Raw genomic sequence first — 57,671 nt, forward strand, 5'->3', positions numbered from 1 at the left:
CGTGCGCGATCAAGCGCCGGATCGTCCGCCGCCTCTATCTTCCGCTCGTCACCCTTCTTGGCCAAGTGCTTACTCCGCGGCTTCCATGACGGCGCCATGCGCCATGGCGTTGTAGGTATACTGGTCGATGCGCGCCTCGATCTCCGGCCGGAAATTGCGGATGAGGCCCTGGATGGGCCAGGCAGCCGCATCGCCGAGCGCGCAAATGGTGTGCCCTTCGATCTGCTTCGACACCTGCAAGAGCATGTCGATCTCGCGCTTCTGGGCGTTGCCCTTCACCATGCGCTCCATGACGCGCCACATCCAGCCCGTGCCTTCGCGGCAAGGCGTGCACTGTCCGCAGCTCTCATGCTTGAAGAATGCCGAGAGCCGGGCAATCGCCTTGATGACGTCGGTCGACTTGTCCATGACGATAATCGCGGCGGTGCCGAAGGACGACTTCTTGTCGCGCATTCCGTCGAAGTCCATAATCGCGTCGTCCATGTCCTCGCCCTTGATAATCGGGCAGGATGCGCCGCCTGGAATGACGGCGAGCAGGTTGTCCCAGCCACCGCGGATGCCGCCGGCATGCTTTTCGATCAGTTCACGGAACGGAATGCTCATGGCCTCTTCGACCGTGCATGGCTTGTTCACGTGGCCCGAGATCATGAAGAGCTTGGTGCCAACATTGTTCGGGCGGCCGATCGACGAAAACCAGCCGGCGCCGCGGCGCAGGATGGTCGGGGCAACGGCGATCGACTCGACGTTGTTGACAGTCGTCGGGCAGCCATAGAGGCCCATATTCGCGGGGAACGGCGGCTTCAGGCGCGGCTGGCCCTTCTTGCCCTCGAGGCTTTCGAGCAGCGCTGTCTCCTCGCCGCAGATATAGGCGCCGGCACCGTGATGAACGTAAATGTCAAAATCCCAGCCGTTCTTGTTGTTTTTACCCAACAATCCGGCGTCGTAACATTCGTCGATCGCCGCTTGGAGCGCCTCGCGCTCGCGCATATACTCGCCGCGCACGTAGATGTAGGCGGTGTGCGCAGTCATGGCAAAACCGGCAATCAAGCAACCTTCGATCAGCGTGTGCGGATCGTGGCGCATGATTTCGCGGTCCTTGCAGGTGCCGGGCTCGGATTCGTCGGCATTGACCACCAGGTAATGCGGACGACCGTCGCTTTCCTTCGGCATGAACGACCACTTGAGACCGGTCGGGAAGCCGGCACCACCACGTCCACGAAGACCGGAGGCCTTCATCTCGTTGATGATCCAGTCCCGGCCCTTCTCGATGATCTGCTTGGTGCCGTCCCAATGGCCGCGGCTCATGGCGCCCTTGAGCGACTTGTCCTTGAGGCCGTAGATATTGGTAAAGATGCGATCCTGATCTTTCAACATGATCTATTCCACAAGTCCGCCGAGATTGAGTCGGTCATTGTTTGGCATCATGCAGCCATTTTCGAAGGCCGCACAAGAATTCTCGATGATCACGACGGCTCACCTTCCGTCGTCGTCTTGCGCCGCGTGCGCTTCGGCTTCAAATCGCCCGATACCGCGCCCGGTTCCGGGGGAGCACCCTCCGCAGCGCTGCCTGCCGCCTTAGGATCGGGCTCGCTCTTCGCCGTGCCTGAAAGCGGCTGCTTCTCCGCAGCCTTGGCGCGCTTCTTGGCGCCTTCCTTGTCGGTTACCGGCGTCTTCAGGGTCGGATTGGTTTCCGGCGCCGTATCCTTCGGACGCCCGGCATCGGCCGGCGGTACGGTGGCGGCGGCAGTCTCTGCCAGGTCCCGCTGCGGCTCCAAGTTGGTGCGGACCGGCTTCACCTCTTCGAGAAGCGTCAGCGCGCCTCCTTCGGGTGCGGCGAAATGCCGGTCGATCTGCGGGCCTGGTTTGACCTGATCGCCCTTGCCTGCCTCAAACGCGTCGATGATCTCTTCCAGCCGCTCCGGCGTCAGATCCTCATAGGCATCCTTGAAGATGATGACCATCGGCGCATTGACGCAGGCGCCCTGACACTCGACTTCTTCCCACGACAAGGTGCCCTCGGCGTTCAACGCGAAGGGATCGTGATGGATCTTCTTCTGACAGACCTTCATGAGGTCTTCCGCACCACGCAGCATGCATGGTGTGGTGCCGCAGACCTGGATATGGGCGCGCGTACCGACCGGCTTCAGCTGGAACTGCGTGTAGAAGGTCGCAACCTCCAGGACGCGGATATAGGGCATGTCCAATCTGTTGGCGACATGCTCGATCGACGCCCGGGTCACCCAACCGTCCTGCTCCTGCGCACGCATCAGAAGCGGGATCACCGCGGACTGCTGCCGGCCTTCCGGATATTTCCTGATCGTTGCCTCGGCCCAGGCGGCATTCTCCTCGTTGAAGGCGAACGCTGCCGGCTGGACGCTATCTTCGGCTAATCGACGAACGGACATTCTTTTCCACGCCTTATCAGTTTATGGATCCACACCTGGTTTTCGTGAGCGTCACGAACTCGCAGGCATAGGCAGACTTCTCTTTCTGCATGAACACTATGAACTTTGTTCCATTGGGAACACTCGCCTTGATCTCATACCCGTCAGACAGGAGATCAGACATTGATCTCGATCCGCCGCTGACCGTCGAACCGCCGGACACCTGCGCCTGATCCTGCTGCGCGAAGGCAACGGGAGCCGCAAAGACCATTCCGGCAGCGACGATAGCTCGGATCATCAGCGGTCCACCTCACCGAACACGATATCCAGCGAGCCGAGGACAGCCGAAACGTCCGCCAACTGGTGCCCGCGACAGATGAAATCCATCGCCTGCAGATGGGCGTAACCCGGCGCGCGGATCTTGCAGCGGTAAGGCTTGTTGGTGCCGTCGGCCACCAGGAAGACGCCGAACTCGCCCTTCGGCGCTTCGACCGCCGCGTAAACCTCGCCGGCGGGCACGTGATAACCCTCGGTGTAGAGCTTGAAGTGGTGGATCAAGGCTTCCATCGAGCGCTTCATCTCGCCACGCTTCGGCGGCACCACCTTGCCATCCGGCGAAGAGAAAGGTCCGGTCTTGGCGTCGCCCAGCAGGCGATCGACGCACTGCTTCATGATCTTGCAGGACTCGCGCATCTCGATCATGCGGATGAGATAGCGATCGTAGCAGTCGCCGTTCTTGCCGATCGGGATATCGAAATCCAGCTCCGAATAGCACTCGTAGGGCTGCGCGCGTCGCAGGTCCCAGGCAGCGCCCGAACCGCGAACCATGACGCCTGAGAATCCCCAGGCCCAGGCATCTTCCAGCGTCACGACGCCGATATCGACGTTACGCTGCTTGAAAATACGGTTGCCGGTGAGGAGATCATCGATGTCGTCCAACTTCGACGGAAACTCATCGCACCATTTGCCGATGTCTTCCACCAATTCCGGGGGCAGATCCTGATGTACCCCGCCCGGACGGAAATAAGCGGCGTGCATGCGCGCACCTGAGGCGCGCTCATAGAACACCATCAGCTTTTCGCGCTCCTCGAAGCCCCAGAGCGGCGGCGTCAAGGCGCCGACGTCCATGGCCTGGGTGGTGACGTTGAGGAGGTGCGAGAGGATGCGGCCGATTTCCGAATAGAGCACGCGGATCAGCTGGCCGCGAATCGGGATCTCGAGGCCGATCAGCTTTTCGATGGCCAGGGCAAAAGCGTGCTCCTGGTTCATCGGCGCGACGTAATCGAGCCGGTCGAAATAGGGGATCGCCTGCAGATAGGTCTTGGTTTCGATAAGCTTTTCGGTGCCGCGATGCAAAAGACCGATATGCGGATCGACACGCTCGACGATCTCGCCGTCCAGCTCCAGCACAAGCCGCAACACGCCGTGCGCCGCCGGATGCTGCGGTCCGAAATTGATGTTGAAGTTGCGGACGTTGTGTTCAGTCATACTGCTTGCTCCATACCGGGCGAAGACCGCCCCCGAGCGGGAAGGAATGCGTTCGACCGGCGCTCACCGCGCCGGTGCTTCTTAAACCTTGGCCTTTTCATCTCCCGGAAGGACGTAGTCGGTACCCTCCCACGGAGAAAGAAAGTCAAAGCTGCGGAATTCCTGGCGAAGTTCGACCGGCTCGTAGACCACCCGCTTGGCGTTGTCGTCGTAACGAACTTCGACAAAACCGGTCGTCGGGAAATCCTTGCGGAGCGGATGACCTTCAAAACCATAATCGGTCAGGATGCGGCGCAGATCCGGATGGCCGGTAAACAGGATGCCATACATGTCCCACGCTTCGCGCTCGAACCAGTCGGCTCCCGGGTAAACGGAGCAGGCGGACGGCACCGGCTCGTCCTCCGCGGTCACCACCTTAACGCGAACACGCAGATTCTGGCGCGGCGAAAGCAGATGGTAGATCACGTCGAAACGCTTCTCACGCGCGGGATAATCCACACCGCAGATGTCGATGAAGCTCACGAAACCGCACTGCACGTCGTCCCTGAGAAATGTCAGAAGGGGCAGAAGGCTTTGTGCCGTCGTCGTCAGCGTCAGTTCGCCATAGGCAATCGTGGCGTCCTCCACGAGCGACGCACGCGCTTCGCGGATGTAGGTCGAAAGCTCGTTCAGGGCTTCACTCATGATCTTGTCCAATTACCCTTAGCCTTTGGCCCTTAGCGCTCGATCGTGCCGGTCCGCCGGATTTTCTTCTGCAGCAGAAGCACGCCGTAAAGGAGCGCCTCCGCCGTGGGGGGACAGCCCGGAACATAGATATCGATCGGCACGACGCGATCGCAGCCACGGACCACCGAATAGGAATAGTGATAATAGCCGCCACCATTGGCGCAGGAGCCCATGGAGATCACATAGCGCGGCTCCGGCATCTGGTCATAAACCTTGCGGAGCGCCGGCGCCATCTTGTTGGTCAACGTGCCGGCTACGATCATCACGTCCGACTGACGCGGCGAAGCGCGAGGAGCAAAACCGAACCGCTCCACGTCGTAGCGGGGCATCGAGAGCTGCATCATTTCCACAGCGCAGCACGCAAGACCGAACGTCATCCACATCAGCGAGCCGGTGCGGGCCCAGTTGATCAGCTCGTCGGTCGAGGTGACGAGAAAACCCTTGTCGGCGAGTTCATTGTTGATCTCGCCGAAGAACGCGTCGTCGCTGCCGATGGGCTTGCCGGTATTGGGATCGATGATCCCCTTCGGCTTCGGCGCCACCAGGGTATTGCCGCTGTCGACTACTCCCATTCCAGCGCTCCTTTCTTCCATTCATAAATGAAGCCGATCGTCAGAACGGCAAGGAAAACCATCATAGACCAGAAGCCGAACCAACCGATGGCACCGAAGGACACAGCCCAGGGGAACAGGAAGGCCACCTCAAGGTCAAAGATGATGAAGAGAATCGAGACGAGGTAGAACCGAATATCGAACTTCATGCGCGCATCATCAAAGGCATTGAAGCCGCACTCATAGGCTGAAAGCTTTTCCGAGTCGGGAGCCTTGTAGGCGACAGCGAACGGCGCGATCAAAAGCGCCAATCCGATCACCATGGAGATGCCGATAAAAATCGCGATCGGGACATAGGAAGTGAGGAGTTCACTCATGATATTCGATCCCTGCTTGCCATAGCGCCGGGGCGACGCTCATCATTCGTGCGCGGCAAGCGAACGTGCATTGCAATAAGCCGTGACTAGCGCAGCCGAAGGCGCGGCGCAAGACTTTTGAACGGCAGCCCCTGCACCAAAATGAAGCAGTTCCAAAGCATAATTTGCAATAAACACGCGGCTTGGACCGAAGAACCGGCATGAGCGCCCCCGGCGGAAACCCACCGAGTTCCAAAAGGATCACGAAGTTGGGCCGACGACGCGTCCTAAAAGTTCACCTCGACGGACAGCGTCACTCAGCCGCACGCGACGCCGCGGAAACAAGCACATGGTGTTCAGCGGCAAGAGACAGCCGGGAGAAACACTTCAGGAATCTTTCGCTCACGGAAGAACAATGGATCGACAGGACCTAGGAAACAAATGGCGCGAGTGACGGGGCTCGAACCCGCGACCTCCGGCGTGACAGGCCGGCACTCTAACCGACTGAGCTACACCCGCGCATATTGCCGACTTTCGGCATCCGCTTCATCACGCTGATCGCGCGACTGACGGATATTCGAGGAGGAGAATGGCGCGAGTGACGGGGCTCGAACCCGCGACCTCCGGCGTGACAGGCCGGCACTCTAACCGACTGAGCTACACCCGCGCATTACTCAAGGGCAACGCCCTCCCTTGCGGCCTCGACCGCTTGGTTGAGCGGCTAACTAAGAGGTTCGCGATCGGGTGTCAAGCAGGTTTCAAGACAAAAGGATGACGCTTCATCTCTTTCCCCGCCCCCGCCTGCCGATTAGCGCCGTCTGCTCAAAAAATTCAAAAAAACATCACGAAAGCTCTTGCGGTTTTTCTTCGATCCGCATAGATCACGGCCACCGACGCGGCGGGACACTTGCTCCGCAGCCGCAGGCGGGCGATTAGCTCAGTTGGTAGAGCGCCTCGTTTACACCGAGGATGTCGGGAGTTCGAGTCTCTCATCGCCCACCATTCTATCCCTTTGATATTGCTTAGACCCCTTGCGCCGTAAGGCGTTTCGCCCATATTGACGTCACAAATCACGTCACAAAATGGGTTCGCAATGGCTGGCAACCTCCGGCACTGGAAAGAACGCAACGGGCGCTACTCCGCGCGAGTCGTCATCCCGCCCTATCTTCGCCCATACCTCGATAATCGCGCCGAACTGGAAATTCAGCTAGGCGGCGACCGCCGAACGGCCCTTCGGAACCATGCCGCCGCCGTGGCTTCGATACAGCGGCAGATAGGGATTGCCCGCCAGAAGCATGAAGCGGCGACCGGACAACAGGCGAAGGCAACACCCTACCCTCTCACAGCGCAACAGATCGCCATCCGCGACTACCAAAGCCAGATTACCTTTGACGCTGAAATTCGGACGCATGATCCGCGCTATGCTCAGATGGGCGTTGATGCCGACGAAGGACGCCGTTTCCGCGACGGCTTTGCCGGACGCCTTACCGATGACGAACTAGACGACCTTGTAGGCGCACGGGTAGAGCGCGCCCGCCTCGCCGGCAACACCGATGCCGTAAGAGGAACACCGGAATGGCGAGCTTTGGCACAAGCCCTTTGTGTGGCCTCCTATGAAGCCATGCTTCGGCAGGATGAACGCGACGAAGGGAACTTCACAGGGGAACCAGTCCACCCACTGCTTGCCGACGCGCCCCCTATATATAATGACGAGCCTGACCCGATCACGTTCGACACCATCATTGACGACGAGGTGAAGCGGCGGGCGCGAGGTAAGAACGCCAAGCCCCTCCCCGACCGAACTGCGAAAAAGTATCGCGACCATTGCACTGCGTTCGCGAAGTGGCGCAAGAGCAAGAACGCGATGACCGTTACAGCGGCAGAAGGCAAAGGCTGGATTGAAGCTTTGCAAGACGCGGGCGAACTCAGCAACCGCACCGTTAAGGCGATGCTCCAGAATGTCCGAACGGTCATGAATTGGGGAAGGCATAACGACCCGGCCAATTTCTTCCCCGCTGGCAACCCCTTGAACGGCATCAAGGCCCCCGACTACACAACCCTACCCTCTTACCTTCGCGCATTCACAATGGATGAAGCTAAGCGTGTCCTCGCCGCCACCAGAAACGAGGACAAGCCGATGTTCCGGTGGATACCGTGGCTTTGCGCTTATTCCGGTATGCGTGTCAGCGAGGCCGGAAATCTTCGGAAGGAAGATTTCTTCGAAATCGGTGGCCGGTGGTTCTGGAAGGTAACGACCGTTGGCGCGCGCTCGCTGAAGACGGCAAGCAGCGAACGGCGCATCCCGGTCCACAAGGCTCTAGTCGATGAGGGCCTTATCGAGTTCGTGAAGGCAGCGAAGCCGGGACGCCTGTTCAAGGGCGACACGAAAGACACCGTCCTTATCCAGCCTCGTATCAGCACATGGGTTCGCGACATCATCCCATTCGATCAGCGCCCCGAATTATCCCCGAACCACGGCTGGCGTCACCTGTTCGAAGACTTCTGCCGCCGCGACCATGTGCCGGAAGATGCCCGGAACTACATCACGGGACGCACGGACGGCGGGTCGCAGGAGCTTTATGGACGCAGCGAAGTCATGCTTCCCGGCCTTGCCGCCGCGATGGATCAGATTAAGCCCATTCCGATCGATCAATAGATTCTATTATTCTTTGCTAAATCATCACTTTTTGTGATTTCAGGGATTCACAGCCGAATCTTCGTATGAGATAATATTCCTAGGTTAAATAGGAATGTTGTCCCTTATGGGTTTTTGGAGTGATGTGAAGAGCAAGCTTGGATTGGCTGAGCGCAAGGCTCATGTCCTATCCGATCCGGCCATTTCGGAACTGTTCGGCGTTCGCTCTACCGTCTCGGGCGTGAATGTCGGCGGTATGTCGGCACTCCATATTCCCGCCGTCCTTCAGGCCGTCCGGCTTATCTCCGAAAGCGTCGGCAGTCTTCCGGTAAAGCTGTTCCGGGAGGATGGCGACAACAAGGAAGCCGCCCGAAAGCATACCGCCTTCAAGATCGTGCATCGCCGCGCCAATGAATGGACCGGCGCGACCACGCTTCGCACCGACCTGACCTCCGACGCCCTGATTTACGGCAACGGCTTTGCCCGTGTCGTCCGCTACGATGACGGACGCCCGTTTGAGCTTGTCCGCCTGCTTCCCGGCACCGTGTCCGTTATTGAAGACACTCTTGCCGCCGTGCCGCCGATCTACCCGCACCTTGTCGAATACGGCACCGCCGACACGGACGCGCAACCGTATTTTTGGCCCGCCCTTCGCCTTCTCCGCAAACGCCTTCAGCAGCGCATTGACCGTGCTGGCCGAAAGGCCGTGCGCGATGCTTGGAATGGAAAGCAGCAATGATTGAACCCGTCACCGCCCTTCAGACTGCCATTCGCGCCCGGCTTCTGAATAAGCCGGAAGTGATTGCCCTTGTCCCTGCCGATCATATCCGCGCCGGAAGCACCCGCCCCGACAAGACACCGTGCATCACCATGAGCGACGGCAGCACCATGCTTCACGGCAACGATTACCGCGCCCAAAGCGCCGCATGGGTTTACCTCGACCTTCACGTTTGGACGCTGGACGCCGGACAGGACGCCGCCAAGGAAATCGCCGGGGCCGCCGCCGCCGCCCTGTCCAAATACAGTCTGCCAATCGAAGGCGGCTATTGCGACCATTTCAAGGTTACGACGACTCGGCATGTTCGCGACCCGAACCCCGCCTATGGTCACTCTATCCTGTCCGTCGAAGCCCTCATTCGGTGGATGGTTTAATGCTCAATATCGGGAACATGGATCGCCGTATTACTATCGACCGGCAAACCGAAACCGTGAACCCGTCCGGCGACGTGGTGAAGGCGTGGACGCCCGTCGCCATGGTATGGGCTGAAGTCCTTCAGCAAACGGCCACGGAGTTCTTCACCGGCTACGGCGAGGCCGAAACCGGCACCATGATTTTCCGTGTCCGATATCGCCCTGGCATCACGACCGCCGACCGCGTGACCTATAACGGCCAGTCCTACGGCCTGAAGGAAATCAAGGAAATCGGCAGGTTCGAAGCCCTTGAGCTTCGCGGCGAGGTGATCCGGTGACACACCTTCGCGGCGTGAAACCGCCCGTGCAATCCGATGCGAACGCGCTCAAGAAAGCGCCCGCCGCGCCGAAGCATCTTTCGGACTATGCCCGCGCGGAATGGAAGCGCATCATGCCCGGCCTGATTGAAAGGGGCATTATCACCCGTGGCGATCTTGGCGGCGTTGAAGACTATTGCCGCGCCCGTGGCCTTGTCCGCGAGATTGAGGACGCCCTTCGCACTTCCGGCGATATCGACCTGAAGCTTTGCCGTCTTCAGGACAAGGCAATGCAGACGGCTCGCCAGCTTGCGGCGGAATACGGCCTTTCGCCCGTGTCCCGCTCTCGTGTCGGCAGCGCCGGACCCGCCGCCGATGACGGCGACAACCCGCTTGCCATCGGCAGGAACCGCCCTTGAGCAACAGCGCATTCCCGGCATGGATCAACGATAACTCCCCGATCCCGGACCCCTTCGGTTACGGACAGGAAGCCGTTGACTTCATTCGGGCGCTCAAACACCCGGCCAGCACGGCACCGAAAAGCCGCTTCCAGCTTTACGATTTTCAGGAGCGCATGACGCGCCGCATCTATGGACCCCGGAACCCGGATGGCTCCCGGATCGTGCGCACCGTCTTTCTTATGCTCCCGCGTGGCAACCGTAAGACCAGTATCGCCGCCGCGTGGGCGTTGCTTCATACCATCGGCCCGGAAGCCCGCCCGGCAGGACAGGCGATCTTTGCCGCGTCGGATCGCGAACAGGCCGGTATCGGTTTCAAGGAAGCCGCGAACATCGTCCGGGAAGACCATCGCCTTGTCGCCGCGACCCGCATCTATGACGCCCATAATAGCGCCAAGAAAATCGCCTGCCGGTTGAACAAGGCCGAATTGCTGGCCGTGTCGTCGGACGGCGCGGCGCAGCACGGCAAGACACCTTCCTTTGTCCTTGTCGATGAAATTCATGCTTGGAAGGGCCGCGACCTTTGGGAAGCCCTGAAGTCCGGTATGGCGAAGGTTCCCGATACCCTTATGATCATCGCCACGACTGCCGGGCGAGGGCAGGAAGCCAAGGACCGGCTGGCCGATCTTCAGCTTGAGAAGATCGCGTTCCCCGGCGATGCCGCCATTGACCTGAACATTGATCGCCAGACCGCCCTTATCGAGGAATTGACCGGCGAGGCCTTGCGCCTCCGGGACATTCTGGACCGTCGCAACGGCTATTCCGAGAACTTCATTTATCGCACGGGCGAGGAAGCGCGCGGCGCAAAGCCGCCCCTCGACAACCTCAACAACGCCCTGTCCGGCACCGACACCGCCGCAGGCCGTGCCGTCGCCAACATCAAAAACTTCGGTGACGCCATCCGGGCTCTGAAGAACGAAGTGCCGGAACTGGCGAAGTCGCTGGCCGATCTCGACAAGAAAGCCCAGATCGAAGCCGTCTATGAGGCGGCAATCGCCCGTGCGCAGGGACAGCGCGAAATCGCCCTGGCTAACGAAATGCGTGGTCGTGCGCTGGCATCTGCAAACCTCAAGAGCGCGACCGACGACCCGACGGCATACCTTTCTTCGGTTCTGGCTTCCGGCAAGGCTCAAAGCCATATCGACGGCATGGCGACGGCTTTTGCGTCGAAGCTGGCGAAGATGATTGCCAGCATGCCCGACAATCTCAAGGGCAGCGTCACCATCAATTCGGGCTTCCGTTCGGTGGAGCGACAGCAAGAGCTTTGGCTTGATGCCCTTCGCAAGTATGGGTCACCGGAGGCCGCCCGGAAATGGGTGGCACCTCCCGGCAATAGCCAGCACAACAAAGGCAATGCCGCCGACCTTGGCTATAGTTCCGACGCGGCGCGGCAGTGGGTGCATCGGAACGCGGGCAACTTCGGCCTGTCTTTCCCGCTCTCGAATGAGAACTGGCACATTGAGGACGCCGACGCCCGGAACGAGGAAACCGCCGCCGAAATCGACCGGCTGACAGAAGCCGCGACCCGGCAGGCCGATGCTTATAGCCAGATCACGCAGGGCGCGCGACAATACACCGACGCCCAGCGCCTCGAACAGCAAGCCCTTGGCATGACCGGCCAGCAGGCGGCGGCGCTTCGATACGAACAGGAAATGTTGAACGAGGCCGCACGGGCGGGCATTCAGCTTTCGCCCCAGCAGCGCACCGAGATTGCCCAGCTTGCGCAGGGTATGGCACACGCCGAAATGGCGACCGGACGGCTCCGGGAGAAGCAGGAAGGGCTTGCGGAAGCCGGGCATTTCTTCGGCCAGCAGATGACGGACGCCCTTGCGGGCTTGCTCTCCGGCACCATGACGGCGGAACAGGCTTTGCAATCCATGTTGCAAACCTTGATCAAAGTCGGGCTTCAAGCCGTGCTTATGGGCGAAGGTCCGCTTGCCGGTCTCTTCGGTGGTGGCGGCAATAGTTCGGGCGGCGGCTTCGGTGGCCTGTTTGGAATGTTGCTTGGCGGATTGTTCGGCTTTTCTGAAGGTGGATGGACCGGCCCCGGATCGAAGTATCAACCGGCTGGCGTTGTCCATGCTGACGAATACGTCTTCAGCAAGAAAGCGACCCGTGCGCTCGGCGTGAAGAACCTCGATGCCATGCACGAGGCAGCGAAGCGCGGCTATGCCGAAGGTGGCCTTGTCACGGGGACGCCGACGCTTGCCGTGCCCGATCTCGGCGGCGTGTTTGCCGCCCCGGTTCAAGCGATCTCGATTTCCGCACCTGTCACCGTCAACGGCTCGGCAGGCACGCCCGAACAGAACGCCGACCTTGCGAAGCGGATGGCCCGGCAGCTTGAAGGAACCATGCGCGGCGTGGTGGCCGATGAGCTTCGCCGTCAGACACGGCCCGGCAACTTCGCCAACAGTAGAAGCAGATAACCGGACGATCCATCACAGGCTTCCGTGAGTCTCTTGTAGCGCACGGCGTTTTCAGGACCGGGAAGGTTTTCGCTTCAAGATCGGCGTCCATACTATATAAAGGTTATTTTTATTTAGCTAATATAATAACTATTAAAGTAGTATGGACGGCGCTCGTGAGGAAATAACTCTCCCGGTCCTGAATCAAACCTTCCCCGGAAGCTGTGCGAGAACCTTCCGCTCGTCCGTCATTTTCTTCCGGTAAGCGATTTCCAGAACGCTATAGCCCCTTGTGCGCAGCACGCGTGTCATCACGCACTAGGCCGGGCGGTTCTTTGGTCCTTTTTCCGCCCGTCTGATTCCAAGGGGCCAAGCAAAGAAGGAACCCGATGGCTAGACCCCGCAAGTATGAAACCGAAGCGGATGCGAAAGCCGCGAAGCTCGAAAAGCAGCGCGCAAGCCGCGCCGCCGTGAACGCTCTCAAGAAAGACCCCACGAAACGTAAGGACGCCGCCGTGAACGCTCAAGCTCATCCCTTCGCGCCGATCAACGATGAAACCATGTCTGTCATCCGTCAGATCATGAGCGAGGCGAGGAAGGAACCTAGCAATCCGATTTCATACTCGCCACATGGCCGCGCCGTCGCCGCCATGTTGCTCGAATGGGAGGACGTGAATAGCGCCCGGCTTCCAATCCTTGAGGAAGAGACTGTCGTTTGCGGCCACACAGCCAACGGCGTTCCCATTACCTACAAAACGGGCGAAGGTTACGAGTGGAACCAGCTTTGCAGCCGTTTGCGTGGGATCGCTTTCTTCATGGAGCGCAATGGCCGGAACAAGCTCAAGGCTGACCGGAACGCCGTTAAGGAACAGACCGAAGCAGACGACGCCGGTTTGACCGTCGCAGACCTCCGCACAAACAAGGACGTTACGGCGAGACGCAAATGGGAAGACCAGACGCAAGCCGCCTTTCACCGCGCTAAGGCCGACGAAGCCCTTGCCAAGCGTAACGCCCGGATCGAACAGGAAAGCACCGAATGCATGAAGGAAAGCGAGGCGTTCGGGCGCTTCTAGCGCCCGGCGAATCGCGAAATAAGTAAGTGCTTACTTAAGCTAACTTCTTGATTATGTTGACGAAAATTTCATTTCACCCCTAGACGAATGAGTTTGCGCGCCGTAAGATTCTGCCATCACCAACAAAAATGGACGCCCCCATGCGGAACATCTTCATTCCTTCCGACATCTTCGACGGCCTAACTACCGATCTTGCCCGCCGCCTCAGTAACGGCCTGAATCCCGATATCGCTACCGGGCAGATCGAGCCGCACCAGATCGCGGCAATCTTCGCCGACAATTGCGTGTTGCCAGTGGACGTGGTGCACCAGATCGTCAACGACGCGAACGCCGACGCCGCCCGACAGGCTGAAAGCATGGTCCCGGCGATCGCACGGCCTGCCGCCTGAATTTTCCCTGTTGACTTCGTAATGGTAACGGGAGATAGAGTTGCTAACGTAACGAAATATCTTGTTACCAAGGGGTGAGCAGTGGCGAAGACACGGGCAGAGATTCAGCGGGAATACCGGGAGCGGAAGAAGGCGCAGGCGAAGGCCGAACAGGCTAGGCCTACGCCGTCCATTGATCCGCTCATGAGGAACCCCGAACGGACGTTCGCCGCGTTCCTGAAGGAGCGTGAGGCGAATTTCATGCTGCCAGAAAATCTGCATTGGATAGGCATCGAACTTGGAACCGACTTGACCGACGAGCGCCCCAAGCTCGACCGGGCGGCGGATTGGGAAGAGATGGGTTTGGAAGTCAATTCCCTGACGGTCGCCACGTCAATGACTGCCATCCTTATCGACGCCGCGAAGGAACTGGCGGAACTAATCAACGCCTACAAGATCGAAGAGATTGACCGGCAGATGCAGGACGCATCCCCGGTCAAGAAAGGGCAGCTTGAAGCCCTCAAGAAGCGGCTGGCGAAAAAGACCAGCCATTTCTTCCCCGTCATCGAATAGCGATGGGCTGAAGAACACTGCCGGAACGGGCGTCGATTGGACCCTTCACCCGATCCGGCAGAAGCATGAGCGAGGCAGGCGCTTCCACCCGCCACCCACAACGAAAGGAATCTATCATGAGCGACGCTCAGGCTGCAAACAACCCAAACGCTATCGAAGTCATGGGCCGGAAGACATTTGATGCCTTCCTCTATGACCTTTATGGCTGCAAGGAGAAGAACGACGTCAAGGCCGATATCGATCTTGACGGCAACAGCATCTATCGCGTGGAAGTCTTCAACTCGCCGGAAGGTCTGTTGATCGCAGCACATGAATTGCATCGCGTCCATGTCATCCGGCCCAAACCTATTCAGTCCCGTGACGAAGCCGATTTTCTTGAAAATGGCGAGACCCCTGCACCCATGTCAGAACCCTCCTTTGTGGAAATGACGCCGGACGACGAGGCAAACATTCGCGCCGCGTAGTCCGCGACCTGCATAAGCGCACCAGATGAATAAAGCTCGCCGGGAAAACTCGGCGGGCTGTGGGCTTTGGCCTCTTTTTTATGTGGCAACATGTGATATGCCTGATGAGAACAATGAGAGAATCTTTATGACTGATCCTGCTGCCGACCTTCTTCAAACAGCAAATGGCGCTCGGTTCAAAACGATCCTCGCCGATCCGCCCTGGCAGTTCGTTAATAGGACCGGAAAGGTAGCTCCAGAACATCGCCGACTTAATCGCTACGGCACAATGGAGCTAGAGGACATCAAAGCATTGCCAGTGGCAAAGGTGGCGGATACGACGGCACACCTGTATCTATGGGTGCCTAATGCGTTGTTGCCTGAAGGGCTCCAAGTCTTGCAAAGCTGGGGTTTCACCTACAAGTCAAACCTCATTTGGCACAAGATTAGAAAAGACGGCGGTTCGGACGGGCGTGGCGTCGGCTTCTATTTCCGCAACGTGACGGAAATCATTCTGTTCGGCGTCCGGGGGAAAAATGCGCGCACGCTCGATGCCGGCCGCACCCAGGTAAATTACCTCGCTACCCGGAAGCGCGAACACTCGCGCAAACCGGATGAGCAATACGATCTTATTGAGGCTTGCTCCCCCGGCCCGTATCTTGAAATGTTCGCCCGGGGAACGCGGCCGAAGTGGACCGTATGGGGTAATCAGGCGGATGACGAATATCGTCCGACGTGGGACACCTATAGCAATCACTCGCGCTCTGTCGCCGCTGAATAGGCGGCTTTAAACCTTCTTCCAGTCTGTAATGCTGTCCGGCTTGATGCCAATGGCTAGGACCGGGCAGCCGCCATTCCTCCCGGCATCTAGCCGGTAGATAAGTTTGCCCATCCAGGTGGTGCTCGCCCCGTATTTCGCGGCAATGCCGAGATCCCGGAAGACGTCGTTCAAATCTCGGCTTCTGGTCAACAGAACGGCCGCGTCAATCGCGCCAGCCTGATAAAAAGCGTTGAAGGCGTAAAGGTCACGGTCGAAAGTCTGATCCTTACTGTTCCACTCCAAATCGAAGGCTACCCGGTTTTTCACATAGTCGATTTTGTGACCGTCGAGATATCCCTTGCGAGTTTGCTCACTTTCCCGCTTTGCGAACTTGACCTTCCCGCCCTTCGTCACGCCGACTTGCTCCTTCCAAAGAAGTTTGACGACTAGATCGCCACGGATGACGGTTTCATGCCAGTTGCTTGGCCGCAGTAGCGAACTGACGTGCTTCGGTATCGCGGACTCGTTTCCGCCGGCCGTCGTGAGCATCTCCGTTGTGATTGATAAATTCGTGAGGGCATCGAGCAATTCGCTCCATTCCTGCGGATGGGTCTCCGCTAGAATCACTGCCGCGTTTTTATAGCTGAAGAACTCGAATTTTTTCCGTAGCTCTTCCGACACGCGCGCCTCTACAAGAGCGTCAGGGTCGGCAAGTCGGGCGGTTAAAGTGGCATCTGCCTCTTCCTCTGGAAGTGAACCATTCTCCTCAGTATCATCCATGCGCCACCCCCAGTTAATTTCCACCGAAGCTAACTGATTCTCCTAACGATTGGATCTCACAACCGGCTTTCGATGGGGCCTTGCTATGCTGAATGAGGGAGCGTCCGTCAGAAAGTGTCGGGACCGATGCAAAAGGGGTAGCGGCGGTCCGGCAACGAAATGCCGGAACTCCCACGCTTGTAGAACTCGTCTCCTAAAAGCCAGTGATAAAGGTTCAGATAGGAGAAATCCGGATGTATCTTCAAACCCACTCCTCCGATACGCCCGGAATCCGATCGGAGCATGTTTTTGACAGGTTGAAACACCGGCGCGGCATACTCGGTGTGTCCCGCTACCATTGCTGTGGTTATCGAGGCCACAAGATCGGCCACCTGAAGGACACGAGAATTGTTGAAAGGCATGGTTAGAATGTTCGTCGCAAGCTTGTCGAATTTAGCGTAGTCGGTTCCCGCAGAGACGATCTCGGCGCAATCAGCCAAAAAAGTGTCTTCGTCTGAGCGTCCCCCTGAAGGGCGTGCCACAATCACCATGCCAAGGTCGTTGCCAATCGAGTAGTTGAAGCGTTCCAAAGCCATGACAAGCACGTCCATCTCATGCTTGTCGGCGTTCTTGGTGGCTAGCCGCTTACTTGTGTCAGAAACGTTTGCTAATGCGACCGCGCCATGTTCGGCGGCCAGCATCAGAACGTCCGTGATGAACCGAACCCGATCTTCCCCGATGAGGTTCGCTCTCATCCAATGGTCCTTGGCGGGTGACCACTTAAACGGCTCGCGGATCGGGAAGCCGACCTTATCGTGACAGAAGTCGTTCAGCGCCTTTTCAAGCTCTCTCGCCGCACCAGCTTCTAAAGATATACCTCCGACTGCTACAATAGGCCCCAAGCGAGGCCGTGATGGCTTGCGCTGCGCCGCGTCGTCTAAGAAGAGTAGCTGCATGGAAAGTCCGCGAGTCGTTTGAAGTAGCAGATTTTACCACGCGTCGTGGATTGATGTTTAGAGCGCTTGTTCAACCCAGGTTATCCACAGGACCAGGCTTCCGACGTCACAAAACAGAGGCCGTCACAACGTCACAAATCGTCAGTTGCGTCAATTCTAATTTGCGTCTATTTTCAATCCTTTACACGCGTGACCGATGAGAGAATTGAGTTTTCGAGTCTCTCATCGCCCACCATTTTTCCGAACAGCATCAACTAGTTATGGCGTATTTTGGGCACTGCTGTGTAGCATTCATGTGGGTGTTCCATGTGTAGCAGATGAGAGGCGCGTGTTAGGTAGCGATAGCAGCTAGGTATTTCGCCCAGTTAGAGGCGGCATCAGCGACGGCCTGGAGCGCGGCTTGAACCTCCTGCGGGTTCGCAGCGGCCCAAACTATCCCTGCGGGAATCGCCCATTGAATCGCGGCGTCTACTGCCGCATCAGCTTTTCTTCCGCACCAAGCGGCAATTGCTTCCGCAACCCTTCGGAACAATGATGCCTTGGCCTGTAGTATCACTGGGTCCGGCTTTTGCTCCTGCGCGTCAACCCTGAGTTCGATCACCGCTTCCACAACGATCTTAAGATCTTCCGGCGCTATTGGATCAGGTTCGACCAGTTCCGGCGGGTGATTGTGATTCCGTGGCGGTAGGTGCGTGCTATAAGTCTCAAGGGCAGCCTCTAACCTATCAATCCGGGACTGAAGTTCCTGCTGATAAACCGTGTTTCGGTCGAGCACCGGCATGGGGTCGAACACAAGACGATTACCATTGCGATCAATTATTCTGTCGCCCGTGTTAGTGGCAAACGAATGCCCTGCGAAAGACCGACCGGCATGGGTTGGTCCGTTTATGACGTATTCATTGAGTGGAGCGCCACCTATGCCGCCTGATAAAGGTTGTCCCGTAGCTATAAGAGGGCGACCTCGTTCATCTGTGATGTAACGACCTTTGTCGTCCATCAGATACGCGTCACCGGGCGGAAGGTCGGGTAAAGGCTCGTCTAATGAGAAGGTGCCGTCATCGTCCTCTGGCTCGATTGGCCGACCGTCCTCTATGCCTTCTTTGATTCTGAGATCCCGATCATAATCATCGTCGGTGTAGTCTGGTTCATCGAATGCGTTGAGGCTAATGCGGCGCGAAAACTCCCTTTCCCCGAGTCCTAGCTGAGTAAGAATTTCCGGGTCGCTTTCGTCATCGAAGCGAATAACATAACCGTAAAGCTCGCCGTCGTTTCCATCGATGGTGTCAACCTCCCAATGAACTTCGCTCAATAGGTCAACGTCAACACCCCACTCTGCCGCGATGGCTTCTGCCGCCTTATTGTCGTCCAGTGCCATTCCACGCTCTACGATTCGCTTCTCGATATTAAGTTATTCACGACAGTAAGCGAATCCACACCACCTTTCTCCTCGCGCCGAAACTTCGGTTTCCATCTGCGCACGAGGCCGGACTTATGAGCATAGAAGCCGTCTCAAGCTGGTCGCAAAGGAAATAGGCGTGGGCTATGACCGTGCGGAGTGCGGCGCGCGCACTACCAGCATGGGCGTCATGGATGACTTGAGCGAGGTCTTGCGGGCTGCTGTTCCGATCTGGCGAGCTTCGGGGGGATGGTAGGCCCTTCTGAGAACGGGAATACGTTCCTATTTTGTTCTCATTGACCGGGGGAGTCAATACCGAATTTTTCTCAACCCCACGGCAATCATTTTCTGCCACTGGATGTATTCATAGGCACTACATCAAATAGGAGAAAGTGAATGCTGCGAATTGTCCGCTCTAGCAGCCCCGGTCTGTGGGTCGTCGTTGACGAGAACAACAAAGTCCTATTCGGGCCGGATGACTATGAAGCCTGTGAGGACTACATCAATCCAAAGCCGCGCATGGGTCGATAACCACGGTGGGCAAACTGCGGGCCGCTCCACCTTCGAGCTTCCTGCCGCCCTGACTGAGACGGACATTCGCTAGCAGATTGCTGCTCTTCGGAGATCTCGCCCGGCGATTCCCGGATCGCCCCTGACAGAACTCCTCAACTCTGCAAGAATCGCGCCGCAGCCCCACCAAGGGTGCGGCTGCGAATCACCACGGGCTCAGAAATACCAGCTTGATTTTTTTGCACCGCACAATATCGTAATCTCAGCCCCAACAACTCAGGTGCCGCCATGCGCGTGGAGTTGAGATCGAAGCTGATCGACGCGGCCTCCTATGAGGAGGACAAACGCTTGCTTCGCATTTATATGGCGAATGGCCAATTGAGAGAGTTCGTCGACGTTCCGAGGCAGGTCTTCAATGATCTCGCCCAGGCAGTCTCGGCGGGCACCTACTATGTCCAGAACATCAAGGGCAGATTTCCCGGAGCGCAATAACGCTTCATGCGACCCCGGGGTAACTCTCTACTTAAAGGTGGAGCGGCCGCCGTCCCGGGTGATGATCTCGAAGTTCCTGCCGTCGGTCTCCACGTTCACGCAGTCCTTCCTCCCATTCGGAAAAAGAACACAGATCTCACCATTGGAGATCTTGTAGCCGCGCGGATTGCCGCGCGCATAGGTGTAGCCGTTGCTCTTGGTGCTCGTGTCCTTCGAGCGTTCGTTCATGTATTCGCGAATTTCGGCCTCGGACGCGACCCGCATTTTTGATTTTTCAGCCAAAGCTGGAAATGTCGAGGCAACTAATATGGAAGCAACAAATATCGAAATCTTGTACATATAACAGCACCCGGTGGAATTTTACTTGGTGTATAACACTTGACCGCAACAGTCGAGAGAGCAGCACTCACGTTCTACCGGCCTTCTCATGCCGCCAGGACAAATGTGCCTGCTTAGAGCCGCACGATCGCAAGCTCTCCCTTCATCCGTTCCACTTCCAGGCAAGCTGGCCACCCGCATGGCGAGTTTCAGTTCAACCTTCAAGCCAGTTGTCTAGCCGCTCGTAGAGGTGAAGGTTCGGGATAAGACCGCTTGAATGCGCGAACCTATAACTCTCTCGAACTGCAAAAAAGCTGGTCGACCATATCAGAAGGCTGACCAGCAATGCGATCATATACACCTGTGCCCGCATGTCGCTCCTCCTCCAGCCTCCCCTGTCCATAGTGTTCTATTCTGAGGCGGATGTCGAGAATCACGCGTCAGCGATGACACGGAGCGATTCCGACCCCCATGGAAAGCACATGGATTCAGTCGCTACGGGCGGCCTGGCCTCAACGTTGCAAGACCCTGCCTCACCCTCGAGGTCGGAAAAACAACGATCGTTAAAATCCAACGCTTTCACTTAAGCGAGCCGCAAAAGAGGCCGTGCTAAATCGGGACACAAGCAAGATCACGAGACGATTTCCACGTCCGGTTTCGATTGGGGGCACCAATGTCTGGCAGGCATTTCTTCAAGACTTTGATTATCGCATCCGTCCTGTGCGGTTCGATGGCACACACGGCGTCCGCCGGACCCGTCTCGGGCCTCGCCCGGCCTTTGCGGACAGTCCCGCAAAGCCAGTTCATCACCGCGTCCCGGCACACGCTTGCGCCCTTCGCCTTCGTCCGTTTCTGCCGCGACAATCGTGAAGACTGCCAGGCAAGCCAGGGAGAATCCATCGTTGACCTCAGCCCGCTCCGGCGAGCCGAGCTGTTCCGCATCAATGCTGCCGTGAACCGCTCCATGCGCCCGCAGTATGACAACAGCAGCAGCGACGTATGGAGTGTCGATGTCGGTTCCGGCGACTGCGAAGACTACGCATTGACAAAGCGCCGCAAACTGATTGCAGCGGGCTGGCCCGCGCGCAGCCTGCGCATGGCGGTGGCAAGAACGGGCGCCGGCGAGGGTCATGCCGTGCTGGTTGTGAAGACCTCTCAAGGGGACCTTGTGCTGGACAACCGCACCGGCATGATACGGCCTTGGAACCGCACGGACCTGACTTGGGAGAAGATCCAGTCGGCTGACAACCCGCGTCTTTGGTTCGATATCTGAGATATCGGACCACTCCCGGGTTGGCACTGGCAACTATCGGTCGGTTTTACCTATTTTTTGCGTCCCGACCGGATCGCAATCCGGTGTCATGGCAGCCAATTGCTGCGTTACAAGCGGTCCGGGCGCCGGAAGGCGTCGCCGCAGGGAATGGTTGTTGTCGGAACAGATAATCCGGAGATCAGACGCGAGCGGCTCTGACAGCAGCGCGAGTGTCCGGGCCGTGACCCGGTTATACAGCAGATAACGACCGACGATAACATTCTCATCCGCCGGCGTATAAAGCTGGGAAAACGTCACAAGCTTTGCGACCTCCTCCGGCTCCTCGACGATCGTCTGTTGAACCATAGCCAGCCTCAGCCAGAGATTACCGTCGGTCGGCAGGCAACCGAGAGCGAAACGGGCAAACTTGTCTGTCCGCTCCAGGGCCGTGGCCCAGCTCTCGTAATCCTTATCCTGATCCTGGTAATCGAGGTCGGCGAGAAGGATCGACATTCCGCCTTTGACGAACTCGCTTTGACAAACACCTGCCGCACGGAGCGCTTCCGCCTGCGAAACGGAAGCTGCAATGGCTTGGCGCGCCACCGGCTCTTTCCGTTGCAACTGACGAGCAAGATACGGCAGATCACCGAAGCGGACGAAGCGGGAAATCTGGACGGCGCTGAGCGACAGCACCACCAGCGAAAAGGCAGTCACCGCTCCGACAAGAAGCGGATTCCTGCGAATCCCAATCATCTTCACACGTTTTCCTGGTAGTATTGCGAATAGCGCGAGTAATAATATTCGCTCGATCCGTAGGCGCGATAGAGCTTCATACGCTCCTGATCCACCTTGTTGAGGATCACGCCGAGACATTTGTCCCGAATATACGGATCGGTCGAAAGAACCTGCCTCACGACGCGACGCGCTGTTTTGCCCCACTCGGTGACGAAGATGAAGCCGTCGACCCGGTTGGAGATCGCTCGCGCGTCGACGACCGGTCCAAGCGGTGGCAGGTCGACGATGATATAGTCCGCCTCAGCGCTCAGCGACGTCAGAATGTTGCGCATCGCAGGTGATGCCAAAAGCTCCGAAGAGTGCGGCACACGATGCTTCACGACAGCCGGCAGGAAGGAAAGCTTCGTCTGCGGATTGTGCAGAAGGAGGTTCTGGACGTTGCCGCCATCCAGGAGAGCTTCAAGCAGCCCCGCTTCCGCATGCCGCGCGATTGCGCGTGTTGCGCCTGGATTGCGCAGATCTCCATCGATGAGGATCGTCCGGCTGCCCTGACTTGCGAGCAGTTCGGCGAAGTTTACGGAGATGGTCGACTTCCCCTCCCCGGGCAAGGACGACACGATACCGATGATTTTGCAGGTCTTGCCGGCCAGACCGAGATCGGCGGCGATCTTGGCGCTTCGCAGGGTCTCGGCGAAGGCCGACAGCGGATGATCGATGACATAATTCGAGACCGCATTTGCCTTGCGGATCAAACGAGGCCCCTCCGGCATCTCCTTCAAAGACGTAGCCCGTGCAGGCGGTACCAAGGGAGCGATCCCGAGGAACTCGAGGCCCAATATATCGCGAACCTGCTCGCCTGTCCGGAAGAAGCGGTCGCGGAACTCACGGAACGCGCCAACTCCGCCACCGGCTGCAGCACCCAACACCAGAAAAAACGCCATTACGAGAGACTTGCGCGGATGGCTCGGGCCGCCGGCAGGGGTAGCGCGGGTAATGATGCGCGCCTCGGTGACAGGGAACGACTGCTGCTGAAGTGCTTCCTGATAGCGCTGCAGAAACGTCTGATACATATTTTTGTAGGTTTCGGCTTCGCGCTCCAATTCGCGAAGCTGGACCTGGGTCTCATTGGCACTGGCGCTGATGCCGGTCGCCTGAGAGACGGAGTCATTCAAACTCTTCTCACGAGCCTCGGCGACATCGAGATCAGACTTGTAGCTTTCAGCGATCCGGTTGACCTCTTCGAACATCAACCGCTTGTATTCCGACATTTCGCTTCTCAGCCGGATAGCCTGAATGTGGTTCTGCCCCAGCCGTTCGGAAATCTGTGCTTCGCGTTTCGAAGCGTCCAGGTATTTCTGGCGCAATTCGTTCGAAATGGAACTGTCGAGCACGTCGGTGACAATCGCATCCGACTGACCTGAAGCGATAATCTGTTGAATCCGCTGCAGACGCGCCCTCGCCTTCGCCGTATCCGATTGTGCGACAATCATCGCGCTATTGAGCTCCGACAGCTGCTGGTCGGCAACCAAGACGGAACCCGCCGCCACAAGCCCGTTGGCGCTGCGGAATTTCTGTACGGCAAGATCCGAAGCAAGGGCCTTCTGGCGCAGTTCGGCAATACGCTCCTGCAGCCAGTCGCTCGCCCGCCGCGTCGCTTCGTATTTGGAGTTGAGTTTGTCGACCAGGTAGGCCTCGCCGATCGCGTTGGCTATTTTCGCCGACAATTGAGACGAGGGAGACACGTAGCTCACCTCGAGCACATAGGTGCGGCCAACACGGCTGACGCTTACATTGTCAAGCAGCTGATCTGCCGCGGCGCGTCGTCTCGCCGCCACCTGGGCATCAGTTTCCGGTTCTTCAGAGGCAAACCAGCTTGAGACATTGGCTATAGAGCGGATCGCACCGATCGCGCTGGAAATTGCCGATGCTTCAGACGACATGAAGCTCGGATCGTTGCTCAGATCCAGTTTATCGACCACCGCCAGCGCGATGGTATCGGAGTAGAGAAGCTCCACCTGGCTGAGGATCGATGCTTCGTCATCGATCACACCGCCGATTGTGGAAAGCTGCTGAACGACTTCCCTGTTTCCGCGATCGATCAATACGCTGACGTATGATGTATAGAGCGGGACCGCCGTGAGGATATAAACAATCCCGAGGACAAAAGCGGCGGCAGCACATGCCGCCACCACCAGCCACTGTCGACGTGCTGCCGCAATCAAGGCCTCCACATCAACAGCCTGAGACGGCTCGGTCGCATTGATGTCATCGTCGCGCAAGCCGCCCCGAAAATCCCTGCTGTTGATCTGCAAGACCTATCCTCGTTATTTTTCGATCACTGACAGGCAGCAGCCATTACGGCGTAGTCGGGCTGACCTCGATGATCCGGGTGGTCGTCCCGCTGTCGCTGGCAAAGTAAGAACCGCCAGCGCCAGCACCGAAGCTGGAGTTGCCGGAGCCCGTCGAATTGGTTCCATCAGCCGAACCATTCGCGCCACCGCCAGGCGTGCCGCCGCCACCGATACCAGCAGCAGTCGGAGATCCACCGCCGGCAAGCCCACCAAGAGCCGCAGTCTGCGTATCGTTTCCGCCGGCAAGGAATGCGGTTTCCAGCGCGCGATTACCCGTGGCTGCAACTGCATCCTGGATCTGCGCCGCATATTCTGGATTTGCCGTCGCGCAGGCACGAGCAGCCCGCACAAGGCCGGCGCCAATCGCCGCGGCCTGAGACGGATTGGCGTTCGCCACCAACGCCATGATCGGTGCCAGCGCATCGGCACTGGAACCTGCCAAAGCACGCACCTGGTTAGCCAGCGGCAGACCGCCAGAAGCAAACTGCGTGAGAAGGTTCTGCGGAGAAGAAAGGAACGCACTGATCTCTGCGTCCGACAATTTGGCCGGAGATACAAAGCATCCCGACGCCGGGGTGGCCGTCTGCGCGTTAGCGGCAGACAAACCTACGAAACCCGAGGCCACGGCGCCTAACAAAACAATTCCTGAGACTTTAGCAATGGTACGGGTTTTCATGATTTTCCCCAGAAAAACGCTACAATAAATGTAGCCATTACATAAAAGTACTTACCGATCAAGATGAAGATGAAGAAAGCGTTAACGCCGCTTCCTTCTTCATCAATTCACCAATTCCCTCACCGCATCACGCGTCGCAACAGCATCGGACGGAACGCCCGCCGCCGTTGTCGTCACAGAGTTCACGAGGTTGAGGAACTTAAGCACTTCGACAGAATCGGCGTTTGAAACGTAGAGGATATCCTTGTCCTGCATCGGGAACTTCTGCGTGGCGAACAAGGCGGACGGATCACGCATGTTTGCACGGAAGATCACCGGTACGGTAGCGCCCGGGAACTTAGCTGTATCTACACCAAGCTTGGCGAGGAAGTCCTTCTTGACAACGCGATATATCAGAACCTGAGACGGATTTGCACGAGCATCCAGCAAACCGCCGGCCTTGCCCAAAGCCTCGCCGAGCGTCAGATCCGATTCCTCGAAGTCAAACCGGCCGTTCAGTCCCGATGCCCCGAAGGCAAGGTACGTGCGGCGTTCTCGATCGACCAGAATAGTATCACCAGGCGCAACGTAGATGTTTTCCGTCGGCGTATCGATCAGATGATTATACTGAATGGTGGCCGACCTGCCGCGCCGCTGCAGCGTAACATAGGTCTCAACACCCGGTGAACTAAGGCCGCCGGCCTCCGAAATCACGTCGAGAATGCGCTCGCCCGCTTCGGTCAGCTCGACCTTCGCCGGAGACCGCACATCCCCCAGAACGGCAACCTGCGCCGAACGGCTGGTGACCTTGGTGATGAGGACCTGCGGCTCGATCGCGCGGTTGGCGAGCAGATCCTCAACCTCACGCTGCACATCCTCCACCGGTCGACCGGCTGCCCTAACTCGGCCCGCGTAAGGAACGCTGATCGTTCCTGCACGATCGATCGTCTGCTGCGGCAGGGACACGTAATTGCCTGGACGGCTGCCGGCATCATTCGGGATGAAGAGGCCACCCGCCTGCGATTCGAATACAGATACCTGGACGACGTCGCCAACACCGAGCGGCAAGCTCGGAGGGCCGCCCCTGCCACCACCGAAGCCACCAAGCAACGAGGCGGTTGTCGTATCAGCAACGAAGCTCAGCACAGCCTTGTTCAGGTCGACGAGCGCATAGTCGATCCCGACTGCCTGCTCTTTCTTTGCAGAAGTAACTTTTGCTGTTGCTTGCGCCTCGATCTGCCGAGCATCGGGGCCTGCGCTTGGCAAAGCGGTGCAGCCCGTCAACGCGACGGTCGATACTAGAATCAAAGTAGTAGCTGTACGAATTTTCACAATGGCCCCCACAAATGCCCAGGCTCAATATGCATAGGAGCAATTTAAAAACTAGGGAGCTTCGGAAAGACCTTCTTGTTGCAGCGCAGCTTATCCCAGCCTGTTGCTGATTCAACACATTGAATCAACAATTGCTTAAGTATGTTTGCACTTACTAACGTCGATTCTGGTGCATTTGCATGATTATCTGACGCAAATTAGTGCAATATTTTGAGAAGACTTCAAATCACTGGCGAACGACATGGAATGTCCACCATATCAATGGCGCAGTCCGACCGGGAATCACGCGTAGCAGCTAGGCGAGTTCTATCGTTTCCGTATCTCGTTTGCCTTCCGGCAACCCATGCCTTCTTCGTCTGCGCTTGACGCGTGTCTGACCAGGAAGATTGAGGCAGATCGACACGATCGGTGCCAGCATCACAGCGTAGATGACAGCGATGCCGGTGATCTGAAGCGAGAAATCGAAAGCAGAATGAAAGGCGATCAGCAATAGAGAAGCAAAGCCGATCTCCGGCGCGTATCGCAGCCGCCGACGAGTTGTCATTCCCTTTTTGAAAATCGCGAACAGCAGCAAAAGAGTTCCCACGGCAAGCACAGGGAACATCGCACCAAACGTAAACAACCCTTCAAGGTAGACGTTGTGGGCGCGATTCCAGATGCCTGCGATACCGCATGAAGGCTCTCTGTAAGCAGCAAACACGGTTTCGAAACTCGCCATGCCGGACCCCCAGGGCAAATGATCCCTCACCCCGGAAAGCATGCCGGGCCAAACGCAGGCGCGCGCACCCAAGGTGCCGTCGACCCGCATCAATGCTCTGCCGGCAAGCGACAGAAAAACAAAGGTCAAGGCGGCGGAAAGCAGGATGGCAACACCGACCCTTCGGACCTTCGAAAGCCGAGTTTTTGCAAAGAGGTTCTGGGATGTTGTACGGTTGGCCGGCCTTAAGGACATGAACAACGTAAGAAGAACGATCGCCGCAAGGCTCGATACAATGCCCGCGCGGGACTTGGTCAAGACGAGCGCGATGATCGTCAGCAAGAACAAGAGGCCGTATCCGGCGGCGGCCCAGAGCTGCCGCCTCTGGTCGGGCGCAAGCGGACGGCGTTGGTCAACTGCTGCCAGCAGGCGCCGTATTTCGATGCCCGCCGCTGCTCGTCCGCATAGGGCGTAGTTCATCAGCGCCATCAAGCCGAAATAGGTAGCTGCCGTATTCCGGTTGACGAAGAACCCGCTCAAACTGTCGAAATAGGCGGATTTCGCGCCAAACAGCAGGGTTTTGGGCGCAAAGTGAAACTGCAGGATGGACAGGAGAGAAACAACGCCTCCAACAACTGCAAGCACCTTCAATGCAACCGTGGCCCGCTCATCGGTGTCGAACAGTATCAATCCAAGCATGAAGATGCCGAAGGGAACGGCTATTCTGAGTGCGCTCGCCCAATCATCCGCCGGCGTCAGAGATACAGCCGATGTCACTCCCGAAACATAGGTCTGGACATCGCGCCAAGCGGGGTCGCCAGCAACAGGCCAGGCCGAGGTTTGAAGGAGAATCCAGGCGAACGCCAATGTAGGAACGAGCGTCGCTGCCAGCATGGCCGCTCGTCTATGCCCAGGCACTCCTATCCAAATCACTGACACAGCCAGCAGAAGAAACACCGGCACCGCGAGCAGCGTTACTGACAGCAGATCTACTGCGCCGTAATTCAGAAGAGCCAGAGTTATTGCAATACAGTAGATCGCCGTAAAGAGTCTCAGCAAAGCCGATGACGTCCTTCGATGCTGAGGCTTCTCTTGAACTTGCATTTTTCTCCCCGCCGCCGGCACGATGCTTAGACGGATTGACAATGAGCGGCAAGGCTGGCGCAACTGAAAAGCATCTCAAAACTGTGATTTTACTGGGATCTGAAATACTTATTTCACAACGCATCCTCGCGGCTGTTAATGCCACCCGCATTCTTGCTTTACATGGCCGGCACGATACTGTGCCGTCTCCGTCACGTCCGTTCTTGCTCCATCGATGCTCCGGGAAATTCCCTCATGCGGTCTCCGCCTGCCTTCTTCTGTCTTCACCTTTTCGCCCTGATTTGTTTTGCATCGAAAGTCTTTCTTCCTGATCCGGCCTTGGCCACTACCCCGACAATCTTCTGGGCAAGCGATCCCGTCAAACCGGGACAGACTGTTCAGCTGACTGGAGCGGGTCTGGATGCCGTGCGGAGCGTCGAAGTGACGACGCTTAGCAACCAGCCTGATATCACGGTGAAAGGTGTGGCGGAGAGCGCCCAAATACTCGCCAAATCACCGGCCACTCTCTCGTTTCTCCTTCCGGCCAAAATGGCCAGTGGCGTCTTCTCGGTGACGCTCGACGCCGGCGATGCCAGTTTAACCTTCCAACTGAATGCGCCGGATGTCTATTGGACGCAGGGAGACAAGGGGTTCTCCGCTACGCCCGGCGGTTGGCTGAGGCTCTCGGGCCGCAACATGGCGCTCACTGAGAATGCCATCGTCAAGATCACCTCCTCCGAAGGAAAGGAGACCGCCCTTCCCGTTAGTGCACCCGATAGCTGGTCGGCCGCCTTCCCCCTTCCTGAAAGCCTTGCAATCGGCTCCTATCGGGCAAGATTGTGGAACGGCTCGGGAGACGCCTCGACTTGGAGAGACGTCGGCTCGATCGAGATAGAAGCAAGATCTCGAACCGACCTTCCGGTGATGAAGCTATACAGCAATCACCCCGACAATCTCGACCACGACGACACCGGTCGGATCAATGCGTCAATGGGCGCTTTGGCGCGACGGGGTGGCGGAACCTTGTTTTTGCATGCGGGCATCTACCGTCTCACCGGCACGCTCCAGATCCCTGACGGCGTGGCTCTCAAAGGCGAAGCGAATGATCTGGTGACGCTCATCTGGAAAGATACCGAAAACCCTCCCGATGCGCTGATGGAAGGTATCCGGAATTTTTCGGTGGCAGATCTGACGATCAATGCAGAACGCCATTTCCACATCATCAGGGGCGGCTTCGACCCCGTGTCGGCAGAACCTGTAGGCACGAATATCACCGTGAAGGGGGTCATCATTCGGGCCTCTTCATTCCTCCGTCATATGAAAAACGACGAACCGCTCAAACGCCTGGAGGCAATGCAAAACAAGGTGCGCACCGGCGTTGCAGGACTCCTGCTCGGAGGCAGCAATATCGTCGTTGAAGGCTGCGACGTGCTTTCTTCGATGCGCCCGCTCGTGCTTGTGAAACCGGTTGCCGCGCGGGTGGCGGGCAACACGCTGCGCACCGGGCGGCGCGGTTGGTATGGAATTTCGGGACCGGACGGCGTCATCTTCGAAAACAACCGGATCATCGGAAATGATCTGCAGGCTTCGGGCGGAGGCATCAATACGTTCGGAGGTTCATTCGCCAGAAATGTGCTTGTCCGTAACAACCGATTCGAGACGATGTACGGCTGGGACCGCGAGGCGATGACCTCCGATGGAGCGGGCGGCTACTATCGCGGGCGACTAGTCGACGTGCGGGACGCATCGGCAACAATGGACCCGGTAGGCCTCGGGACCTTGCAGGAGAAGGACTGGAAAGGCGCCGGGCTGTTTGTGCTGAAAGGCCGCGGGCTCGGGCTCGTCGCACGCGTCACGACAAGGACAGGCAACCTAGCGGTATTGGACCGAGACATAGCGATGGCCATCGACAAAGACTCGGTGGTTTCGATCGTGCCGATGCAGGAGAACTATCTGGTCGTCGGCAACACCTTCGAAGATGCCGGCGCCGCACAGGTCTTCGGGACCGGATACAAACATGTCTTTGCCGACAACAAATCACGAAGGAGCGACGGTCTGAAGGTCTTTTCGCTCGACTACCGTCACCCGCAACCCAATTTCTACACCCAGTTTTTGGGCAATGAGATAGCCGGGCCCACTCTTCGCCGTGCTGCGGAGATCGCGGTGGAGGGACGCCAATTCGAGGGCAATGAGACGCTCCTGACCCTCGGAGTCGTCGTCAGAGAAAACCGCTTGCGCTCAGCTGCGATGATCCGTGTCGATGGTCGTTCAGACAATGATCCGGCGATACGCAACGTATTGATCGAACAGAACGAGGTTGGCTTTGGCGCTACTGCGATCAACATCGGGAAGGGCGTGGAAGAGCTCATAGTGCGAGACAACAAAATCGAGGATGTCCGGCTCCCATGAGATGGTCGCCCCGGCAATAAAATCAATTCGCTAGGCATCCTGCCCCTAACGCGCCCAAAGATTATCGCTTCCCTTTCCATCCCCGCTTCCTGCCCCATCCCTACAATCGGCTGGCATAGACGCCTGCCGTTGCACGCGTCAAAACGTGAAAGGAACCAGGAATGCACAGATGCGGTAGCAGGCTTATGGCCGGCGACGTTGTGAAGATCCCCAACCCCGAGAGCAAGAATACCAGCTCGGTAGACGGGTAGGACCTGATGCTCGACCTCGGCTTTTCAATTGCCGGACTTATCGCGACCCGCCTTGCGCATGAGGCCGTGCCCCACATCGTTTTCACGCAATACGCTCTTCTGACCTCGGTGACACCCACAGGGTTCGTCGTCGGGCAGTTCTGGGCGGAGGATCACATGAATATCAACTACACGCTTGTCGATAACCAGAACTCCAACCTCGAAATCGTAGGTAATGAAATTCGCGTTGCCGGCGATCTGGCCGTTGGAACCTACACGCTCACCGTCACAGCAAGCAATGAAAGCGGCTGGTCTCACACCTTCACCCAGCCGCTTGCGGTCGAAGATCCCGTTCCCTCCTGGGTTCCTCTGGACGCTGCAGGTCAGGCGGTGCCATTCGTGCTGGAGGCTGCCAATAATCGCGGCTGGTACGACGGTATGTCCTATCCAACGGAGGCGGCGTTCCTTGCGGCTGCCGGTGTGGCCGGCAATTCGTCCGCCGGAGTTCGCAGGTTCGGCCCCTATGATGTGCCGGCTGCGGCCAACGAATTCCCCGGCGTCGCCGATCTTTCTGCCACCACGGCATTGACTGCAGTGGGTACAGGTTCTTCGATCGCTATCGTGGGGGGCGAACTCGAATTTACGTCCGGCGGCACCGGCGCGCGCTGGCGGTTCAGTCTGCCGCTCCAGAGGAAAACCTATCGCTGGCGCCTGAGGGGTCGTCTCGGCACCAACACGACGGGGCAGCAGAAGCCGGCATCCTCCATCAATACCGGAATGACCGGCGGCATCTACCTTGCAACGCCAAATTTTTCCGGCGCAAACTCATTGCTTGAGGTGGTCGTGGCGGCCGGCAACGTGTCCCAACGCTATGGCGGGCTCTATCAGTCCAACTCGTCCACCGGAACATCCTATTTCAACAGCGCCTCTTTGACAGAGGTGAAGCCATTCTCGATCTTCAACCAGATGGAAGGTTCTGTTGGTCTGGAGGGTGTTGCCGATAGTTCCGGTACCGATCAGGTGCTGCTCGATATTTCGAATGCCCAAAGCGGGCAGAGTGGCGACAACGACTTTATCCGCGTGACCCGGGTTGCAGCGACCGGCGTGATTTCCTGCGTGGTGCGGGCCAGCGCCACGGAAGTCTATAACCAAGCCATTGGCACGGTGGCGGCGGGAAGCCCGATCAAGATTGTGCTCGGTTGGAAAGATGATGACCTCAGTGTATGCCTGAACGGCAGCGCACCTTTCCAGAAAGCGTCGGCGACCGTTATCCAGTCGCATTCGATCATGCGGTTTGGCGGCTCGCTCTCAGGCAATGTCTGGTCCGGGCTCCAGAGGGGTTATTATCTGCCTGCCAAGCAGCCAGACTGGTGGCTGCAGCACGCATCGTCCGGATTTGCCGCGACTGACATTTTTGCTGAAGGGGACAGCTATACCGCCGGCGCGGGCGGGGTCTCTTTGTCCGGCACACTTCGCACCGACACAGACAGAGCCGTGATCAATACGGCAGTTGGCGGGTCGACGCTTGCTGCGGCGAGAGACAGGCTAATCGCGGAACCGAACGCGCGTGGCAAGACGCTGGTCATCTGGGACGGCTCCGCAAACAGCTATGGTTCCGTCGCGGCGACCTGTGCCATTGTCGACCAGATCATTGCCTGGCATGGCGAACCATCGAGGATTATCCTCTTGCCCAGTGTCGCCGTAGGACCGTCCGCATCCGGCGTAAAGTCGAGTTACACGCTCGATATGGAAGCGATCCGAGACTACATCGCCACCAAGGGAGTCCATACCTCTGATACTGTACCGCTGATCAACGCCATTGCCACGGGTACGGCTCAAGACCTCTTGGACATTTCCGCCGGCGTCGTCTGCGCCTCGCTGCTGCAGGACACGGTACACTTGACCCAGGCGGCAATGGACGCTGTTGCGGATCAGGTCGCCAGCATCATCGCCATTAACGACCTCTAGTGCCAAGGGAGGCAGATGCAGGCGCCGGTGCCTGCATCTGCCTTTGCCGTAGGTTTGCGGTTCGATGCCGCAACGCGGTTCGCCGCCCAAGGGCTCTTCGGGAGCTACAATTTCAGATTTGTCAGCTTTGCAAGCTCGAGCCGCTTTTCTTCAGCTGTTGCGGATCCTTGCAGAACTCGGTCGAACTCCATCACCTTCGATCCGACAAGGAAGCGATACCAGTATCCTTGCAAGAAATGATAGGCCAGCCCCTCCCTGCCATCCAGAAAGCCGAGTTGCCCGATGTAACGGAAAAGAAAGTAGCCGAGCGTTGAAACAGGGAAAGGAACGCGATTGTAGATCCGCTCTTTGATGAAGCGCTTCATGGACGCTTGAAGCGAAGAGCCATCGCTTGTCAGGTTCTGATCTTCGGCAAACAGGCCGTAACGTCGGTTGAGGACATCAACAGCCTCGCGGGTGGCATATTTGTTGTGCTTGTCGGTAAAGAAGCCGAGATCATTTAAGTTGTGATCGGAAAAAGGATTGTCGAAAAGTACGGTTCGCCCGCCCCAGACGATGATATGCTCGTCCATCCAGCGATCTTCGATCCGCCCCTGCCCTTTCCTCCAGATGCGGGTCAGGATCAGCGGATAACGCCCGCCGTGGCGGATCCAGCGCCCGAGAAAAATATGTTTGCGCTTCAGGTTGATGCCGGCCACGTCAGACCCGAGGGTTGGAAGCTTTTCCGCAATCTCGCGGGCGAGCTCTGGTTCGATCACCTCATCTGCATCGAGCCGCATGATCCAATCGGAGGAGATCGGTGCGTTGTCCAGCCCCCATTGGAATTGCTTGGAATAGTTCGTCCATGGGTTCGTCAGTACCGTCGCGCCTTTTGATCTGGCGATTTCTACGGTGTTATCGGTCGAAAAGGAATCTACAACGAAGACTTCCGAAGCGAAGGAAGAAACTGCTTCGATTGCGCGGCCGATATGCTGCGCTTCGTTGTGAGTTAAAATAAGGACAGCGACGCGCGTCTTCATGTTAGCCGACTATCCCTGGATTGTCAGAATTTCACTGACCGACCGGCGTGGAGAACGCGCCGCCTTCAATGCTGTATTTGCTGGCATTCTCCCGACTGCAATCATCATGATCAGCACCTCTCCTTTACCGATGCCTCCCGCGGCTTTGATTTTGTCTTCAGTTTTATGGGTGATTGCCAAATTCAGGGGGCACGAAACCAGCTCGTGCGCATGGCAGGCCAGTAGCAAGTTCATGCAAAAGAGAGCCCCGTCGATGTAAGGTTGATTGCGTTGTTGCGCACCACCCCAGGCGGGAAGCTCCGATGCAATGACGAACAAGTTGCTGACATCGTCGGAAAACCCACCTGCGCCGGCTTGAAGGGCAAGCAGCTCTCTAATTTTATCCTTGTCCCTGAAGAAATATGCTCGAGTGGCTTGTCTATTGCATTGCGACGGAGCCGTCTGAGCAACGCTCACTACGGTCGCGACCTCCTCATTAGACAGCGGACTGGGATCGAAGATGCGGCTGCTAAACCGCGAGGTGAGGAAATCGCTGCCTTTTTTCTCGCGACCCAACGTCATACCTTCAGCAAAGTGACGCAATCCACCCTGGGAATGAACTTTGTCCCGATATCCTTGTACAAACCGCTCTACTTCGCCGACCAGTGGATCCGAGAAGCCGACCTGTTTGTGAAATTCAACGTAGGTTTCCAGCGTACCCAGCGCCATTTGAGCTGGTAGCTCAGAATAGGCGAGATCGTAGCGCCGAAGTGCGTCTAATATATATCGTATCTTCTGCCGCCCAAAACCGGGGCGCGTCCTTCCGACCGACAACCCCTTTTCCAAAGAATGAGTTTCGATAATCATTTTATAGTATAGGGAACGCTCCCGGTCCGCGAAAGGAGAAATACTGCAGTGACGGAAATATCTCCAACCATCCTGCAAAAATTGCGTCAAGAACCAGAGTGATCTTTTTACCTTCTCGACTATATTCATAGCGATTCCAAACCATACCTACGAGGCAGCTACAAAACTTCTTTAATTGCTCTCGGTCTGACGGGCGCGCAAGGATGCCCTACGCAAACAAACCATGCCGGAAGACTCTTTGATACTAGGGAGCGAGTACCAATCACAGCGCCGGCGCCTATCGTGACACCTGGCATCAGCATGCTTTCAGCCGCAACCCAGCAGTGATCACCGATCGAGATTGGCTTCGTTATCAGCGGGCGCCTGAGTGAGGAAATGTCATGGGTGCCAGTACAGAGAAACGAACGTTGGCTGATTGCCACCTTTGAGCCAATTCTTATTTTATCCATGCTATAGCAATCAACACCGTCACCCAGGACTGAATATTGACCCATTTCAAGGTTCCAAGGGGCCCACACAGAACAAGACGGCGCTACCCTGCATCCATTGCCAATTTTTGCACCAAAAGCACGTAGCAAAAATATTCGCCAAAAATTCATCAGCCCACGCGGCGTTGGCCGAAACAGAACTACCCAAACAATCAACCACAATGCGCGCCGGATTTTTTGCGCTTTCGGGATCGTGTCGATGTAGCGATACTGGGAGAAGTCGTTACTCATGAGATGCTCTCAAGCTGATTTGCAAGGAAGCTGCGCCCCTGCTGCTGCATCTCCGCCAGCCGCGTTGACGTCTTGCGCCAATCGATATCTTCGCGGATACGAAGCCTTGCCGTCTCCAGGTCGCCGGCTTCGACAAACCGGTCCGACAAGTCGAGCTGCCGAAGCAGATTGCGGACCCGCTCATTCAGCCCGCTCTTCGCGCCGGGCAGCCCCACCGTCAGGAAAGGCTTGTTCTGCAGGATCGCGAGGACTGTGCCGTGGAAGGAGTTGGTGACCACAAAGGTAGAACGATCAATCATGGCAACCCAGCCGGAGGGTGAGGGAAAGACCGTCTCGCCAATTTCCCGCCAACGACGGTGGGTGTTGTAGGGCGATACAACGGGTGCCGCCTTTTCCTGCGAGATCATTTCCGCCACTTGGCGGATACCGTCACCGGTGCGCAGCGCGTAGCAGAAGACATGTCCCTGTCCAACGGGTTCTGCGCGCTGGATCAGTTTGGAAAAGTCACCAAGCAGGATCGCCGGATCGGGTACGCATTCGGCCTTGCGGGCGGTGATGCGTTCGACAATCTCGACGCCGCTCTCTTCTCGGACCGAGAGCCCGTCTATACCCGACACGAAGCGCCTGACCTCGTTGTCAAACGCCGGATCAAGGCTGCCCTTGCCGAAACTCGGAGCATAGGAAACGTGGCGAGCCTTGGCCGCATCTCTCATGGCCAGGAAGTACACCGGATCAAGCCCCTTCTGAGATGAAGGATTCCAGATCTGATCGCTGCCACAGACAAGCATATCGAAGCTCCCGGCCTGTGTGGCGAAAAAGGCCTCGACATCCGCCTGCGTGAAAAGACGTGGACCTGCGACGCCCAGCGCGTCCCGACGGAAATTCTCGAACTGCTCGGCCTGAAGGCGGCTTCCGAAAAGCCGACGTTGAAGTGTCGACAGCCGAAGATAAGCGACCTTCAGGTTACGGCGGAAAGCAGATGGGCTCAGCAGGCGCTCGAAATCCCCTCCTTCTTCGACATAGCGGGGATGATAATTTACGAATTCGGCCTGATGGCCTTGCTCGATAAGCCACTGGCGCAAACCGTAGGCCTGCATCAGCGCGCCGAAATTCTCCGAAAAGTGATAGGTCAATATACCGATACGCTTCGACGTCACGCAGGAAACTCCATCTGCCAAAGTAGGTCTATTCATTTGAGGTAGCGCCTCGCCGCAGGCAGTCCGCGTAAAGGCCGAGCAAGGACTGAGCCACCTTTTCCCTCGAATATTCACGCGCCACGACGGCGACTGCGCGCTCGCCCATTTCGGCGCGATCGGCAGCGTCCAGGCGATCGGCCGCAAGCAGGCTCTCACCGATTTCGTCCGCCGTCCGGCCGGTCCTGATCGCAGCACCGCTGCCAAAACCGATTGGGAGGTTGCACTCGGGAGTCATGATCGACGGCAAACCCGCGCTCCATGCCTCCAGAATGGCCATGGGCAATCCTTCGCTCTTGGAGGGCAGAACGAAAAACGTGGCCGAAGAAAGGGATCGGCGCTTGTCCTCGCCATATTGCGGACCGGCAAAAAGCGCGTTGCCGAACTCTGTTTCCAGCTCCCCGATACGGGTTTCAAATCCCTCAAGCCCGTCATTCCAGCCGCAAAAGACAAGAGCGGAACGGTCCTTGAAGGCCGAATTCTTGCGGCAGAGATCAGCCCAGGCATCCGCCAGTTCCAGGCACCCCTTCTTTTCATGGATCCGTCCAAAAAAGAGATAGACGTTCCGGCCGTCAAAGGACTGTCTCCACCAGGCGGGCTTCTCCTCCGCCCGAACGAATGGGGGCACGTAATTGGGAATCTCGGCAACGACCTGATCCGTCCGATAGGGAGCGATGTCGCTTCGCTCTTTCTCCGTCAGGATCTGGAACGCCCCGGCACTTTTCAGGAATCGGTTCTGATAAAGCCAGGAGACCAATTTCTTCAGGGGCGATGAGCGGGACATGATCCACGGCTCGAGCATTCCATGCGGGGTCACCACATACGGCTTGCGCGTAAGCTTCGACCAGATCAGCACCGCCAGACAAGGAAATTGCCAAAGCCCATGGATATGGACGATATCGGCACCCGAGCGCATCAGTGATCTCAGGAGGTCAAGGGACAGCGCATAACGTCCGAACGGCAGGCGCCGGTGAAGTCGGACATCGAGCGCGCCCCAGGATTGCAGATCGGCTGCATCGTGCGGACTGTGCAAGGCCTTCACGGTCACCGTCACCTCGGCACTGCCGGCTATCGAAAGCGCCTGGAGGCGCACAGCCTCGGACACTCCGCCGCCCGCCCGAGACAGGGTCGTGGTTACGATAGCCAGCTTCATCTTTTCCCCTCTGCCAGGGCCGCAAACGGTCTCATTGCCCTGGATGGGCGTGCGAGAAGGCGTAGATAGATCGCTAGGAAGATGAGCGTCAGGAAAATGAGAGGTGCATTTGCACCGATCGGGCCGCGAACGATGATCGGCGTCGCCGAAATGATGATGAACTCCCGGATCGAAAACCCATTCAGGAGCAGCTTCCTGTTGTGCAGGAAACGCAGGTAAAGCGCGCTGAACAACAAACCGAAGACCACCACTCCAACGAGACCGAAATCCGCGTAAAACTCTCCGCCAAAGAAAAGCGACAGGTTTTCGGTACCCGCCACCTTCATGGCCACGAGCTCGTCGCCCATCTGCAGAGCCAGCAACTGGGATTTACCCGTCCAGATCGAACGCGGTACGAAGAACAGCAATGCGCCCAGCACGCGGTTCCCATAGCTGAAGCCCATATCGCCGATAAACTTCATCTCGTAGAGAAGCAGGTCGAAAATATCGACATACGGGAGCCGGAAGAAGTCTTCCTTGACATCTATATTACCGATTGCTTCAAAAATGCTGGTTCCGAAGCGGCTGGTCAAACTGGTGATCGGCAATACGACAAGCATCCCGAACAGGCAGGCGAAGTAGAACGGCATGGCTCCCAGCCGTCCCTTCAACAACAGCAGCATGACCGGCATCCACGACTGGATCAGAAAGTAGCGAGGCGTATTGAAAGGGTTCTGCGCAACAAGCAGCAGGGCGAGAGAACATCCCAGGATTGCGAACCCGGAGAAGCCCGGCGATCGACCATTCTGCCGTCCGCGCATCACAACAGCGGTTATGAAGAAGGTTGATATCAGCAGCGACGCGAGCGCGAAAATGCGAAGCAGAGAGACACTGTCGGCGTCTCTCTCCGAGCGCGAGGCAAGAACGTTGCCTATCCCACCTGAGAAAACGACAAAGGCAACAAACGAAAGCAGGACCACGCCAAAAAGCGGAACAAGCATCCCGCTATCGATCACATAGTTGGCCACATTGGGCCTGGAAGGCTTCGCGTCCCGCGCCATCCACAACCCTGCCACCGTTGCCGAAAGGGCGAAGAGGAAAGTGACCGCCGCCGCCGTGTAGATCTCGCCATCGGTGAAGTAGATGCCGAAGACAGGCCCCCCCTTCCGGAAATAATTGTCGGACAAGGTCTGGATCGGGCCGATAACGAAGAAGATGAAATAGACGAACCAGAACATATCCGCAGCGGTCAGATAGCGGTTTTTGATCCGGTAGACATTGAAGATGCAGAGAAGGAAGGTCGGCAGCGTCAGCAGAACCGTGTCGACGTCTCCGACCGCGAACGAGTTGATCGCCCAGAGAAAGATATAGATCGAAACGCGGGTGAACATGCCTAGCGCTCCGTCAGCTTCAATGCGGCGGCAGCAAACTGTTCGGTATCGCCGAGCTTCGCGAATCCCCTCGCTTCCAGCGCCTGTGCCGACCACAATTGCTTGTCTTCGCTGAGGACCTTCATGAAGAAAGCAAGCCCGACCGGGTTATCGGGCTCGAAGACGAAACCATTGACGGCATTGCGTACAAGGTTGTCACGCGCGCCACAGACATCCGACAGCAGCACCGGCAGTCCCATGGCCTGCGCCTCAATCACCACATTGCCGAACTGTTCTTCGGTGCTCGGCAGTATCAGAGCGAGCGTCGTCGCCAGCATCCTCGCAATGCCGTCGGTCTGGAGGAAGCCGTGGAAAACGACGTGATCGGCGATCTGCAGCGCCTCCACTTTTTCGCGCAGTTCTTTTTCCAGCGGCCCCGACCCGCAAAGGTGGAGAGGACGCGGGTTCGAGGCCATCTTCCGGTAAAGGCCATAGGCATTGAGCGCCATCGCCAGGTTCTTCTTCGGAACGAAGCGGGCAACGATCGTGAAATGCCGCTCTTCAAACGGCACACCCTCAGGCGCCGCCGGCGCGCCGGCCATCCGGCGGATGCGCTCCACGGACAGGGAATTGTATTCGGTCGCAATCCGGCTCTCCGGAATGCTCAGGAAACGCATGTAGTCGCGCGAGCGCCTGCCCGAGGCGATGGCGCCTTGATAAGGGAGGAAAAACAGCTGCTTGAACGCTTCTTTCCAGACCGTCCGCTTCAGATCGTCGAATTTCGAGCAGCCCATGACATAGACGCGCCTGCCCATTGCACGCAGGGCGAGACCGGCGAGGAATATCGCCATCTTGTCGTAGTTGCAGAGAAAGACATCGGATACGCCTTCCTGTCGGCAGGTCGCGACGATGCGACGCGCAATAACAAACGGCGAGACAGCTCGCCAACCCTTTCCCGGAAAGAGCGTTATCTTGCGGAAGTGGCTGCCACTTTCGCTGTTCCAGGCGTATTCTTCGCTCGATGAAAAGAGCTCTATGCCAATGACCTTGCGGGCCGGAGCGGTAGCAGCGGCCCTGGCCACCGCGTCACAACGGTCAGCGTGCATTGGGCCAAAATTATCCCAGACGAAGGCCAGCGATCCGGCCGATCGGGAAGTCGTCGTCATTGGTGTCGCAGCAATGGTTTCCTGCGTCATGACGCGGACCGATGGCGGGAGATGAACAATCTTACGGCCGCAACCGCGCATAGAGCCTCGCCCGCGATCAACGCAATGGCAGCACCGTCAAGCCCGATGACTGTGCAGAGCACGAAAGTCAGAAGGAGCGTGAATAGCGAGGCGCCGAGGCTGAACCTCGCGAAGGAGACATGCGAATTCGTCGCCAGCAGCATGTTCGATACGAAGTACCAGGCACCATGGACCGACGTGGCGAGCGCCATGAGCACGACGAAGGAGCGCGACGGCGAGATGTGGCCGCCACTCCAGAGTTCGACGAACTCCTTCCCGAAGAAGGCGAACAACAAGGCTCCGGGCAGAAGTACGCAGCCGATCATCAGGCTGTTGATCCTGATGATGCCGGACAATTGCCGATTGTCGGCAAGGGCGAATGCCTTGGACAATTCGGGCATGGTCGCGCGATTAACAACGCCGATGATCTGCACCAAAAGTCTGCTGCAGGTTCTCACCGGCGTATAGAGCGCGACCGCCGCCGGTGAAAGGACAGCCCCGATGATGAGAACCGTGCCTTGAAGATTGATCGCCAACGAGACGGGTATCGCCATAGCGGCGATGGCGGGCTTGAACAGGCGCCTCAGGTCGCCGATGCTCGCATGGCCGAAACCGTATCGCAACCAGGACACCTGCCGCCGAAGCAGGGCGTAGAGCACAACCATGTTCAACGACCGCATCACAAGTTGGCACAAAGCGACCTCTGCAAAGCCGCCGCCAAGGAAGGCCGTGGAAAGCGCTGCCAGGCCCTCTACGAGGACCAGAAAATCATAGCTGATCGTTCCGATCGCATAGTGGCCGCTCGCCCTTAGTGCCGCCAAAGGCATCCGGGAGACCAGCGACAATGCCGCGAACAGGGCGAGAAGGAGAACGACATCCATATGTTGGAACGGCACGCCGAAACTGCCGTACTCGATTACCGCGGCAGCAATCCCCACCAGTCCGACCGCCGCCATGCAAATCAGGAATATAAGCAGAGACGCACTCTGGAAGGTCCCGAGTGCCTTCTGTCGTTGTCCAGCGGCGATCTCCATCGTCATGCTGCTTGTGGCGGCTTGGACGAAACCCAGATCGGTCAGAGCGAAATAGGTGGGGATGGTCGTCAGCATCATCCACAGGCCATACCGTTCCACTCCCCAGACGGATGCCAGGACTGGAACCGACAGCAGTTGCAGGAGAGCGTTCATGCCGATGCCGGCAGAGTTCGCCAAACTTCCCGAGACAATTCGTCTGCTGACGCTCATGTCCGCCCGCCGCCGATCACAAGCTGCGAACAAGGCTGGCGAGACCATCATCGCGCGAGAGGCTGCGAACGCAGTCCGACAGCTTCCCTTCTCGACCGAGGCCGCCCTGAATGTTGGTCTGCCTGATCGTTGCCGCCATAGTCCCGGCATCTCCCGGCGGGATAATCGTCGCGGCGCCGTCCACGAACGATGCGAGCTCGGTCCCTTCGTCCGCCGTCACCAGAACAGGTTTGCCGCTTGCCAGCATGCCGCCGAGTTTCGATGGCAGCACGAGATCGGCCGCATCCTTTTCCTGCGGCAAGACGTGCAGATCAGCCATGTTCATAAATTCGTTCAGCCGCGCATAGGGCTGGAACGGCAGAAAGCGGACGTTTCCAAGGTGACCGTAGCGTGCCTTGAGCTCCGATTTCGACGGCCCCTCGCCGGCTACCACGAAATGGATTTTCTTCTCGTCCTCGAGGTGCTCCGCTGCGTCCAACAACACGTTGAGGCCCTGCTTCGCGCCGATATTGCCCGAATAAAGCACAACGAAATCGTCATCGGCGAAGTTCAGCTCCGAGCGATAGGGGCTAACTTCGTCCATCGGATAGATATGCGACAGGTCCACCCAGTTCCGGATAACCGAAACCTTTTCCCTCAGGATACCCTTGCCCGTCAGCCGCTCCGCCATCCGGTCGGAGATGGTGATCACCTTGTCGAAATGCCGGAGCGTAAAGCGCTCGAAAGCGTAGCCCAGCTTCTTCAGCCATGCTTTTGAACCGAGGTGGCCAACGGCAAAGGCCGCATCCACCTCGAGATCCTGCACATGCAGGACCGTCTTTGCCCCGACCATCCGTGCGGCCAGTTGGGCCACCGGTGCGGCAAAGAGCGTCGGCTCGACGCAGAACACGGTCTGCGGGCGGCGGCGAAGGATCTGCCAGAAGATAATCGGAGCTGAGGTCAGCGCAAAGGACAGTGGCGCTACGAGCCGCCAGATGCCTTTCATCCGCTGGCGCAATACGAGCGGAACGCGCAAAACCTTCACATGACCTTCCGTCGTGGCGGAATACCAGTTGCCGTATCCCGGCTGAACCTTCCAGCCCGGATAATGCGGAGGGGTCGTCACCACGGTGACATCCATACCCTCAGCGGCAAGATGTTCTGCAATTTCGCCCGTATATTTTCCTACACCAGCGATTTCGGGAGCATAGTTCATCCCGTAGATGACGATGCTCTTCCTTGCATGGGCGGGCGCGATTGAAACAGCCTGCTGAGCGATCCCAGCCTGATCCTCGCTCAGGGTATCCGCAGCGGCTAGCCTCACGCAGCGTCTCCCTGGGAGCGCTCGAGGTATTCGCCGTCGAGAAACGCCCGATAGGCGCTGGCAATGCCTTCTTCCAACTTGATTTTCGGCGCCCACTCGAGACTGCGGAGCTTCTTGGCGCTCATCAGCTTTCGCGGTGTACCGTCCGGCTTGGAGAGATCATGTACGATCTTGCCCTGGAAACCGACGACCTTGCTGACGAGCTCTGTCAGTTCGAGGATCGTGACGTCCTCCCCGGACCCGACGTTGACATGGGTGTCGCCGGAATAAGTCTTCATCAAATGAACGCAGGCGTCGGCGCAATCGTCGACATGCAGGAATTCCCGGCGCGGCGTTCCCGTACCCCAGATGGTAATCTCCGGCAGATGGCCGACCTTGGCCTCATGCGCCTTGCGAATGAGCGCCGGCATGACATGGCTAGACTTCAGATCGAAATTGTCCCCGGGACCATAAAGATTGGTCGGCATAGCGGAGATGAAATCACTGCCGTACTGCTTGCGATAGGCCTGGCACAGCTTGATGCCGGCAATCTTGGCAATTGCATACCATTCGTTGGTCGGCTCAAGCGGCCCGGTCAGCAAGGCTTCCTCGACGATCGGCTGGTCGGCGAGTTTCGGATAGATACAGGAAGATCCGAGAAACATCAGCTTCTCGACGCCCACCGTGCGAGCGGCGTGGATGATGTTCGCTTCGAGAATGAGATTGTCATAGAGGAAATCGGCGGGATAGGTGTCATTGGCAAGGATGCCGCCGACCTTGGCTGCCGCCAGAAAAACGGCGTCCGGACGGTTCTTCGCCATCCACGCCTCGACCTCAGCCTGCCGGGTAAGATCGACCTCCGAGCGCGATGCGGTGAGAATTTCGCAGCCTTCGGTGGCCAGCCGGCGAACGATGGCCGAACCGACCATGCCGCGGTGTCCCGCGACATAGACCTTCTTTCCAGCGAGGCTGTAGATCACCTCAGGCATGGGAAAGTCCCTTGTTGCCGCCGCCGGTCGGCACGTTTCGCGCCATGACCTTCAAGTCCTCGCGGACCATTTCGGCGACGAGCTGGTCGAGATTGGTTTCATGCTTCCAGCCGAGCTTCTGATGCGCTTTTGCGGGATTGCCGATCAGCAGATCCACTTCGGTCGGACGGAAGTAGCGGGGGTCGATTTCGACCACGCACTGACCGGATGTCACGTCATATCCCTTCTCGTCGACGCCTTCTCCGCGCCATTCGATCGGCATACCGACCTTGGCAAAGGACTTCTCGACGAAGGAACGCACAGTGTGCGTTTCGCCGGTCGCAAGCACGTAATCGTCCGGCTCGTCCTGCTGCAGCATCAGCCACATGCCGCGCACGTATTCACGCGCATGGCCCCAGTCGCGCTTCGCATCCAGATTGCCGAGGAACAGCCGCTCCTGAAGACCAAGATGAATGGCGGCCGCAGCGCGGGTGATCTTGCGCGTGACGAAGGTTTCGCCGCGGATCGGGCTTTCGTGGTTGAACAGGATGCCGTTGGATGCATGCATACCGTAGGCTTCGCGATAGTTCACGACAATCCAGTAGGCATAGAGCTTGGCAGCCGCGTAAGGCGAGCGCGGATAAAACGGCGTCGTCTCGCTCTGCGGAACCTCCTGCACCTTGCCGTAGAGCTCGGAGGTGGAAGCCTGATAGAAGCGGGTTTTCTTCGTCAAACCCAGAAGGCGGATCGCCTCCAGCAAACGCAGCGTTCCGGTACCGTCCGCATTGGCGGTATATTCCGGGGTCTCGAAGGAGACCTGAACGTGGCTCTGCGCCGCAAGGTTATAGATTTCATCCGGCTGCGTTTCCTGCACGACGCGAATGAGATTGGTCGAATCCGTCATATCGCCGAAGTGCAGGATGAAACGCGGGTCCTCGATATGCGGATCCTCGTAAAGGTGCTCGATGCGATTGGTGTTAAAACTCGAAGAGCGCCGCTTGATGCCGTGAACAGTATAGCCCTTCTCCAGCAACAATTCGGCAAGATACGCGCCATCCTGGCCAGTTACGCCAGTCACCAAGGCAACCTTGCCGTTGCTCTTCACATTTCCAGTCATCATACCCTCCTAACGGAATCCGTCAGTATTAAAAACGTGGTGGACGCAACGCATCCAAGTGTAAAATTTCCGATTGCTTAAGCATCGTCAGCAGGTTTTCTCCGTACTATACAGATACCTATGAAGCAATCATTTGCGCGCCGGGTGGTTAATTGCTCAGCGCTTAATCAAACCGCTCAAAATAACATCACCAGATCAAAACGCAGAAGCAGCTGACATAACAAGGAGTACGGTTCGTCTGTGATTCACTTTATACAAGGGCAAATGTGAAAGGCTTTGGAAACCGCATGTCGAAGTGAGCGCAATTTGAGAATAATTTGATCCAGATGCAAAATTGCCTCAATTGATCGAATGTACTCCCTCATCTCGCAGACGCCGATGAAATACTGCGCGTCGTCTCACACATCTTGCGAGACGCGCCGGCCGGGTCACGCAGTCTCCCGTTGCCGTGCTTGCCGCAGACTTCGGCTCCAGCTGAGACCAACGCCGAAATTAACACTCGCAGAGATGTTAATACTCCTTTAGTTAGCCAGTTCCCATTGTCGTCATGATTCTTGTTTGAGGCGAACGGCGGCACAGCAATGCGCAAATTGACGGAGTGGTTTTCAAGGCGCGGGCTGAAGTATGCCCCCGTGCCTCGCCGCCGCCGGATCGATCTCGGCACGCTGCCACCCAGCTACCCGATCTACGTCATCGGCGATATTCACGGCTGCCTCAAGGAATTGAAGGCGGCCGAGGAGCAAGTCGCCGCCGATATCCTAGCAACCGAACGCAGCGGCCCCGTCGTCTTGCTCGGCGACTATGTCGACCGGGGCCCGAGCTCCAGCCACGTCCTGGAGTATCTCATCCGGCCAAGCGAACTCGGCCTGAAACGCCTTCCTCTCTGCGGCAACCACGACGACATCTTTCTGAAATTTCTGAAAGAGCCCGAACTTTACTCGGAGTGGCTGGGGTTAGGCGGAGAACAGACGCTCATCTCCTATGGCATCGACCTGCATCATCTCGGCGTCCGCCAGAAGGCGCGCAATGCAAAACTGGGTGAACTGCTGGCAGAGGTCGTGCCGGAAAGCCACAGGCAGTTCCTCGCCGACCTGCCCATCTCGCTGAAGATCGGCAATCTGTTCTTCGTCCATGCCGGGATCAAGCCTGGTGTCCCGCTCGATGAACAGGAGGACGAGGATATGATGTGGATCCGCGAACCCTTCCTCGCCGAAGGCCCGAAACTTCCCTTTATGGTGGTGCACGGGCACACGCCACATCCTACCCCTAGTCTTGGACCTGGCAGGATCGGCATCGATACCGGCGCTTACTACACGGGCAAACTCACCGTCCTCAAGATCGACGGCGGGCGGGCCACGTTTCTGCAGAGACCCTAGGCCTCATATGAGCCTGCGCCGATACCACCACAGCAGAACCGGCTTGATCAGCGAACCGAACAAGCCGAGAGCGGTGATCGAGAACCCGAAATAGAGCTTGGACCTGCGCCGATCGATGGCATCCACGATGCGCTCTGCAACGGCTTTTGCAGTCCAGGGCAAGGCCTTGCCCATCAGCAGCTGCGCTTCAAGGGGACGCTTGGCCAATTCCCGCTCGAACTGCGGCGTGAACGTATCGGGAGGAAAGCAGATCGAGACACCGACGCCCGATCCTGCCGCCTCGGATGCAAGGGCTTCGGCAAAACCGACAAGCGCCGATTTGGATGCGCAATAAGCCGTATAACCATAGAGGCCGATGAGCGCGGCGCCGGATGAGACGATCATGATCCGCCCCTGCCTGCGCCGCTTCATTTCCGGATAGACGGCACGGACAGCATTGGCGACGCCTAAGAGATTGATCGTTACCTGTTCGGTAAAAGCGGCACTAGAAAGCGTTTCGAAGCGTCCCGGCTCAACGACACCTGCCGATGCGACCAGTACGTCACACGGGCCCAGCGTCGCCTCGGCGGAGCCGATTGCGCTGAGGACCTCGTCCTCGACGCCCACGTCTGCTGTGACAACGCATACGCTCGTCTCCGATACGTTATGGAGTGAAAGTAGCTCCCGCCTCGCCAGTTCGAGCCTTGCCGGATCGCGGGCGATGAGCGTCAGGCGTGCGCCGCGTGCCGCATAGAGCCTTGCGACCTCAAGCCCGATGCCGCTCGACCCACCAGTGACGATGACGTGCATGAGCCCCCTCGTCCGGCTTCTCCCGGATCGCCTAGCACCATTTGACGGACAAGTATCAGCGCGACCTAAGCTTCACCAGTCGTCTGGAACAACGGAGAAAGCTTCATCACCTTGTCCATATCGAGCGAGGCCAGACCGAAATTGCGATCCTTCAAATCTTTGAGCCTGCGGGCCGTAACCTCCACCGAATGGCGGATCTGCTCTTCGGTGTGATCGCAGGTAATGAAAAACCGCAGCCTTGCCATACCCTCCGGCACCGCAGGGTGGATGATCGGCAGAACGTTGATCCCCTCCTCCAGCAGTTCATTGGAAAGCTGCACGGCGCGAAGCGAATCGCCCACGATGACCGGCACGACGGAGAAGCCCAGACTGAGCCCGGTGTCGAGGCCCGCTTCCCTGGCATATTTGAGAAACAGCGCGCCGTTGCGATGCAGCCTCTCGGTCCGCTCCGGCTCGGTGCGCAGGATATCCAGACCCGAACGCGCTGCCGCCGCAAGAACGGGGGCCAGTCCGACGCTGTAGACGAACCCGCCTGCCTCAGCCTTCAGGACGTCGACAAGCGCCTGCGAGCCGGCAATATATCCCCCGCAGCTCGACGTCGTCTTGGAGAGCGTTCCCATCCAGATATCGACATCCCGGGGATCGGTACCGAAGTGTTCGAAGGTCCCGCGCCCGGTCTTGCCCAGCACGCCGAGCGCATGGGCTTCGTCCACCATCAGCCAGAAGCCGTAACGAGAACGCAATTCCATCAGCGCCGGCAGATCGGCAACATCGCCGTCCATGGAATAGACACCCTCGACGATAACAAGGATCCGTCGAAAATCGGAAGACAGTGTCCGGAGCACAAACTCCAGATTGTCCATATCGTTGTGGCGGAAGAGGCGCCGTGTCGCGCCGGATTGCTTGATGCCCGCCAATGCGCTGTTGTGAATGAATTCGTCGTGGATCACCAGATCCAGCGGCCCCATGAGACAGCTTATCGCAGCAACATTCGTCAGATATCCGCTTACGAAACAGACTGCGGCATCAACGCCGTAGACGGAAGCAAGGTCCGCCTCCAACTCGGTATGAACGGGTCTCTCGCCGGCAACCAGGCGGCTCGCCGAGGCCGAAATCCCGAAGCGATCTATGGCCGCCTTTGCCCGCTCCGTCGTCTGTGGGTCGGTGTTGGTTCCCAGATAGTCATACGATGCGAAGTTGATGAATTCGTGCCCGCCGATTTCCGTGGTCGCGCCGGCTGCCTTGTCATGCGAGCGATAGAAAGGATTGGCAACGCCGATCATTTCGCCCGCCATCCGCTGGACATGCACGCGCTGATATTCCGGCAGCTCGTCAAAGCGCAGGACCTGGCGGACTGCAGGCGCGGGTTGCCGGTTCAACCGGGCTGCGCGATTGCGCCCGGACGATTCGCTCGCCTGACGCATCTTGTCCAGCAGACCACGCTTTCCCTCCACGCCGAGGCCAGCGGAAATTTCGTCGTCCGGACCTTTTTTCATCACTGCGTCGCTGCCTTCTGCGGCTGGGTGTTGGAGTGGCTCTTCACCAGCCGGTCGACCACCTCATTCTGAGGTTCGGCCGCATCTTCCGCCTCGTCAGTGTGCTTCGATACACGTTCACGCAAGCGCGTCACGACGTCACCCACGGTCGTGTCGTCCCCAACGCCGCTCAATGGAATATCGAATCCGGTCTTCTGCTGGAAGCCCATTCCGAGTTCCATCGCCATCAAGCTGTCGAGGCCGATATCCTTGAGCACCTTGTCAGGCGTGATGGTGTCTTCAGTCACCCGCAAGATCGCCGCAATCTCGCCGGCGACGAATTTGTGAAGGATCTGCTGCGCCTCTTCGGCAGATTTGCCGTGGATCAGCTCCTCCAGATCGACCGTATCGCCATCGGCAACAGCATTGCCGCTGCCGGCCTGGCGGACGATCGTCTCGAAGATCGCGCCTTTGGCAATCGGCAACATGCGGACAGCATTCCAGTCGAGTTCAGCAATCATCACCGCCGCCGCGTCGATGCTTCCGGTATCCGCCACGAGATAGCGCTCGACCTGCTCCAGCGCATCACGCGCCTTCATGGCCGTCTTGCCGATCCGCTTGGCAAGGATCTCGTTGACTTCGGCATTGCGAGCGAGGAAGCCGGTGTCGGCGATTGCACCAAAACCGACGGCGAGCGCCGGCAGACCTGCGGCACGCCGCTTGCGCGCGAGCCCCTCCAGATAGCCGTTGGCAATAACGTAGTTCGCCTGGCCGGGATTGCCGATCATCGTCGTTGCAGAAGAGAAGAGCAGGAAGAGCTCCAGAGCGTCCTTGGAGGTCAAGCGGTGCAGGACTTCGGCGCCCCTCACCTTCACGTCTACGACCGGTTTGTTTCGTTCGGGCGTCAGGTTCGAGAGCAATGCGTCGTCGAGCACCATCGCCGCATGAATGACGCCCTTCAGAGGCGCCTCAGAGCGAAGAAGCTCAAGCAGCGAGCTGGCTGCCGCTTCGTCCGTGATGTCGCAGGCATGAACCGTCGCGTGGACACCCTTCTTTTGCCATTCTGCGATCGCCGCCGTCGTTTCCTCGTCCGCGACACCGCGGCGCGAGCAGAGCGCGATACGTCGGGCACCCTTGGCTACCAGCCAGTCTGCGGCCGACAGGCCGAACCCGCCGATGCCCCCCGCAACCAGGAAGATGCCCTCAGCCGAGAAGCGCAAAGGCTTTCCTGCCGCTGCCAGAACCTTGTGTTTGCCCGAAACCGGCGGCCGGACAACGATCTTGCCGATGTGCCCGGCATTCTGCATCAGACGGAAGGCGGTGCCGATCTCGTCGTGGCCGAAGGCGCGATAGGGAAGCGGCGCCAGCTTTCCATCGGCGAACAGACGCCCGATCTCTGCAAAGATCTTCTTGGTGACAGCTGGCAGGTTGACGAGGAGTTGATCCGCGTCGATTCCGAAATAGCTGATATTGCGCCGGAACGGCCGCAGCCCGATCTTGCGGTCGGAATAATAATCGCGCTTGCCGAGTTCAAGGAAACGGCCGAATGGTTTCACCAGTTCGATGCTTCGTTCCATGGCCTCGGAGAACAGCGAGTTCAGGACGAGATCGACGCCCTCGCCGTTGGTGACGCCGCGGATACGGGTCACAAAATCCAGCGACCTCGAATCGAAGATATGATCGGCTCCGAGTGCCTCCAGGAAACGCCGTTTCTCCACCGTACCGGCGGTGGCAATCACGGTTGCGCCCTTCAATTTCGCGATCTGTAACGCCGCGAGGCCCACGCCACCGGCGGCGCCGTGGATGAGAATCGTTTCGCCCTTTTCGATATGGCCGAGATGGACCATCGCATAATAGGCCGTCAGGAACGCAACCGGGACCGTTGCTGCGGCGGCAAAATCCATTCGCTCCGGCAATTTTGTGACGCCATCGCGGCGAACGCGAACGTGGCTAGAGAAGGCAGCCGGCGCGATGCCCATGACCCGATCGCCGGGCTTCAGGTCAGTTACAGCTGCTCCCACCTCGATCACGCGTCCGGCCAGCTCCATGCCGATGGTAGCGCCGGCAAAACCGTCCTCCAGCGCTTCCTCCGGCAGGAGGCCCATGGCCCACATAACGTCGCGGAAGTTGAGGCCGGTCGCCTCGACAGCAATGACAACCTCGTCCTTGTCCGCTCTCGGCAGATCGCATTCTTCCCAGGCGATGCTGTCCACACGGCCGCTGACGAGCTGCCGGATGGTCGCCGCCGAATAATCGGAAAGCACGACATCGGAGGACGGGAACGGGCCGACTGCTGCGCGAACTTCCCGAAGGCGATCATCGACCAGCATCCACTCGCGATTGGCTGTCGACGCGGAAAACACCTGGCTCAAAACCGAGGACGTGGCGACACCCTCGGTTTCGGCATCCAGAAGATGGACATCGAAGGTATCGTATTCGTTCTGCAGGACACGGGCAAAAGTCCAGAGGCCGGCATTAACCTCATCGGTGCGCTCCGCCGCCAACGGCGCCCCCCCCCGGAGCCAGGATGACAAGCTGCGGTTTTTCAGCAGTCGCGGCGACATCCCGAAGGTGGGCCGACAATGTTTCTGCCAGAAGTCCCAGCCGGCGCAGACGGTCCTGCTCCAGCGCAGAAGCGTCCCGTGTTCCCTTCCGCTCGGCAACATAGGCGAGTCGGAGCTGTTGTCCCTCGGCTCGCCTGAACGCTTCGGCAAGCGCTGCTCCGTCGGCCTCGACATCGAGCGTTTCGATCTTTGCACCGCCCACCGCAATGGCGCGGTCGGGGGATTCGCTCAGCATTACTATGGAACCGGAGGACGCAATTGGCGCTGCCTGCTGCACAGACGCCGGCGCTTCGGCCGATACCAGGATCAGCGCTCCTTCCGGACAAGCCCGCTCCTCCACCTGCGGCTTTTCGAAGCCGAGGGTGATGATCATGTCCTCTATCTGAGCCGCGGTGCCAAGCTGACCGACCGGGAAATCCGCAGATTGGCTACCTGCGAACCAATCTTCCGCCTGACCGAATACGAAGTCGTTAAATGCAGATGGAGCGCGGTCAGCAAACACGAGAGTTGCACCCCGCTCCGACGCGGACCGGATTGCGGCCCGCACCCCTTCGTGGCTCGACAAGAGGACCTGGCTCTGCGTGCCTGCGGATACGACCAAGTCGGCCACCGGATGCCCGACCAGTTTTTCAACTTCCGGCAGAACGACATGGACATCCTGTTCGAAGGCGATTTCTAGTGTTCGACGGACGCTCTCGCGCGGCTCGGCGATGATCAGCGAGGCACCATTCTCAGCGACAATTGCCGCCAGGCGACGGCTGAAGGCCACGGACGCCGTGCCAACCTCCAGGACGTGACGAATGCGTCCCTTCCCGGCGGCAAGAGCTCCCTCGACAGCCTCGATAGCGGTTGAGAGCCGTCTTTCCGCCAGAGGCGAATGAACGAGGACGTGGTCCAGCGTCGCTTCACTGACGGCATCGATCCATTCGGCCGGTTCAGCGCCATCGCGCAGCGCCGTCACGGACAGTCGCTCGATGATCGTCCTGTAGGCGTCGTTGACGAGAACCGCCTCCGCCACGCGGCCAGCGTTTTCCCGACAGGCCTCCTGCAGAATTTCGCTTACCGGCGGCAGCGTGAATTCCTTGGGGATATGCCACTCGCCTTCATCGGCCGTCGCAATGCCTGCATCTTCGAGAATGAACAGGCAGTTGGTCAGGAACGAGCGAAGCGCCGTGTCACCCGGCAGCCGCCGTGCGGAAACGATGCCCCGGTGGTCGGCCAGCATCGCCGCAATTTCATGACATGCCCGATAGATCGCGGCATCGAGAAGCAATGTCGCATTGTCGGTCGCACCGACTGGAACAGTGCCAAACGTTGCGGCCATGCCGACCTGCGGGTCTCTTTCCGATGCAGGCAGCGAAGCCGGCACGGTTTCGTAGTGGAACGCCACCGAAGCCAAGGTGTGATGACGGCGCAGCGACGTACGGCGGAAGCGGCAGTCATCAAAACTTGCTACGGCGTCGCCGGCTGCGTCCAGCATCTGAAAGCGGACTTTGATGGAGAAGCCGCTAAACCGCTCGATTTCGATCAATGCCTTGGCGATCGGGCCCTTTTTTCCGGTTACCCGGATCGAGCCGAAACGGACCGGAATATAAGGGGAGCCCCCTTCATTGCCGGAAAGCTGGTCGAACAGCGCCACCAGACCGTGGAAGGCGGCATCCACCGAAAAGGGGTTGAGGTTATATTCCACAAAGGGATGAGCCGGCGCGTCGGCTGGCTTCAGGTTGACCTCGATGAACGTGCGTCCAAAAGCCTCTGCGCTGGAAAGAAGTTGGAACCGAGGGCCATACTGAAGGCCGAAGCGCTCCGCCGTCCCATAGGCCAACTCGGCCGTTACCAGTTTACTCTCTTCGCCGGCCGGGCGGGTTATCGGCTTGTCGGTTTCGCAGCCGATGGAGTGACGGCTACGGGCAATCGCATGCACGGTCCAGTCATCATTGCTGAGCCGCTCGCGGGAACGGATTTCGATGTCACCGGTCTCCGGCGACAGCAATGTCGACAGTTCCACGATCCGATCCTGACGCAGTTCCAGCGGCCGAACGATCTCAAGGTTGGAAATCTCGGCTGAATCGGTACCGTAGTAGCGTTGCGCTGCCGTCACGGCGATCTCGATGAAGCCGCTGCCGGGCAGGATCGGACGCGAATCCACCACATGCTCGGCGAGATCCGGGAACAGCCGGGCATCGATGTGATTCTTCCAATGGGAAGCATTGGGATCGCTACGCCAGCCAAGAAGGGTATAGGTCTGGCTGCCGTTGCGGCCGAAGAGATCGATTTCGTCGCTTGTCGCCGGCGTCCTCAAATCCATCGGCTCGAACGGCAGGCTCGGCAGATCGACGGCGGCGTTGCGTTTGCCGCTGTGGCGGGACTGAAGCGGCGAGGCGCCGTTCGCGACAGCGCGGGCGAAAGACTGGGCAACCGGGTCTCTGCCCGACACCGGCGTCTCGCGCTGCAGCGTCGCCGTCACCACGGCCTGCGCGGACTGGTTCTTCGCGATATCGTTGACGTAATTCGCAAGAATCGACCTTGGCGATATCTCTATGAAGAGGTTGCAGCCCATCTCCAACGCGGCCTCGGCGGCGGATTTGAAAAGGACCGGTTCGCGAACATTATGCCACCAGTATTCGGCATCCAGTCCGCGGCCGTCCTGGGTCGTGCCAGTGACCGTCGAAATATAGGTGTAGACGCCGGCCTCCGGCTCGATCTGCGGCAGATCGGCAAGAAAGGCGTCCTTGGCGCTGTCGATGATCGGATGATGGAAGGGATAGTTGATGTCCAGGACATGCGCGACGATCTGCGCCTTTCGGGCGGCGTCGCGAAACGCCTGGATTTCTTCTGTCGGACCGGAGATGGTCACCGAATTCGGAGCATTGATCGCAGCGACACAGATGTTATCGAGACCATGCGTCTTGGCAAAGGCAAGCGCGGCCTCGTCGTTCAAGACGACAGCCGCCATCTTGCCCTGACCTGCGAATAGATCCTGATACCTCGACCGCTTCGCCACGATCGCAACGGCCTCGGCGGCCGTAAGCGCCTTTGCAGCGTAGGCTGCCGCGATCTCACCCACGGAGTGACCGAACACGACTTCCGGCTTGACGCCAAGCGCGACAAGGCAGTCCGAAAGCGCGGCCTGGACAGCAAACAGCAAGGGCTGAGCAATCTTCGTGTCGCCGAGCCTCAGAGCTAGATCGGGGGAAACGAGCAGATCCGTGAGCTTCTCGCCGAGATGATATTCGAAGAGCGCACTGAAAGACTGGAAACACTGACGGAAATGACGGTTTTCCTGATAGGCCTCGACACCCATTCCGGCCCACTGAGCACCATTCCCGGAAAAGACAAAGGCGATTTTTGCGGCCTGAGATGGCGCTTCGCCCCGCTCTCCCTGGGAAGCTTCCCCATCCAGATGCGCCTCGATCGCCCGCAGGACGCCTTCGCTGTCCTTGGCCTCGACAGCGAAGCGATGGCGAAGCGTCTCCCGGTTGGCCGCTGTGGCGCTGATGACGCGGCGAGCGTGATCCGGTGCTGCGGCGGAAAGACGCTCGCGGTACTCTTCAAGAAGTCGCGACAATGCGGACGTCGTATGGGCACTTGCAACGAAAAGGGAGCTTTCGCCCTTCGGCGGGTCGAGAGGAGCCAGTCGCTCCGGATCACTGATCACCACATGCGCATTCGTCCCACCAAAACCGAAGGAATTTACGCCCGCAAAGCGGATTTCCTTGGCAGGCAGCAATTTTACGGCGGAGGTATTGACGCGGACATTCAGCCCGTCGAAGTCGATGTCCTCGTTGACCTTTTCGATATGAAGAGAGGCCGGCAGGAAATTGTTCTGAAGCGCAATCATCGCCTTCAACAGACCAAACAGACCGGAAGCCGGTTCGGTGTGGCCGATGTTCGTCTTGATCGAACCGAGCGGCACCGGCGCGCGCCGCCGCTTCCCGATCACCGTTCCGATCGCCCAAACCTCGGCCGGATCCCCGACGCGTGTGCCCGTACCATGCCCTTCGATGAACGCGATGCGGTTCACATCGATGGCGCTGTTTTCATAGATCGACTGCAGAAGCGCCGCCTGGGCTTCGCGCGATGGCAAACTGATGAAGTTCGTGCGGCCAGAAGAATTGACTGCCACAGCATGGAGCGTGGCGTAACTGCGGTCCCGCTCCCGCTTTGCCTTGTCCGAGCGGCGGAGAACAATCGCGACGCCACCTTCGGAGCGCACATAGCCGTGGCCATTGGTGTCATAGGCCCGGCAAAGCCCTTCCGGGGAAAGCATGCGCGCCTGGGCAAAACCCACGAACGACAGGGGATGGACAAGCAGGTTTATGCCGCCGACGATGGCAGTGTCGATATCGCCTTTTTCCAGGGCGGCAACCGCCTGGTCCAGCGCGACCAGCGATGAGGAACAGGCCGTGTCGATCGTCATGCTCGGCCCCTTCAGGCCGAAGATGTGCGAAATGCGATTGGAAACAATCGACAGCGTATTGCCCGTCATGAAATACGGGCTGCCTGCGGCCGGGTCTTCGGAAAGCAGGTTTCCGCTTTCAAGGCTGGATGCGCCGATATAGACGCCGACGCGCTCGTCCGCGAGCTTGCTTACCGGCAGATTGGCATCCTCGAGTGCCTGCCACACGAGATTGAGGAGAATACGCTGCTGCGGGTCCATCTGCATCGCTTCGCGCTGCGAAAGCCCGAAGGCTGCCGGATCGAAAGCATAGATGTCATCAAGAACACCAGCCGCGAAAGTGTAGGTCTTGCCCGGCACACCCTGCCCCGGATGCCAGAAGCGGGCGCGATCCCAGCGATCGGCTGGTATTTGAGTGATCGTGCAGCGCCCTTCGCGCAGAACCTTCTGCAAGTCATCTACAGAATTTGCGCCTGGGGCAACACTGGCCCTGCCGATGATTTCGATCGTCATGGTCACTCGAATTTTGTCGCATCTAGTCCCGGCGAGCCGATTAAAAACCTCCTTCGCCAGATCCTTCTAACAACATACTTATCGAAAGTTGTCACTCAAAAATCTGGCTTATCCATGCCGTTGCAAAAACTGCCCTGTCGATAAAGGCGCTTTTCAGCATGTCAGGCGGCTTTACCGCCAATTCCCGACGCAGATCGGTCGACGGGATGGCGACCGCTATCGAACCAAATAATTAATTACTAAACCGCTGGATGTTGTACGCGGCGCTCGCCCCTTGAGAAGCGATCCCGATCGGAGCGCCGACAATGCCCAAGAATTTGGTAAAGTCGACCGACATATGCCGCGAAGCATAGATCACGTCACGGCTCTTGACCGGGAAAGTCTGTCCAACCACGAGGCTGTCCGGGTTTCTCATATTGAAGCGATAGACGATCGGATAGCGCCCGTCCTTGTTCGGCTGCATGCCCTTGCGCAGGAGCGCATCCAGACGCTGCTGACCGACAAGCCCGAGGACCACGTCCGGTTCTTCATAGCGGAAAAGGAAATAGCCCTCAGCATCGACGGTATTGTCGTTACCACCGCCTCCAAGCGCGACCGCCTCCAGGAGGTTAAGGTCATTTGAACCGAATTCAACGCGCGAATTGCCCTTGATCGCACCGAGAAGGGTGAATGTGCGCGGATCGCGCGTGACGAAGACCTGGTCTCCGGGCTGAACGTAGATGTTTTCCGACGGATTATCGATGATCGACTTCAGCAAGGCTGTGCCGGTGCGCCTGCCGCGCACGAGGGTCACATAGCTCTCGTAAGGCTGAGCAACCGGCCCACCCGCCTTGGCGATCACGTCCGTGATCTGCTCACCGGTCAGATTCAACGGAATCTGGGAAGACTTGCCGACAGCCCCGGACACGGTCACGCTTCTCGATGGCGTATTGAGGCTGGATACGATGACGTCCGGCTCAACAGCTTTGCTTGCCAACGCAGCCAAAATAGCCTGACGTGCTTCCTCAAGCGTCTTGCCGACGAAACGTACGGAGCCGACATAAGGAATGGCAGCGGTTCCATCGGGCTGCACGACGACATCGAGATTTGTCTGCTTCGATTCACTGGTGGAGAACAGGCCGTCCGCGCCGGCTTCGAAGATCGTCACCTTCAACTGGTCGCCCACGCCAATGACAGCTCTGCCAGCCCCGCCACCGCCGAAGCCGAAGCGTCTTTTGAGAGCCGTGGATACGTAGTCGGATACCAGACGTGCCGAACGGCCATCCACATCCACGACCTCGAACACGGCCGCATTCAGCCGGCCTATTTCCGCTCCCGACCGGCCGCTGTCAGCATTGATGGCGGAAGCCATCGGACCTTCGCCAGGGACGCCCTGACAGCCCGCCAGCACCGCACAGATCATGATCGCAGTCACTCGAACCAAATTCCGACACTCCAAGTCAGCACCGATGCCATCTGCCGACGATTCAGCACAACACATCTTCCATGAATCCGGCTGCCCCTGAAAAGCACAGCAGGCACCGAACAACAAGAAGGATTCCTAACGGTTGCCCAAAATAAAATATCTGTGCGCTTTTAAGGCCATAGTCGCCAATAACCTAATATCCGTCCCTGAACCTAAACAAGTT

At 58.3% G+C, this 57,671-nt stretch carries 47 protein-coding genes, 3 tRNA genes and 2 pseudogenes (1 of these 52 running past the window's edge); 18 read left to right on the forward strand and 34 right to left on the reverse strand.

Annotated features, from left to right (window positions below; translation table 11 throughout):
- The 10 genes and pseudogenes from C5L13_RS25365 to C5L13_RS25410 form a co-directional block, all read right to left on the reverse strand.
- Positions 1 to 65 carry the start of a 5' DNA nuclease gene (locus C5L13_RS25365; protein WP_245571464.1) on the reverse strand. The gene continues 628 nt to the left of window position 1, outside the view, so only the first 65 of its 693 coding nucleotides appear in the window; it begins with the start codon at positions 63 to 65; its stop codon lies beyond the left edge, outside the window.
- A 4-nt stretch (positions 66 to 69) separates the two neighbouring features.
- The gene (nuoF, locus tag C5L13_RS25370; RefSeq protein ID WP_105386061.1) at positions 70 to 1,374 is read right to left on the reverse strand and encodes an NADH-quinone oxidoreductase subunit NuoF; all 1,305 of its coding nucleotides are present in this window, start codon (positions 1,372 to 1,374) and stop codon (positions 70 to 72) included.
- 239 nt (positions 1,375 to 1,613) lie between these two features.
- Positions 1,614 to 2,405, reverse strand: a pseudogene (gene nuoE, locus C5L13_RS25375) (NADH-quinone oxidoreductase subunit NuoE); the annotation flags it as partial.
- 16 nt (positions 2,406 to 2,421) lie between these two features.
- Entirely contained in the window at positions 2,422 to 2,685 is a 264-nt protein-coding gene (locus C5L13_RS25380; protein ID WP_205836886.1) for a hypothetical protein, read from the reverse strand.
- Entirely contained in the window at positions 2,682 to 3,872 is a 1,191-nt protein-coding gene (locus tag C5L13_RS25385) for an NADH-quinone oxidoreductase subunit D (RefSeq protein ID WP_105386064.1), read from the reverse strand. Before C5L13_RS25385 ends, C5L13_RS25380 begins: the two co-directional genes overlap by 4 nt.
- Before the next feature lie 81 nt (positions 3,873 to 3,953).
- Positions 3,954 to 4,556: an NADH-quinone oxidoreductase subunit C gene (locus C5L13_RS25390; protein WP_105386137.1), complete on the reverse strand. Its 603-nt coding sequence runs from the start codon at positions 4,554 to 4,556 to the stop codon at positions 3,954 to 3,956.
- A 32-nt stretch (positions 4,557 to 4,588) separates the two neighbouring features.
- Positions 4,589 to 5,170 (reverse strand): NuoB/complex I 20 kDa subunit family protein, encoded by a 582-nt coding sequence (locus tag C5L13_RS25395; protein ID WP_105371922.1) that lies wholly within the window; start codon positions 5,168 to 5,170, stop codon positions 4,589 to 4,591.
- The gene (locus C5L13_RS25400) at positions 5,161 to 5,526 is read right to left on the reverse strand and encodes an NADH-quinone oxidoreductase subunit A (RefSeq protein ID WP_105371923.1); all 366 of its coding nucleotides are present in this window, start codon (positions 5,524 to 5,526) and stop codon (positions 5,161 to 5,163) included. The genes C5L13_RS25395 and C5L13_RS25400 overlap by 10 nt, the downstream gene beginning before the upstream one ends.
- Before the next feature lie 421 nt (positions 5,527 to 5,947).
- Positions 5,948 to 6,024: transfer RNA gene (locus C5L13_RS25405), tRNA-Asp, on the reverse strand.
- Positions 6,025 to 6,095: 71 nt separating this feature from the next.
- Positions 6,096 to 6,172, reverse strand: a tRNA-Asp gene (locus C5L13_RS25410).
- 259 nt (positions 6,173 to 6,431) lie between these two features.
- Between C5L13_RS25410 and C5L13_RS25415 the strand changes: the two genes are divergently transcribed.
- The 12 genes from C5L13_RS25415 (at position 6,432) to C5L13_RS25470 (ending at position 15,689) form a co-directional block, all read left to right on the forward strand.
- Positions 6,432 to 6,507: transfer RNA gene (locus C5L13_RS25415), tRNA-Val, on the forward strand.
- 91 nt (positions 6,508 to 6,598) lie between these two features.
- Positions 6,599 to 8,161, forward strand: coding sequence for a site-specific integrase (locus C5L13_RS25420; protein WP_105386065.1), 1,563 nt, complete (start codon positions 6,599 to 6,601; stop codon positions 8,159 to 8,161).
- 106 nt (positions 8,162 to 8,267) lie between these two features.
- Positions 8,268 to 8,879: a phage portal protein gene (locus tag C5L13_RS29575; RefSeq protein ID WP_158693525.1), complete on the forward strand. Its 612-nt coding sequence runs from the start codon at positions 8,268 to 8,270 to the stop codon at positions 8,877 to 8,879.
- On the forward strand, positions 8,876 to 9,292 hold the full coding sequence (gene gp17, locus C5L13_RS25430; RefSeq protein ID WP_105386066.1) for a tail completion protein gp17: 417 nt from the start codon (positions 8,876 to 8,878) through the stop codon (positions 9,290 to 9,292). Before C5L13_RS29575 ends, gp17 begins: the two co-directional genes overlap by 4 nt.
- Positions 9,292 to 9,609: a phage head closure protein gene (locus tag C5L13_RS25435; RefSeq protein WP_105386067.1), complete on the forward strand. Its 318-nt coding sequence runs from the start codon at positions 9,292 to 9,294 to the stop codon at positions 9,607 to 9,609. Before gp17 ends, C5L13_RS25435 begins: the two co-directional genes overlap by 1 nt.
- Positions 9,606 to 10,007: a phage terminase small subunit P27 family gene (locus C5L13_RS25440; protein WP_105386068.1), complete on the forward strand. Its 402-nt coding sequence runs from the start codon at positions 9,606 to 9,608 to the stop codon at positions 10,005 to 10,007. Before C5L13_RS25435 ends, C5L13_RS25440 begins: the two co-directional genes overlap by 4 nt.
- A complete protein-coding gene (locus C5L13_RS25445) occupies positions 10,004 to 12,472 on the forward strand; it encodes a terminase large subunit domain-containing protein (RefSeq protein WP_105386069.1) in 2,469 nt (822 codons plus the stop codon). The genes C5L13_RS25440 and C5L13_RS25445 overlap by 4 nt, the downstream gene beginning before the upstream one ends.
- A 368-nt stretch (positions 12,473 to 12,840) precedes the next feature.
- Complete coding sequence (locus C5L13_RS25450; RefSeq protein WP_105386070.1) at positions 12,841 to 13,524, forward strand: hypothetical protein; 684 nt, start codon at positions 12,841 to 12,843, stop codon at positions 13,522 to 13,524.
- A 140-nt stretch (positions 13,525 to 13,664) separates the two neighbouring features.
- Positions 13,665 to 13,913 carry a hypothetical protein gene (locus C5L13_RS25455; protein ID WP_105386071.1) on the forward strand — a complete coding sequence of 83 codons (249 nt, stop codon included), beginning with the start codon at positions 13,665 to 13,667 and terminating at the stop codon, positions 13,911 to 13,913.
- Positions 13,914 to 13,994: 81 nt separating this feature from the next.
- Positions 13,995 to 14,465, forward strand: coding sequence for a hypothetical protein (locus C5L13_RS25460; protein WP_105386072.1), 471 nt, complete (start codon positions 13,995 to 13,997; stop codon positions 14,463 to 14,465).
- A gap of 116 nt (positions 14,466 to 14,581) precedes the next feature.
- Positions 14,582 to 14,929 (forward strand): hypothetical protein, encoded by a 348-nt coding sequence (locus C5L13_RS25465; protein ID WP_105386073.1) that lies wholly within the window; start codon positions 14,582 to 14,584, stop codon positions 14,927 to 14,929.
- Between the two features lie 25 nt (positions 14,930 to 14,954).
- A complete protein-coding gene (locus tag C5L13_RS25470) occupies positions 14,955 to 15,689 on the forward strand; it encodes an MT-A70 family methyltransferase (protein WP_245571465.1) in 735 nt (244 codons plus the stop codon).
- 6 nt (positions 15,690 to 15,695) lie between these two features.
- On the opposite strand, the gene C5L13_RS25475 is transcribed toward C5L13_RS25470, so the two are convergent.
- The 3 genes from C5L13_RS25475 to C5L13_RS25485 form a co-directional block, all read right to left on the reverse strand.
- Positions 15,696 to 16,448 (reverse strand): BglII/BstYI family type II restriction endonuclease, encoded by a 753-nt coding sequence (locus C5L13_RS25475; RefSeq protein ID WP_105386074.1) that lies wholly within the window; start codon positions 16,446 to 16,448, stop codon positions 15,696 to 15,698.
- A 107-nt stretch (positions 16,449 to 16,555) separates the two neighbouring features.
- A complete protein-coding gene (locus C5L13_RS25480) occupies positions 16,556 to 17,383 on the reverse strand; it encodes a hypothetical protein (RefSeq protein ID WP_105386075.1) in 828 nt (275 codons plus the stop codon).
- Positions 17,384 to 17,714: 331 nt separating this feature from the next.
- Complete coding sequence (locus tag C5L13_RS25485) at positions 17,715 to 18,758, reverse strand: hypothetical protein (protein ID WP_105386076.1); 1,044 nt, start codon at positions 18,756 to 18,758, stop codon at positions 17,715 to 17,717.
- 819 nt (positions 18,759 to 19,577) lie between these two features.
- Between C5L13_RS25485 and C5L13_RS25490 the strand changes: the two genes are divergently transcribed.
- Positions 19,578 to 19,781 carry a KTSC domain-containing protein gene (locus C5L13_RS25490; RefSeq protein ID WP_105386077.1) on the forward strand — a complete coding sequence of 68 codons (204 nt, stop codon included), beginning with the start codon at positions 19,578 to 19,580 and terminating at the stop codon, positions 19,779 to 19,781.
- Positions 19,782 to 19,808: 27 nt separating this feature from the next.
- On the opposite strand, the gene C5L13_RS25495 is transcribed toward C5L13_RS25490, so the two are convergent.
- The gene (locus C5L13_RS25495) at positions 19,809 to 20,045 is read right to left on the reverse strand and encodes a hypothetical protein (RefSeq protein WP_342588200.1); all 237 of its coding nucleotides are present in this window, start codon (positions 20,043 to 20,045) and stop codon (positions 19,809 to 19,811) included.
- A 727-nt stretch (positions 20,046 to 20,772) separates the two neighbouring features.
- Here C5L13_RS25495 and C5L13_RS25500 point away from each other — a divergent pair.
- Positions 20,773 to 21,372: a transglutaminase-like cysteine peptidase gene (locus C5L13_RS25500; protein WP_105386079.1), complete on the forward strand. Its 600-nt coding sequence runs from the start codon at positions 20,773 to 20,775 to the stop codon at positions 21,370 to 21,372.
- 33 nt (positions 21,373 to 21,405) lie between these two features.
- On the opposite strand, the gene C5L13_RS25505 is transcribed toward C5L13_RS25500, so the two are convergent.
- The 5 genes from C5L13_RS25505 to C5L13_RS25525 all read right to left on the reverse strand — a co-directional run bounded on the left by C5L13_RS25505 (position 21,406) and on the right by C5L13_RS25525 (position 28,225).
- A complete protein-coding gene (locus C5L13_RS25505; protein WP_105386080.1) occupies positions 21,406 to 22,104 on the reverse strand; it encodes a hypothetical protein in 699 nt (232 codons plus the stop codon).
- 2 nt (positions 22,105 to 22,106) lie between these two features.
- Positions 22,107 to 24,365 carry a polysaccharide biosynthesis tyrosine autokinase gene (locus tag C5L13_RS25510; RefSeq protein WP_407070477.1) on the reverse strand — a complete coding sequence of 753 codons (2,259 nt, stop codon included), beginning with the start codon at positions 24,363 to 24,365 and terminating at the stop codon, positions 22,107 to 22,109.
- A 76-nt stretch (positions 24,366 to 24,441) separates the two neighbouring features.
- Positions 24,442 to 25,113 carry a hypothetical protein gene (locus C5L13_RS25515; RefSeq protein ID WP_158693526.1) on the reverse strand — a complete coding sequence of 224 codons (672 nt, stop codon included), beginning with the start codon at positions 25,111 to 25,113 and terminating at the stop codon, positions 24,442 to 24,444.
- A 102-nt stretch (positions 25,114 to 25,215) separates the two neighbouring features.
- Complete coding sequence (locus C5L13_RS25520) at positions 25,216 to 26,436, reverse strand: polysaccharide biosynthesis/export family protein (RefSeq protein ID WP_407070471.1); 1,221 nt, start codon at positions 26,434 to 26,436, stop codon at positions 25,216 to 25,218.
- Positions 26,437 to 26,719: 283 nt separating this feature from the next.
- Entirely contained in the window at positions 26,720 to 28,225 is a 1,506-nt protein-coding gene (locus tag C5L13_RS25525; RefSeq protein WP_105386082.1) for an O-antigen ligase family protein, read from the reverse strand.
- A 41-nt stretch (positions 28,226 to 28,266) separates the two neighbouring features.
- Between C5L13_RS25525 and C5L13_RS28855 the strand changes: the two genes are divergently transcribed.
- The 3 genes from C5L13_RS28855 (at position 28,267) to C5L13_RS25535 (ending at position 32,811) form a co-directional block, all read left to right on the forward strand.
- Positions 28,267 to 28,536: a hypothetical protein gene (locus tag C5L13_RS28855; RefSeq protein WP_158693527.1), complete on the forward strand. Its 270-nt coding sequence runs from the start codon at positions 28,267 to 28,269 to the stop codon at positions 28,534 to 28,536.
- Between the two features lie 109 nt (positions 28,537 to 28,645).
- Complete coding sequence (locus tag C5L13_RS25530; protein ID WP_158693528.1) at positions 28,646 to 30,613, forward strand: right-handed parallel beta-helix repeat-containing protein; 1,968 nt, start codon at positions 28,646 to 28,648, stop codon at positions 30,611 to 30,613.
- A 257-nt stretch (positions 30,614 to 30,870) separates the two neighbouring features.
- Positions 30,871 to 32,811, forward strand: coding sequence for an SGNH/GDSL hydrolase family protein (locus C5L13_RS25535; RefSeq protein ID WP_105386084.1), 1,941 nt, complete (start codon positions 30,871 to 30,873; stop codon positions 32,809 to 32,811).
- 104 nt (positions 32,812 to 32,915) lie between these two features.
- On the opposite strand, the gene C5L13_RS25540 is transcribed toward C5L13_RS25535, so the two are convergent.
- The 11 genes from C5L13_RS25540 to gmd all read right to left on the reverse strand — a co-directional run bounded on the left by C5L13_RS25540 (position 32,916) and on the right by gmd (position 44,930).
- Positions 32,916 to 33,830: a glycosyltransferase family 2 protein gene (locus C5L13_RS25540; RefSeq protein WP_105386085.1), complete on the reverse strand. Its 915-nt coding sequence runs from the start codon at positions 33,828 to 33,830 to the stop codon at positions 32,916 to 32,918.
- 9 nt (positions 33,831 to 33,839) lie between these two features.
- Positions 33,840 to 34,805, reverse strand: a complete 966-nt coding sequence (locus C5L13_RS25545; protein ID WP_105386086.1) for a nitroreductase family protein — start codon at positions 34,803 to 34,805, stop codon at positions 33,840 to 33,842.
- A gap of 29 nt (positions 34,806 to 34,834) precedes the next feature.
- Positions 34,835 to 35,395: an LbetaH domain-containing protein gene (locus C5L13_RS29645; protein WP_105386087.1), complete on the reverse strand. Its 561-nt coding sequence runs from the start codon at positions 35,393 to 35,395 to the stop codon at positions 34,835 to 34,837.
- Entirely contained in the window at positions 35,392 to 36,552 is a 1,161-nt protein-coding gene (locus tag C5L13_RS25555) for a polysaccharide pyruvyl transferase family protein (RefSeq protein WP_158693529.1), read from the reverse strand. The genes C5L13_RS29645 and C5L13_RS25555 overlap by 4 nt, the downstream gene beginning before the upstream one ends.
- A gap of 28 nt (positions 36,553 to 36,580) precedes the next feature.
- Positions 36,581 to 37,741 (reverse strand): glycosyltransferase, encoded by a 1,161-nt coding sequence (locus C5L13_RS25560; RefSeq protein ID WP_105386089.1) that lies wholly within the window; start codon positions 37,739 to 37,741, stop codon positions 36,581 to 36,583.
- Positions 37,738 to 39,111: a hypothetical protein gene (locus C5L13_RS25565; protein ID WP_105386090.1), complete on the reverse strand. Its 1,374-nt coding sequence runs from the start codon at positions 39,109 to 39,111 to the stop codon at positions 37,738 to 37,740. The genes C5L13_RS25560 and C5L13_RS25565 overlap by 4 nt, the downstream gene beginning before the upstream one ends.
- Before the next feature lie 2 nt (positions 39,112 to 39,113).
- Complete coding sequence (locus tag C5L13_RS25570) at positions 39,114 to 40,196, reverse strand: glycosyltransferase (protein WP_158693530.1); 1,083 nt, start codon at positions 40,194 to 40,196, stop codon at positions 39,114 to 39,116.
- Positions 40,197 to 40,282: 86 nt separating this feature from the next.
- Positions 40,283 to 41,560, reverse strand: a complete 1,278-nt coding sequence (locus C5L13_RS25575) for a lipopolysaccharide biosynthesis protein (RefSeq protein ID WP_158693531.1) — start codon at positions 41,558 to 41,560, stop codon at positions 40,283 to 40,285.
- A 16-nt stretch (positions 41,561 to 41,576) separates the two neighbouring features.
- On the reverse strand, positions 41,577 to 42,863 hold the full coding sequence (locus C5L13_RS25580) for a WcaI family glycosyltransferase (protein WP_245571466.1): 1,287 nt from the start codon (positions 42,861 to 42,863) through the stop codon (positions 41,577 to 41,579).
- Positions 42,860 to 43,831: a GDP-L-fucose synthase gene (gene fcl / locus C5L13_RS25585; RefSeq protein WP_105386093.1), complete on the reverse strand. Its 972-nt coding sequence runs from the start codon at positions 43,829 to 43,831 to the stop codon at positions 42,860 to 42,862. The genes C5L13_RS25580 and fcl overlap by 4 nt, the downstream gene beginning before the upstream one ends.
- Positions 43,824 to 44,930 carry a GDP-mannose 4,6-dehydratase gene (gmd, locus tag C5L13_RS25590; RefSeq protein WP_407070472.1) on the reverse strand — a complete coding sequence of 369 codons (1,107 nt, stop codon included), beginning with the start codon at positions 44,928 to 44,930 and terminating at the stop codon, positions 43,824 to 43,826. Before gmd ends, fcl begins: the two co-directional genes overlap by 8 nt.
- A gap of 578 nt (positions 44,931 to 45,508) precedes the next feature.
- Between gmd and C5L13_RS25595 the strand changes: the two genes are divergently transcribed.
- On the forward strand, positions 45,509 to 46,303 hold the full coding sequence (locus C5L13_RS25595) for a metallophosphoesterase family protein (protein ID WP_105386095.1): 795 nt from the start codon (positions 45,509 to 45,511) through the stop codon (positions 46,301 to 46,303).
- A 3-nt stretch (positions 46,304 to 46,306) separates the two neighbouring features.
- On the opposite strand, the gene C5L13_RS25600 is transcribed toward C5L13_RS25595, so the two are convergent.
- From C5L13_RS25600 to C5L13_RS25615, 4 genes and pseudogenes are all read right to left on the reverse strand, one after another.
- Complete coding sequence (locus tag C5L13_RS25600) at positions 46,307 to 47,092, reverse strand: SDR family oxidoreductase (protein WP_105386096.1); 786 nt, start codon at positions 47,090 to 47,092, stop codon at positions 46,307 to 46,309.
- A 65-nt stretch (positions 47,093 to 47,157) separates the two neighbouring features.
- Complete coding sequence (locus C5L13_RS25605; protein ID WP_105386097.1) at positions 47,158 to 48,588, reverse strand: aminotransferase class I/II-fold pyridoxal phosphate-dependent enzyme; 1,431 nt, start codon at positions 48,586 to 48,588, stop codon at positions 47,158 to 47,160.
- Positions 48,588 to 56,043 (reverse strand): annotated as a pseudogene (locus C5L13_RS25610) (type I polyketide synthase). Before C5L13_RS25610 ends, C5L13_RS25605 begins: the two are co-directional and overlap by 1 nt.
- A 232-nt stretch (positions 56,044 to 56,275) precedes the next feature.
- Positions 56,276 to 57,466, reverse strand: coding sequence for a polysaccharide biosynthesis/export family protein (locus tag C5L13_RS25615; RefSeq protein ID WP_170117328.1), 1,191 nt, complete (start codon positions 57,464 to 57,466; stop codon positions 56,276 to 56,278).
- Positions 57,467 to 57,671 lie beyond the last annotated feature (205 nt).

It is taken from the genome of Neorhizobium alkalisoli, from assembly GCF_002968635.1.
Classification (GTDB): Bacteria; Pseudomonadota; Alphaproteobacteria; order Rhizobiales; family Rhizobiaceae; genus Neorhizobium; species Neorhizobium alkalisoli.

What these genes read in the sequence shown, in the direction of transcription:
- gmd (WP_407070472.1), bottom strand. Translation starts at nt 44,930, where the DNA reads ATGATGACTGGAAATGTGAAGAGCAACGGCAAGGTTGCCTTGGTGACT.
- C5L13_RS25575 (WP_158693531.1), bottom strand. Translation starts at nt 41,560, where the DNA reads ATGAGCGTCAGCAGACGAATTGTCTCGGGAAGTTTGGCGAACTCTGCC.
- nuoF (WP_105386061.1), bottom strand. Translation starts at nt 1,374, where the DNA reads ATGTTGAAAGATCAGGATCGCATCTTTACCAATATCTACGGCCTCAAG.
- C5L13_RS25420 (WP_105386065.1), top strand. Translation starts at nt 6,599, where the DNA reads ATGGCTGGCAACCTCCGGCACTGGAAAGAACGCAACGGGCGCTACTCC.
- C5L13_RS25545 (WP_105386086.1), bottom strand. Translation starts at nt 34,805, where the DNA reads ATGAATATAGTCGAGAAGGTAAAAAGATCACTCTGGTTCTTGACGCAA.
- C5L13_RS25505 (WP_105386080.1), bottom strand. Translation starts at nt 22,104, where the DNA reads ATGATTGGGATTCGCAGGAATCCGCTTCTTGTCGGAGCGGTGACTGCC.
- C5L13_RS29575 (WP_158693525.1), top strand. Translation starts at nt 8,268, where the DNA reads ATGGGTTTTTGGAGTGATGTGAAGAGCAAGCTTGGATTGGCTGAGCGC.
- C5L13_RS25400 (WP_105371923.1), bottom strand. Translation starts at nt 5,526, where the DNA reads ATGAGTGAACTCCTCACTTCCTATGTCCCGATCGCGATTTTTATCGGC.
- C5L13_RS25465 (WP_105386073.1), top strand. Translation starts at nt 14,582, where the DNA reads ATGAGCGACGCTCAGGCTGCAAACAACCCAAACGCTATCGAAGTCATG.
- C5L13_RS25565 (WP_105386090.1), bottom strand. Translation starts at nt 39,111, where the DNA reads ATGTTCACCCGCGTTTCGATCTATATCTTTCTCTGGGCGATCAACTCG.
- C5L13_RS25475 (WP_105386074.1), bottom strand. Translation starts at nt 16,448, where the DNA reads ATGGATGATACTGAGGAGAATGGTTCACTTCCAGAGGAAGAGGCAGAT.
- C5L13_RS25535 (WP_105386084.1), top strand. Translation starts at nt 30,871, where the DNA reads ATGCTCGACCTCGGCTTTTCAATTGCCGGACTTATCGCGACCCGCCTT.
- C5L13_RS25485 (WP_105386076.1), bottom strand. Translation starts at nt 18,758, where the DNA reads ATGGCACTGGACGACAATAAGGCGGCAGAAGCCATCGCGGCAGAGTGG.
- C5L13_RS25450 (WP_105386070.1), top strand. Translation starts at nt 12,841, where the DNA reads ATGGCTAGACCCCGCAAGTATGAAACCGAAGCGGATGCGAAAGCCGCG.
- C5L13_RS25435 (WP_105386067.1), top strand. Translation starts at nt 9,292, where the DNA reads ATGCTCAATATCGGGAACATGGATCGCCGTATTACTATCGACCGGCAA.
- C5L13_RS29645 (WP_105386087.1), bottom strand. Translation starts at nt 35,395, where the DNA reads ATGAGTAACGACTTCTCCCAGTATCGCTACATCGACACGATCCCGAAA.
- C5L13_RS25560 (WP_105386089.1), bottom strand. Translation starts at nt 37,741, where the DNA reads ATGAAGCTGGCTATCGTAACCACGACCCTGTCTCGGGCGGGCGGCGGA.
- fcl (WP_105386093.1), bottom strand. Translation starts at nt 43,831, where the DNA reads ATGCCTGAGGTGATCTACAGCCTCGCTGGAAAGAAGGTCTATGTCGCG.
- C5L13_RS25570 (WP_158693530.1), bottom strand. Translation starts at nt 40,196, where the DNA reads ATGCACGCTGACCGTTGTGACGCGGTGGCCAGGGCCGCTGCTACCGCT.
- C5L13_RS25525 (WP_105386082.1), bottom strand. Translation starts at nt 28,225, where the DNA reads ATGCAAGTTCAAGAGAAGCCTCAGCATCGAAGGACGTCATCGGCTTTG.
- C5L13_RS25540 (WP_105386085.1), bottom strand. Translation starts at nt 33,830, where the DNA reads ATGAAGACGCGCGTCGCTGTCCTTATTTTAACTCACAACGAAGCGCAG.
- C5L13_RS25395 (WP_105371922.1), bottom strand. Translation starts at nt 5,170, where the DNA reads ATGGGAGTAGTCGACAGCGGCAATACCCTGGTGGCGCCGAAGCCGAAG.
- C5L13_RS25500 (WP_105386079.1), top strand. Translation starts at nt 20,773, where the DNA reads ATGTCTGGCAGGCATTTCTTCAAGACTTTGATTATCGCATCCGTCCTG.
- gp17 (WP_105386066.1), top strand. Translation starts at nt 8,876, where the DNA reads ATGATTGAACCCGTCACCGCCCTTCAGACTGCCATTCGCGCCCGGCTT.
- C5L13_RS25390 (WP_105386137.1), bottom strand. Translation starts at nt 4,556, where the DNA reads ATGAGTGAAGCCCTGAACGAGCTTTCGACCTACATCCGCGAAGCGCGT.
- C5L13_RS25490 (WP_105386077.1), top strand. Translation starts at nt 19,578, where the DNA reads ATGCGCGTGGAGTTGAGATCGAAGCTGATCGACGCGGCCTCCTATGAG.
- C5L13_RS28855 (WP_158693527.1), top strand. Translation starts at nt 28,267, where the DNA reads ATGAGCGGCAAGGCTGGCGCAACTGAAAAGCATCTCAAAACTGTGATT.
- C5L13_RS25470 (WP_245571465.1), top strand. Translation starts at nt 14,955, where the DNA reads ATGAATAAAGCTCGCCGGGAAAACTCGGCGGGCTGTGGGCTTTGGCCT.
- C5L13_RS25595 (WP_105386095.1), top strand. Translation starts at nt 45,509, where the DNA reads ATGCGCAAATTGACGGAGTGGTTTTCAAGGCGCGGGCTGAAGTATGCC.
- C5L13_RS25455 (WP_105386071.1), top strand. Translation starts at nt 13,665, where the DNA reads ATGCGGAACATCTTCATTCCTTCCGACATCTTCGACGGCCTAACTACC.
- C5L13_RS25605 (WP_105386097.1), bottom strand. Translation starts at nt 48,588, where the DNA reads ATGAAAAAAGGTCCGGACGACGAAATTTCCGCTGGCCTCGGCGTGGAG.
- C5L13_RS25495 (WP_342588200.1), bottom strand. Translation starts at nt 20,045, where the DNA reads ATGCGGGTCGCGTCCGAGGCCGAAATTCGCGAATACATGAACGAACGC.
- C5L13_RS25385 (WP_105386064.1), bottom strand. Translation starts at nt 3,872, where the DNA reads ATGACTGAACACAACGTCCGCAACTTCAACATCAATTTCGGACCGCAG.
- C5L13_RS25515 (WP_158693526.1), bottom strand. Translation starts at nt 25,113, where the DNA reads ATGAAAACCCGTACCATTGCTAAAGTCTCAGGAATTGTTTTGTTAGGC.
- C5L13_RS25600 (WP_105386096.1), bottom strand. Translation starts at nt 47,092, where the DNA reads ATGCACGTCATCGTCACTGGTGGGTCGAGCGGCATCGGGCTTGAGGTC.
- C5L13_RS25480 (WP_105386075.1), bottom strand. Translation starts at nt 17,383, where the DNA reads ATGCAGCTACTCTTCTTAGACGACGCGGCGCAGCGCAAGCCATCACGG.